59 protein-coding genes (1 of these 59 only partly in view) are annotated in these 51,149 nt (G+C 67.1%); 29 read left to right on the top strand and 30 right to left on the bottom strand.

What is annotated here, in order from left to right:
* Both QZZ29_RS09570 and QZZ29_RS09565 read left to right on the top strand, forming a co-directional pair.
* A partial coding sequence (locus tag QZZ29_RS09570) for an SDR family NAD(P)-dependent oxidoreductase (RefSeq protein WP_291382824.1) occupies positions 1 to 448 on the top strand: 448 nt, incomplete at its 5' end.
* Positions 445 to 1,515, top strand: coding sequence for a low specificity L-threonine aldolase (locus QZZ29_RS09565; RefSeq protein WP_291382823.1), 1,071 nt, complete (start codon positions 445 to 447; stop codon positions 1,513 to 1,515). The genes QZZ29_RS09570 and QZZ29_RS09565, both read left to right, overlap by 4 nt.
* A 202-nt stretch (positions 1,516 to 1,717) precedes the next feature.
* Here QZZ29_RS09565 and QZZ29_RS09560 read toward each other — a convergent pair whose 3' ends face one another.
* From QZZ29_RS09560 to QZZ29_RS09550, 3 genes are read right to left on the bottom strand one after another with little or no spacing between them, the layout of a single operon-like run.
* The gene (locus tag QZZ29_RS09560; protein ID WP_291382822.1) at positions 1,718 to 2,497 is read right to left on the bottom strand and encodes an ATP-binding cassette domain-containing protein; all 780 of its coding nucleotides are present in this window, start codon (positions 2,495 to 2,497) and stop codon (positions 1,718 to 1,720) included.
* A gap of 41 nt (positions 2,498 to 2,538) precedes the next feature.
* Positions 2,539 to 3,435: a metal ABC transporter permease gene (locus QZZ29_RS09555; protein ID WP_291382821.1), complete on the bottom strand. Its 897-nt coding sequence runs from the start codon at positions 3,433 to 3,435 to the stop codon at positions 2,539 to 2,541.
* 9 nt (positions 3,436 to 3,444) lie between these two features.
* Positions 3,445 to 4,377 carry a metal ABC transporter substrate-binding protein gene (locus QZZ29_RS09550; protein WP_291382820.1) on the bottom strand — a complete coding sequence of 311 codons (933 nt, stop codon included), beginning with the start codon at positions 4,375 to 4,377 and terminating at the stop codon, positions 3,445 to 3,447.
* 95 nt (positions 4,378 to 4,472) lie between these two features.
* On the opposite strand from QZZ29_RS09550, the gene QZZ29_RS09545 reads away from it, so the two are divergent.
* Together QZZ29_RS09545 and QZZ29_RS09540 are read left to right on the top strand one after the other, a co-directional pair.
* Positions 4,473 to 4,862: a Fur family transcriptional regulator gene (locus QZZ29_RS09545; protein ID WP_291382819.1), complete on the top strand. Its 390-nt coding sequence runs from the start codon at positions 4,473 to 4,475 to the stop codon at positions 4,860 to 4,862.
* Between the two features lie 119 nt (positions 4,863 to 4,981).
* Positions 4,982 to 5,524, top strand: a complete 543-nt coding sequence (locus QZZ29_RS09540) for a dihydrofolate reductase family protein (protein ID WP_291382818.1) — start codon at positions 4,982 to 4,984, stop codon at positions 5,522 to 5,524.
* Between the two features lie 25 nt (positions 5,525 to 5,549).
* Here QZZ29_RS09540 and QZZ29_RS09535 read toward each other — a convergent pair whose 3' ends face one another.
* Entirely contained in the window at positions 5,550 to 5,807 is a 258-nt protein-coding gene (locus QZZ29_RS09535; protein ID WP_291382817.1) for a type II toxin-antitoxin system RelE/ParE family toxin, read from the bottom strand.
* A 3-nt stretch (positions 5,808 to 5,810) separates the two neighbouring features.
* Positions 5,811 to 6,071: a type II toxin-antitoxin system Phd/YefM family antitoxin gene (locus tag QZZ29_RS09530; protein WP_291382816.1), complete on the bottom strand. Its 261-nt coding sequence runs from the start codon at positions 6,069 to 6,071 to the stop codon at positions 5,811 to 5,813.
* Positions 6,072 to 6,196: 125 nt separating this feature from the next.
* Between QZZ29_RS09530 and QZZ29_RS09525 the strand changes: the two genes are divergently transcribed.
* Both QZZ29_RS09525 and QZZ29_RS09520 read left to right on the top strand, forming a co-directional pair.
* Complete coding sequence (locus QZZ29_RS09525) at positions 6,197 to 7,144, top strand: aldo/keto reductase (protein ID WP_291382815.1); 948 nt, start codon at positions 6,197 to 6,199, stop codon at positions 7,142 to 7,144.
* A complete protein-coding gene (locus tag QZZ29_RS09520) occupies positions 7,141 to 7,503 on the top strand; it encodes a MerR family transcriptional regulator (protein WP_291382814.1) in 363 nt (120 codons plus the stop codon). Before QZZ29_RS09525 ends, QZZ29_RS09520 begins: the two co-directional genes overlap by 4 nt.
* Before the next feature lie 554 nt (positions 7,504 to 8,057).
* On the opposite strand, the gene QZZ29_RS09515 is transcribed toward QZZ29_RS09520, so the two are convergent.
* Complete coding sequence (locus QZZ29_RS09515) at positions 8,058 to 8,369, bottom strand: hypothetical protein (protein ID WP_291382813.1); 312 nt, start codon at positions 8,367 to 8,369, stop codon at positions 8,058 to 8,060.
* Positions 8,370 to 8,524: 155 nt separating this feature from the next.
* Positions 8,525 to 9,106: a Fic family protein gene (locus tag QZZ29_RS09510; protein WP_291382812.1), complete on the bottom strand. Its 582-nt coding sequence runs from the start codon at positions 9,104 to 9,106 to the stop codon at positions 8,525 to 8,527.
* A 66-nt stretch (positions 9,107 to 9,172) separates the two neighbouring features.
* On the opposite strand from QZZ29_RS09510, the gene QZZ29_RS09505 reads away from it, so the two are divergent.
* The 3 genes from QZZ29_RS09505 (at position 9,173) to QZZ29_RS09495 (ending at position 11,243) form a co-directional block, all read left to right on the top strand.
* Positions 9,173 to 9,709 carry a type IV toxin-antitoxin system AbiEi family antitoxin domain-containing protein gene (locus QZZ29_RS09505; protein ID WP_291382811.1) on the top strand — a complete coding sequence of 179 codons (537 nt, stop codon included), beginning with the start codon at positions 9,173 to 9,175 and terminating at the stop codon, positions 9,707 to 9,709.
* Between the two features lie 2 nt (positions 9,710 to 9,711).
* Positions 9,712 to 10,542, top strand: coding sequence for a nucleotidyl transferase AbiEii/AbiGii toxin family protein (locus QZZ29_RS09500; RefSeq protein ID WP_291382810.1), 831 nt, complete (start codon positions 9,712 to 9,714; stop codon positions 10,540 to 10,542).
* 74 nt (positions 10,543 to 10,616) lie between these two features.
* The gene (locus tag QZZ29_RS09495; protein WP_291382809.1) at positions 10,617 to 11,243 is read left to right on the top strand and encodes a DUF6518 family protein; all 627 of its coding nucleotides are present in this window, start codon (positions 10,617 to 10,619) and stop codon (positions 11,241 to 11,243) included.
* 108 nt (positions 11,244 to 11,351) lie between these two features.
* Here QZZ29_RS09495 and QZZ29_RS09490 read toward each other — a convergent pair whose 3' ends face one another.
* Both QZZ29_RS09490 and QZZ29_RS09485 read right to left on the bottom strand, forming a co-directional pair.
* A complete protein-coding gene (locus QZZ29_RS09490; protein ID WP_291382808.1) occupies positions 11,352 to 12,545 on the bottom strand; it encodes a Fic family protein in 1,194 nt (397 codons plus the stop codon).
* A gap of 58 nt (positions 12,546 to 12,603) precedes the next feature.
* A complete protein-coding gene (locus QZZ29_RS09485; protein WP_291382807.1) occupies positions 12,604 to 13,452 on the bottom strand; it encodes a PhzF family phenazine biosynthesis protein in 849 nt (282 codons plus the stop codon).
* A 156-nt stretch (positions 13,453 to 13,608) separates the two neighbouring features.
* Here QZZ29_RS09485 and QZZ29_RS09480 point away from each other — a divergent pair, with 156 nt between their 5' ends.
* The 6 genes from QZZ29_RS09480 to QZZ29_RS09455 all read left to right on the top strand — a co-directional run bounded on the left by QZZ29_RS09480 (position 13,609) and on the right by QZZ29_RS09455 (position 19,272).
* Positions 13,609 to 14,838, top strand: a complete 1,230-nt coding sequence (locus tag QZZ29_RS09480) for a Fic family protein (RefSeq protein ID WP_291382806.1) — start codon at positions 13,609 to 13,611, stop codon at positions 14,836 to 14,838.
* 150 nt (positions 14,839 to 14,988) lie between these two features.
* Positions 14,989 to 15,570, top strand: a complete 582-nt coding sequence (locus QZZ29_RS09475) for a hypothetical protein (protein ID WP_291382805.1) — start codon at positions 14,989 to 14,991, stop codon at positions 15,568 to 15,570.
* Positions 15,571 to 15,876: 306 nt separating this feature from the next.
* Complete coding sequence (locus QZZ29_RS09470; protein WP_291382804.1) at positions 15,877 to 16,122, top strand: helix-turn-helix domain-containing protein; 246 nt, start codon at positions 15,877 to 15,879, stop codon at positions 16,120 to 16,122.
* Position 16,123: 1 nt separating this feature from the next.
* Complete coding sequence (locus QZZ29_RS09465) at positions 16,124 to 17,428, top strand: HipA domain-containing protein (RefSeq protein ID WP_291382803.1); 1,305 nt, start codon at positions 16,124 to 16,126, stop codon at positions 17,426 to 17,428.
* Positions 17,429 to 17,734: 306 nt separating this feature from the next.
* Positions 17,735 to 18,433, top strand: a complete 699-nt coding sequence (locus QZZ29_RS09460) for a hypothetical protein (protein ID WP_291382802.1) — start codon at positions 17,735 to 17,737, stop codon at positions 18,431 to 18,433.
* A 152-nt stretch (positions 18,434 to 18,585) separates the two neighbouring features.
* On the top strand, positions 18,586 to 19,272 hold the full coding sequence (locus QZZ29_RS09455) for a hypothetical protein (RefSeq protein ID WP_291382801.1): 687 nt from the start codon (positions 18,586 to 18,588) through the stop codon (positions 19,270 to 19,272).
* Between the two features lie 385 nt (positions 19,273 to 19,657).
* Here the strand turns inward: QZZ29_RS09455 and QZZ29_RS09450 are convergent, their stop codons facing one another.
* Entirely contained in the window at positions 19,658 to 20,386 is a 729-nt protein-coding gene (locus QZZ29_RS09450) for a PhzF family phenazine biosynthesis protein (RefSeq protein WP_291382800.1), read from the bottom strand.
* Between the two features lie 155 nt (positions 20,387 to 20,541).
* Between QZZ29_RS09450 and QZZ29_RS09445 the strand changes: the two genes are divergently transcribed.
* Positions 20,542 to 20,877 carry a PASTA domain-containing protein gene (locus QZZ29_RS09445; RefSeq protein ID WP_291382799.1) on the top strand — a complete coding sequence of 112 codons (336 nt, stop codon included), beginning with the start codon at positions 20,542 to 20,544 and terminating at the stop codon, positions 20,875 to 20,877.
* A gap of 169 nt (positions 20,878 to 21,046) precedes the next feature.
* On the opposite strand, the gene katG is transcribed toward QZZ29_RS09445, so the two are convergent.
* On the bottom strand, positions 21,047 to 23,338 hold the full coding sequence (gene katG / locus QZZ29_RS09440; protein WP_291382798.1) for a catalase/peroxidase HPI: 2,292 nt from the start codon (positions 23,336 to 23,338) through the stop codon (positions 21,047 to 21,049).
* 39 nt (positions 23,339 to 23,377) lie between these two features.
* A complete protein-coding gene (locus QZZ29_RS09435) occupies positions 23,378 to 23,854 on the bottom strand; it encodes a Fur family transcriptional regulator (protein ID WP_291382797.1) in 477 nt (158 codons plus the stop codon).
* Positions 23,855 to 24,127: 273 nt separating this feature from the next.
* On the opposite strand from QZZ29_RS09435, the gene QZZ29_RS09430 reads away from it, so the two are divergent.
* Positions 24,128 to 24,412: a hypothetical protein gene (locus QZZ29_RS09430; RefSeq protein WP_291382796.1), complete on the top strand. Its 285-nt coding sequence runs from the start codon at positions 24,128 to 24,130 to the stop codon at positions 24,410 to 24,412.
* An 80-nt stretch (positions 24,413 to 24,492) separates the two neighbouring features.
* A complete protein-coding gene (heR, locus tag QZZ29_RS09425; RefSeq protein WP_291382795.1) occupies positions 24,493 to 25,251 on the top strand; it encodes a heliorhodopsin HeR in 759 nt (252 codons plus the stop codon).
* A gap of 19 nt (positions 25,252 to 25,270) precedes the next feature.
* On the opposite strand, the gene QZZ29_RS09420 is transcribed toward heR, so the two are convergent.
* From QZZ29_RS09420 to QZZ29_RS09405, 4 genes are all read right to left on the bottom strand, one after another.
* Entirely contained in the window at positions 25,271 to 25,927 is a 657-nt protein-coding gene (locus QZZ29_RS09420; protein ID WP_291382794.1) for a DsbA family oxidoreductase, read from the bottom strand.
* A gap of 163 nt (positions 25,928 to 26,090) precedes the next feature.
* The gene (locus QZZ29_RS09415) at positions 26,091 to 26,615 is read right to left on the bottom strand and encodes a hypothetical protein (protein ID WP_291382793.1); all 525 of its coding nucleotides are present in this window, start codon (positions 26,613 to 26,615) and stop codon (positions 26,091 to 26,093) included.
* Between the two features lie 105 nt (positions 26,616 to 26,720).
* The gene (locus QZZ29_RS09410) at positions 26,721 to 27,413 is read right to left on the bottom strand and encodes a zf-HC2 domain-containing protein (protein ID WP_291382792.1); all 693 of its coding nucleotides are present in this window, start codon (positions 27,411 to 27,413) and stop codon (positions 26,721 to 26,723) included.
* On the bottom strand, positions 27,410 to 27,916 hold the full coding sequence (locus tag QZZ29_RS09405) for a sigma-70 family RNA polymerase sigma factor (RefSeq protein WP_291382791.1): 507 nt from the start codon (positions 27,914 to 27,916) through the stop codon (positions 27,410 to 27,412). Before QZZ29_RS09405 ends, QZZ29_RS09410 begins: the two co-directional genes overlap by 4 nt.
* A 162-nt stretch (positions 27,917 to 28,078) precedes the next feature.
* Here QZZ29_RS09405 and QZZ29_RS09400 point away from each other — a divergent pair, with 162 nt between their 5' ends.
* Positions 28,079 to 28,564, top strand: coding sequence for a DUF2231 domain-containing protein (locus QZZ29_RS09400; protein WP_291382790.1), 486 nt, complete (start codon positions 28,079 to 28,081; stop codon positions 28,562 to 28,564).
* Here QZZ29_RS09400 and QZZ29_RS09395 read toward each other — a convergent pair.
* The 7 genes from QZZ29_RS09395 to QZZ29_RS09365 all read right to left on the bottom strand — a co-directional run bounded on the left by QZZ29_RS09395 (position 28,561) and on the right by QZZ29_RS09365 (position 33,920).
* Entirely contained in the window at positions 28,561 to 28,713 is a 153-nt protein-coding gene (locus QZZ29_RS09395; RefSeq protein WP_291382789.1) for a hypothetical protein, read from the bottom strand. The genes QZZ29_RS09400 and QZZ29_RS09395 overlap by 4 nt on opposite strands.
* 88 nt (positions 28,714 to 28,801) lie before the next feature.
* Positions 28,802 to 29,170, bottom strand: a complete 369-nt coding sequence (locus QZZ29_RS09390; protein WP_291382788.1) for a 2-oxo-4-hydroxy-4-carboxy-5-ureidoimidazoline decarboxylase — start codon at positions 29,168 to 29,170, stop codon at positions 28,802 to 28,804.
* Between the two features lie 9 nt (positions 29,171 to 29,179).
* Positions 29,180 to 29,908: an ABC transporter permease subunit gene (locus tag QZZ29_RS09385; RefSeq protein WP_291382787.1), complete on the bottom strand. Its 729-nt coding sequence runs from the start codon at positions 29,906 to 29,908 to the stop codon at positions 29,180 to 29,182.
* Positions 29,909 to 29,933: 25 nt separating this feature from the next.
* Complete coding sequence (locus tag QZZ29_RS09380; RefSeq protein WP_291382786.1) at positions 29,934 to 30,845, bottom strand: ABC transporter ATP-binding protein; 912 nt, start codon at positions 30,843 to 30,845, stop codon at positions 29,934 to 29,936.
* Positions 30,842 to 31,735, bottom strand: coding sequence for an ABC transporter permease subunit (locus tag QZZ29_RS09375; RefSeq protein ID WP_291382785.1), 894 nt, complete (start codon positions 31,733 to 31,735; stop codon positions 30,842 to 30,844). Before QZZ29_RS09375 ends, QZZ29_RS09380 begins: the two co-directional genes overlap by 4 nt.
* On the bottom strand, positions 31,728 to 32,648 hold the full coding sequence (locus QZZ29_RS09370) for an ABC transporter ATP-binding protein (protein WP_291382784.1): 921 nt from the start codon (positions 32,646 to 32,648) through the stop codon (positions 31,728 to 31,730). The genes QZZ29_RS09375 and QZZ29_RS09370 overlap by 8 nt, the downstream gene beginning before the upstream one ends.
* A 69-nt stretch (positions 32,649 to 32,717) precedes the next feature.
* The gene (locus QZZ29_RS09365) at positions 32,718 to 33,920 is read right to left on the bottom strand and encodes an amidase family protein (protein WP_291382783.1); all 1,203 of its coding nucleotides are present in this window, start codon (positions 33,918 to 33,920) and stop codon (positions 32,718 to 32,720) included.
* Positions 33,921 to 34,135: 215 nt separating this feature from the next.
* On the opposite strand from QZZ29_RS09365, the gene QZZ29_RS09360 reads away from it, so the two are divergent.
* Positions 34,136 to 34,576: an Hsp20/alpha crystallin family protein gene (locus tag QZZ29_RS09360; protein ID WP_291382782.1), complete on the top strand. Its 441-nt coding sequence runs from the start codon at positions 34,136 to 34,138 to the stop codon at positions 34,574 to 34,576.
* An 88-nt stretch (positions 34,577 to 34,664) separates the two neighbouring features.
* On the opposite strand, the gene QZZ29_RS09355 is transcribed toward QZZ29_RS09360, so the two are convergent.
* From QZZ29_RS09355 to mnmA, 5 genes are all read right to left on the bottom strand, one after another.
* Positions 34,665 to 36,194 carry an amidohydrolase family protein gene (locus QZZ29_RS09355; RefSeq protein WP_291382781.1) on the bottom strand — a complete coding sequence of 510 codons (1,530 nt, stop codon included), beginning with the start codon at positions 36,192 to 36,194 and terminating at the stop codon, positions 34,665 to 34,667.
* Positions 36,195 to 36,231: 37 nt separating this feature from the next.
* Positions 36,232 to 37,065 (bottom strand): phosphatase PAP2 family protein, encoded by an 834-nt coding sequence (locus tag QZZ29_RS09350; protein ID WP_291382780.1) that lies wholly within the window; start codon positions 37,063 to 37,065, stop codon positions 36,232 to 36,234.
* A gap of 90 nt (positions 37,066 to 37,155) precedes the next feature.
* Positions 37,156 to 38,133 carry a LacI family DNA-binding transcriptional regulator gene (locus QZZ29_RS09345; protein WP_366479388.1) on the bottom strand — a complete coding sequence of 326 codons (978 nt, stop codon included), beginning with the start codon at positions 38,131 to 38,133 and terminating at the stop codon, positions 37,156 to 37,158.
* A 203-nt stretch (positions 38,134 to 38,336) separates the two neighbouring features.
* Positions 38,337 to 39,554, bottom strand: coding sequence for an extracellular solute-binding protein (locus QZZ29_RS09340; RefSeq protein WP_291382778.1), 1,218 nt, complete (start codon positions 39,552 to 39,554; stop codon positions 38,337 to 38,339).
* 483 nt (positions 39,555 to 40,037) lie between these two features.
* Complete coding sequence (gene mnmA, locus QZZ29_RS09335) at positions 40,038 to 41,123, bottom strand: tRNA 2-thiouridine(34) synthase MnmA (protein WP_291382777.1); 1,086 nt, start codon at positions 41,121 to 41,123, stop codon at positions 40,038 to 40,040.
* 201 nt (positions 41,124 to 41,324) lie between these two features.
* On the opposite strand from mnmA, the gene QZZ29_RS09330 reads away from it, so the two are divergent.
* The 3 genes from QZZ29_RS09330 to QZZ29_RS09320 are packed head-to-tail and all read left to right on the top strand — an operon-like array spanning position 41,325 to position 43,173.
* On the top strand, positions 41,325 to 41,525 hold the full coding sequence (locus QZZ29_RS09330; protein ID WP_291382776.1) for a PLD nuclease N-terminal domain-containing protein: 201 nt from the start codon (positions 41,325 to 41,327) through the stop codon (positions 41,523 to 41,525).
* On the top strand, positions 41,522 to 42,424 hold the full coding sequence (locus QZZ29_RS09325) for an ABC transporter ATP-binding protein (RefSeq protein ID WP_291382775.1): 903 nt from the start codon (positions 41,522 to 41,524) through the stop codon (positions 42,422 to 42,424). The genes QZZ29_RS09330 and QZZ29_RS09325 overlap by 4 nt, the downstream gene beginning before the upstream one ends.
* Positions 42,421 to 43,173, top strand: a complete 753-nt coding sequence (locus QZZ29_RS09320) for a hypothetical protein (protein ID WP_291382774.1) — start codon at positions 42,421 to 42,423, stop codon at positions 43,171 to 43,173. Before QZZ29_RS09325 ends, QZZ29_RS09320 begins: the two co-directional genes overlap by 4 nt.
* 6 nt (positions 43,174 to 43,179) lie before the next feature.
* Here QZZ29_RS09320 and QZZ29_RS12800 read toward each other — a convergent pair whose 3' ends face one another.
* A complete protein-coding gene (locus QZZ29_RS12800) occupies positions 43,180 to 43,467 on the bottom strand; it encodes a tyrosine-protein phosphatase (RefSeq protein ID WP_366479369.1) in 288 nt (95 codons plus the stop codon).
* 148 nt (positions 43,468 to 43,615) lie between these two features.
* Between QZZ29_RS12800 and QZZ29_RS09310 the strand changes: the two genes are divergently transcribed.
* From QZZ29_RS09310 to QZZ29_RS09290, 5 genes are read left to right on the top strand one after another with little or no spacing between them, the layout of a single operon-like run.
* The gene (locus QZZ29_RS09310; RefSeq protein WP_291382772.1) at positions 43,616 to 44,296 is read left to right on the top strand and encodes a response regulator transcription factor; all 681 of its coding nucleotides are present in this window, start codon (positions 43,616 to 43,618) and stop codon (positions 44,294 to 44,296) included.
* The gene (locus QZZ29_RS09305; protein WP_291382771.1) at positions 44,293 to 45,723 is read left to right on the top strand and encodes a HAMP domain-containing sensor histidine kinase; all 1,431 of its coding nucleotides are present in this window, start codon (positions 44,293 to 44,295) and stop codon (positions 45,721 to 45,723) included. The genes QZZ29_RS09310 and QZZ29_RS09305 overlap by 4 nt, the downstream gene beginning before the upstream one ends.
* 17 nt (positions 45,724 to 45,740) lie before the next feature.
* Complete coding sequence (locus QZZ29_RS09300; protein ID WP_291382770.1) at positions 45,741 to 46,328, top strand: hypothetical protein; 588 nt, start codon at positions 45,741 to 45,743, stop codon at positions 46,326 to 46,328.
* Complete coding sequence (locus QZZ29_RS09295; protein ID WP_291382769.1) at positions 46,325 to 48,484, top strand: MMPL family transporter; 2,160 nt, start codon at positions 46,325 to 46,327, stop codon at positions 48,482 to 48,484. The genes QZZ29_RS09300 and QZZ29_RS09295 overlap by 4 nt, the downstream gene beginning before the upstream one ends.
* The gene (locus QZZ29_RS09290) at positions 48,481 to 49,905 is read left to right on the top strand and encodes a S8 family serine peptidase (RefSeq protein ID WP_291382768.1); all 1,425 of its coding nucleotides are present in this window, start codon (positions 48,481 to 48,483) and stop codon (positions 49,903 to 49,905) included. The genes QZZ29_RS09295 and QZZ29_RS09290 overlap by 4 nt, the downstream gene beginning before the upstream one ends.
* On the opposite strand, the gene QZZ29_RS09285 is transcribed toward QZZ29_RS09290, so the two are convergent.
* The gene (locus QZZ29_RS09285) at positions 49,902 to 51,065 is read right to left on the bottom strand and encodes a cysteine desulfurase family protein (protein ID WP_291382767.1); all 1,164 of its coding nucleotides are present in this window, start codon (positions 51,063 to 51,065) and stop codon (positions 49,902 to 49,904) included. The two genes, QZZ29_RS09290 and QZZ29_RS09285, sit on opposite strands and share 4 nt — an antisense overlap.
* 67 nt (positions 51,066 to 51,132) lie before the next feature.
* On the opposite strand from QZZ29_RS09285, the gene QZZ29_RS09280 reads away from it, so the two are divergent.
* A protein-coding gene (locus tag QZZ29_RS09280) for an oxidoreductase (RefSeq protein ID WP_291382766.1) crosses the window boundary here: on the top strand, positions 51,133 to 51,149 show its beginning. The gene runs 811 nt beyond the window's last position; 17 of the gene's 828 nt are visible here — the first part of the coding sequence; the start codon lies at positions 51,133 to 51,135; its stop codon lies beyond the right edge, outside the window.

Genomic DNA, 51,149 nt, shown 5'->3' with positions numbered 1-51,149 from the left:
GTGGCGGGGGGGCGGCGGGCTTGCCGGGCAAAGTGATGCGGACTTCCGGTTCTTGGAGGGGTCGTTCACTGCGCTCCGCCACGTCAGCCGCGCGTTCGACGCCGACCTCCGGGCCTCCGACGCCGGCCGCCTCGCGGTGGTGTCCTCCACCGCGGTCACTCGCCCACTGGCAGGCGGCGCGAACTACGCGGCCGTCAAGGCGGCGACCGAGGCGTGGACGCGCGCCGTCGCGCAGGGATTCGCAAAGGATGCCCGCGATGCCGGGCGGCCGCTGACCGCCGCAGCCGTGATCTTCCGGGTGCAGAGCCTCGCAGGGCTCGAGGAGGCGCTCGCGCGGCGGTTCGTGGCCCTGTGGACGGCGCCGGCGGCCGAAACCAACGACACCATCGTCAACCTCAGTGCCTCCTTGATCAGCGCCCCCTCGAACCCCGAGATTGGACACCCGTGACCACCATTCACGACCCCGCCTCACGCGGCTTCGCCTCCGACAATTACTCCGGCGTCCACCCAGAGGTGCTCGCGGCGATCGTCGCCGCCAACCGCGGCCACCAGGGCGCGTACGGCGGCGACGCCTACACAGCGCGCCTCCAGGAGGTGATGGCACACCACTTCGGCGCGGGCGTCGAGGCGTACCCGATGTTCAACGGCACCGGCGCGAACGTGGTGGGCCTGCAGTCGATGTTGCCCCGCTGGGGCGCCGTAATCACGGCCGTCACCTCGCACGCCAACGTCGACGAGGGCGGCGCGCCCGAGCGGGTGGCCGGCATCAAGCTGCTCACCGTCCCGACGGACGACGGCAAGCTCACCCCGGAGCTCATCGACCGGGAGGCTTGGGGCTGGGGTGATGAGCATCGCGCGCAGCCGTTGGTCGTGTCGATCACGCAATCGACCGAGCTTGGCACCCTGTACACCGTCGACGAGATCGCGGCGGTCGCCGATCACGCCCACGGCCTCGGGATGCGGGTGCACATGGACGGCGCGCGCATCTCCAACGCCGCGGCGTCGCTCGGCGTGCCGCTGCGCGCCTTCACGCGCGACGCAGGCGTGGACGTGCTGAGCTTTGGCGGCACCAAGAACGGGGCGATGCTCGGCGAGGCAATCGTGGTGCTGAGCGCCGAGGCGTCGGAGGGATTGACGTTCCTGCGCAAGTTCAACATGCAGCTGGCGTCGAAGATGCGCTTCGTCTCGGCCCAGTTGATCGCGCTGCTCGAGGGCGACCTGTGGCTGCGCAACGCCGCACACTCCAATGCGATGGCGCAACGCTTGCGCGCTGGCATCGAGCATGGGCTTGCCGACGGGTCAATCACGGGTGTGGCCTTCACACAGCCGACGCAGGCGAACGGGATCTTCGCCACCGTGCCCGACGGCGTGGCGGATCGCCTGCGCGCCACGTTCGCGTTCTACGACTGGGATGCCGCCAAGAACGAGGTGCGCTGGATGTGCAGCTTCGACACCACCGAGGACGACATCGACGCGCTGATCGCCGCGATAGCGCGCGAGACCTCGGCCGCCTGATCCAGCCGCCCCGCGCGCTGCCGCAAGCAGGCCCCTCCCCCCGAGCACGCCAGCGACGAGGGCCTTTTCACCGGGAGTATTCAAGCCGTCGAGCGTGCCAGCCTCTTCATGCACGGCGAGCAGCGGGACGCCTCGGGGGGCGACGACGCCGCGTGGCAGCACAACACCGACGGTCTCGACTCGCCCGTCCGCGACTGAACGACTAGCGGCCCAAGTCCGCCTGGCTGTGGCCGTGCGGGTCGTGGGCGGGGTCGTCCAGAAAACCTCCCCAACCGTGGAGGCTGCCCAGGCCAAACGCCACCTCGAGATTCTTCCTGGTGCACACCACTTCCGGTGGACCGCTAGCCACGACGCGACCGCTCACGAGCACGACGTGGTCTGCGGCCCGGGCCTCGTTGAGGTCGTGGGTCGTGAGCACCACGGTGTGACCGTGACGGTCCTCCCTGTGGATCAGGCCGTCGATGGTCCGCGCTGACACCAGGTCCAGACCGGTGAGTGGCTCGTCAAGCAGCATGACCGTGTGGTTCTGTGCAAGTCCCTGGGCCACGTAGACACGTTGCCTTTGCCCGCCGGAAAGCTCGTGGAGGTGCCTCCCGGCAAGATGCTCAATATCCATCTGGCGCATGGCCTCCGCGACGCGGGTTCGGTCGGTTCGACTGAACGCCCGGAACAGCCCGACGCTGGGGAAGCGCCCCATGCCCACGGTCTCCCGCACGGTGATCGGGGTCGACGCGGGCACGACCGTCGACTGCAGGACGTAACTCACCTCACTCCGAGCTTCGTGCGGCTCCATGCCCAATACTCGCAACTGGCCGCCAGCAACCGGCACGAGGCCAGCCAAGGCGCTCAGCAGCGTTGACTTGCCCGAGCCGTTGGGGCCGATCACCGCCGTCACCGCATCGAGCGGGATGGTGAAGGAGGATCGCGCCAGCGCGGTGTGGTTGCCGTACTTCACCACCACATCCGTCCCTTCGGCGAACAACCCGCTCCCACTATCGGGGCGCGCCTGCGATGCGCAGGAGCTCATCGCGTCACCGCGGGGGTCGAGGCGGAGTCAGACGCAACCCGCTGCGTCCCAGGGTCTCGCGACGCCGACCGCCTTGCACGTAGCGTGGTCCAGGCCAAGGTGAGGAAGAAGGCGACGATCGGTACAAGCGCCATCGTGGCCGATCCTGCGGTTCCCAGATGAAAGCTGATGAGCAGGCCGAGCCACACGGAGACGACGGAGATGCCCGCCGCCACCGCCATCATGCGCGGAACGGTGCGGACCACCAGTGCCGCCGTCGCCGGCGGGCCCACGAGCAGCCCGAAGACGAGCAGCGTGCCGATGGACTGGAAGCTGCCGATCACGGCGGCGGCGATCAGGACGAGCAAGACCGCGTGCGCCCTACCGGGGCGCATCCCCAACAGTTCGGCCTTCTGCTTGTTGAAGGACAGCGCGAGGAACGGCCGGTACATGGCGACCGAAACGATGATCACGAATCCTCCCAGGATTGCCTGCTGCACCAGGTCGGCGCTTGTGACCCCCAAAGCATCGCCGAACAGGATCGTGGTCAGGCTCCCCGTATATGAATCGACGCTGGAGATGATCACCACTCCAAGCGCGAGCATTCCGACAAACAGCAGGCCAATCGCGGTGTCTTCGCTCAGCTTTGTCTGCCGGCTCACCACCTCGATTCCAGCGACCATGACCGCGGCGGCAACAGCCGCGCCGAGCGCGGGGCTGACGTCCAGCACCACGGCCGCGGCAATGCCGGGGACGACGCCGTGAACGAAGGCGTCGCCAAAGAAGCTCATCCCTCTCAGGACGAGCCAGGTGCCGACGACGGCGCACATGAGCCCGGCCAGGATGCCGCCAAGAAGTGCGCGTTGCTGGAACCCCAAGGAGAAGGGCTCAATGAACCACTCGACAAAGGTCATGAGGACTTCCTAGCCCGCGAGCGCGTCGGCGATGCGACGGGCGTCGGTCAGCATCATGGACTGATAGGTATCGGCCCCGGAGCCTGCGGCGCCGAGGCTGCCGACGTAGAGCTCCACCACGCTCACCTGCGTCCCCGCCTCTTGGGCGAGCGCATCCACGAGCGCAGTGGGGTTGGCGGTGTTCGCGAAGATCGCCGTGACCCCCTCGGTGCGCACCGTGTCCGCGAGCGCCGCGAGGTCGGCCGAGTTGGGTTCGGCAAGCGTCGAGCCACCAGGGATCACCACGCCAGCCGAGGTGAACCCATAGGCGGATCCGAAGTAGCCAAACGCCTGGTGATCGGTCACCAGCACCCGCCGCGACTCGGGGACGGCGTCGAGGATCGACCGCACCTCGGTGTCGGTCTCCATGAGCGAGTCCGAGACCGTCAAGCCACAGGTCGCGTAGGCATCGTCACCCGTGGCGGCCGCGAGTTGGTCGCCGATGAGGGATGCGGCTTTGGCCATGCGCGCGACGTCCATCCAGATGTGCGGGTCAAGCGAGTCGCTCGCGCCCTCGCGGGGTTGGGGGTCCAGGTCGGGGCCTACCGCGTAGACGACGGCGCCGTCCTCGCCCGCAGTATCCAGCGCGGATGTCAGCCCTTCCTCGAGCCCCAGACCGTTGACGACCACGAGCGAGGCCTTCACCATTGCCGCAACATCGGCCGATGAGGGCGAGTAGTCGTGCGGGTCCGCGCCCACGGGCATCAACGTGTGCACCTGGCCGCCGCCGCACTCCACCACCTGACCGGCGACGCTGCCGAGGATGGTGGTCGAGGCAACGACGGACACGGCGGCATCGGTCTCATGGGAGGCGCCGTCGCCGTCGGCGATTGCACACCCTCCCAGGCCGAGCGTTGCGGCTGCAACACCCGCCACAACGTGTGTTGACAACCCTCTGGCCATGACAGGCCCTCCTTAGCTATGCTTCTACGATAATGATAATCCTTTTTAACACCGAGGAGGGCGAGGGGGCCCCGGACCATCGGCCCGTACCTCGCATGACCCACCAGCGGCGCGCCATCGTGAGCATCCTCGGTGAGCTGCAGAGTTTCCAGAGCGCCCAGGAGATCCACGCCCTCCTGAAGGAACGCGGAGAGACCATCGGCCTCGCGACGGTCTACCGCTACCTCGCCCGCATGGTGAAGTCCGGAGACGTGGACGTCATGAACCGCGAGGACGGCGAGTCCGTCTATATGCGGTGCTCGCGGCAACATCACCACCACCTCGCGTGCCGACGGTGCGGACGCGCCATCGAAATTGGCGGCCCTGCCATTGAACAGTGGGCCGAACAGCTCGCCGCGCAGCACGGCTACACCGACGTCACCCACGCCCTGGAGATCTTCGGCGTGTGCCCCGATTGCGCGGAATCAGGCGGGGACACCCGCTGAGCGGGGCGGGCGCCTCCCCCGCTACTCCGGAATGCAGATGCGGCCGCGGACGATCGCGCCTGTTGGGGGCTCCATCGTCAGGCGTAGCGAAATCGTGGGAACCATGCCAGCCTGAGCGGATGCGACCCCTGCGCTATTCGATCAACGTCTCGCTCGACGGCTGCGTCGACCACATGGCTGGCACTCCGGACCAGGAGACTCACCACCACGCCGCGCAGACCATCGCCCGCGCCGACGCGATCATCCTGGGCCGCACCACCTACGAACTGATGGAGTTCTGGCGCACGGCGGAAGACCTACCTCCGTGGACGCGGTCGTTCGAGCAGTCGATCAACGCGGCCAAGAAGTACCTGGTGTCGAGCACGCGCGAACCCGACGGCTGGAACACCGAATCTCTGACCGGTGACCCCGTCGATGCGGTCAGGAAGTTGAAGGAGCAACCGGGCGACGGACTGTACGTCGGCGGCGTCACATTGCCCCGCGCCCTGGCCGACGCAGGGCTCATCGACGAGTACGAGTTCGTCGTCTACCCGACGCTCGTAGGCCACGGGCCCTGGCTGTTCGAAGGTCTGGCGGAACCGCTCACACTGCGGCACGTCGGGACCACCGAGTTCACCTCGGGGGCACGAGCCGAGCGCTACGTTCCGGTAGGCAACTCGTAGCCCGGCGCGACCATCGGCGCTGAACCTACGTGCGGTACACCTCGCGCCGATGACCCACCGCGACCACTGTCACCACCAGCACAGAGTCGAAAATGTCGTAGATCACGCGATAGTCGCCTATCCGAGTGCGCCAAGCCGTGGTCTCACCGGCGAGTTTGATGGCGCCCGTCGGTCGAGGATCGCTCGCAAGCTCTCGGATGCGAGCCTGGACGCGTGCCCTGTGCTCACGAGGCAGCTTCCGCAGTTGGCGCGCGGCTGCCGACGTCAACTCGACGCGGTACACGAACTACCCCAGTTCTCGGTCCAAGTCCTCCAACGACACCCGGCCACCGTCGTCGGCCGCCTTGGCCGCGCGGTATGCCTCGACGTCCGCCGCCATTTCCAGGCGCTCCAAGGTCTCGAGGTCTTCGTTGCTGATGAGCACGGCCGCCACCTTCCCGTTCCGCGTGAGTGCCACGCGCTCGCCACCGTAGGCCACGTGTCCGACAACGTCAGAGAACTCGGCGCGGAACTCGCGACTGCCGATGCGGCGACTAATGGTGCTCATGTGTACATAGTTTACGCTGTGTACACAAGGAACTCAAGGCTTGTCCGGCACTCGGCGAGCGCCGGGGCCTCGCGCCGCGGAACCCCGCTTGACCTGGAGCGCGCTCCAGGGTGTTTTCTGCCCCTATGAACATCACTCACAAGGAACAGATCGCGCTGGGCGCGATGTACTTCGGCACTCGGCAGGACCGCGACGAGTCGTTCGCGATCCTCGACCGCTTCGTGGAGCTGGGCGGACGCTGGCTCGACACCGCTGACAACTACAGCTTCTGGGAGTCGCCCACGGGTCGCGGCGGCGCGAGCGAGCGCATGCTGGGCCAGTGGTTCGCCGCGAACCCCGGCATCCGCGAGCAGGTGTGGGTCTCGACCAAGCTGGGCGCCGAGCCGCTGGTTGCAGGCAAGTGGCCCGAGTCGATGGAGGGCCTGTCCCCCGCCGCGATCGAGGCCGCGCTGGGCGGGTCGCTGGAACGCCTGGGCACCGACCACGTAGAACTGCTGTGGGCTCACGTCGAGGACCGCACGGTTCCGCTTGAGGACCAGGTGGCAGCCCTGGGCGCCACGGTGGCCGATGGCCGGGTCCGCCAGTTGGGTGCCTCCAATCACGCCGTGTGGCGCCTGGAGCGGGCCCGCGCCACGGCGTCGGCGACGGGCGTGGAACCGTACTCCGCGATGCAACTGCGCTACACCTATCTGCAACCGGTGCCCTTTGCGCATTTGGTCGAGGGTGGACACGTGGTCGCCACGCCCGATGCCTTGGACTACGCGCGCACCGAGGACCTGGCCTTCTGGGCGTACAACACCCTGCTCGCGGGCGCGTATGCGCGGCCCGACCGTCCGCTCCAGGCGCCCTATCTGCATGCCGACACTGAGCGTCGGCTGGCGGCGCTCGACCAGGTCGCGACGTCCACGGGTGCGACGCGCAACCAGGTGGTGCTTGCGTGGCTGATGGGCGGCTCCCCCGCGGTGACGCCGATCGTGGGGGTCTCGTCGGTCGCGCAGCTCGAGGAGGTCATGGCCGCCCGCGACGTGCGCCTGGACGCCGATGCTCTGGCCGTGCTGAACTCGGTGTCATGACGGTGACACAGGGCATCAGCATGGGCGAGGCGGCGACCGCCACCGGGCTGAGCGAGGACACGCTGCGGTACTACGAGCGCGAGGGCCTGGTGGGCCCCATCGATCGCGACGCGTCCGGCCACTGGCGCTACGCCGACAACGACGTGGCGTGGATCGGCGTGGTCACGTGCCTGCGGGATGCGGGGCTGGGCATCGCGGACCTGCGCCGGTTCACTCGCCTGCTGCGGGCCGACGGTGAGGCTGGTGAGCGCACTGAGTTTCTGATGGGGCGGCGCGACGAGTTGGTGCGCCAGGCCGGAGCGTTGGCTGCTGCGGTGAAGGTGCTCGACGACAAGATCGCGTACTACGGGAGCCGTTGAGGGCGGTCACCTCTGCGCCTGTTGTCCCTGCTGTTTGCGGCCGACGCTTGGGTTGGGTTTCGCTGCTACGTCACCTTGGGCGTGCGCCAAGAAGTCGCTCCCTCACGGCGGTCAGGCTTGATCCCCTCGGAAGCGAAGTCTTGCCGCACTGTCGGGTCGGGTGGGGACACACGGGCCGGATTGCGGGTTGGGGTGAAGCGCGCCTAAGGAGACGTCGGTACAAATAGACGAAGTGTTTCGCCAGGCTCTCCCGAGCGCCGATCGTACGCTGAACCCAACTCAGCAAGAAAGCGCTCAGAGAAGTCGCTCGCTGCCTCCGCGATCCGGCTGAGATTGATGTTCCGATCGGCCAGGAGCAGGTGAATGAAACCAGATCCCGCGCTGTAATCCGTCTCTCCGGGAGCAGCTGGCACTGACCAACTGCGGCCCTTGCGAGATGTAGGGCAGCCTGATTCGCAGGTGGTTCTCAACCTGCCCGTCCGAACCCTTTGTCGCCCACGACAGTTCGCCCCAGACTGCCAGCCCCTCCGCCGCGATACTTCGGACTTCCCGGTTCATGTGCTGAACTCTGCGTGGCGAAAAGGCTCTGCCACCTTGAAAACATCGATCGCTGAACGCACAATCTCATCCCTCTGCTTCAGTCCAGGAAACTGGCGCAACAATGTGTTCAGTCGATACGCGTTGTCGATAATGGTCCACGCATCAGACAGCGTCTCCGCCTTAGCTCTCTCGTCTTCGACTTGACGCGCGAGACGGTCTCGAAGTCTCTCGTAGGCCACCTCGATCATGTCTAGCGGGGCCTTGACCGCGTCCACATACACTTGCTGAATTGGTGAGATTCCTTGGAGACCAGGCTGTTCTTGCATGCAAGTAAGCCTAGACGTCACAGACTTAGAGCCAACCGGCCTCACAAAGTGCGGCTGGATGAATGCAGGTTCGCCAACCTGCCTAGGGGGGGTGGATTAGCGACAAGCCGGGTTACCGACCTTGGTGCAGCCGCTGCGGCGGCGCGGTTGAGCGGCTAACCCCTCCGGGCCTCGTCCGCGAATTCGTCCAGCGCGGCGAGCACCTCGACCGCGTCCCACACTCTGTTGCGCTTGTTGGTGCTGCGCGGGACCAGCACCCCCGCGTCGGCGAGCGTGTCGATGGCCACGTATGCCGTCGGCGCCGAAACCCCCAGCGCGCGCTGGACCACCTCGTACGTGACCACAGGGTGGGCGGGGAGCAGCTCCGCGAGCCGCCACGCGGAGGCACCCTTGCGCGCCCGCACGCGCTGGCGCCACTCTCCGGCGAGGGCCTGCAGGCGAGCGTTGAGGTCGAGCGTGAGACGTGAGGCGAAGATGGCCGCCTCCGCGACGCGTTCGATGACGGGCTCGATGTCGCCCCCGCGATACGCGGTGAGCGCCGCGAAGTACGCGTCGGTCTCGTGGAGCAGCCCCGCCGAGACGGGAATGGTGGAGCCGCGCGTGAGGCCCGACTCCCGCAGCATCATGTGCAGCAGCGCGCGCCCGGTGCGGCCATTGCCGTCGGTGAATGGGTGGATGGTCTCGAACTGGGCGTGCGCGAGTGCAAGATGGGCGAGGTCTGCAGAGGCGTGTGCCACGAGCGACGTTGCTGCGGGCGATCCCCAGGACTGTCACAACACTACCGTTTTCGGTATAGTTGTGACATGGACACAGTTACCAGGTACCGGGACGTCGTCCGCGAGATTGCGCTCGACCAGTACGGGTATGTCACCACGAGGGACGCGGCCGAGGCGGGAGTGCCCGCAAGTGAGTTGCCCAAGCTGGCCGCACGCGGCGGGCTGGAGAACGTCGCCTACGGGCTCTATCGGGTGCCCGACGTCCGCCCCACCGAGTTCGACGAGTTCGCCGAAGCGCTCCTGCGCGTGGGCGACGGCGCCTATCTCCGCGGGGAGTCGGTGCTCGCACTGTTCAGCCTCGCCGACGTCAACCCGAGGAAGATCAAGGTCGCCGTCCCCAGGCGCGCTCGGCCCACGCTTCCCCCCAATATCGAGTTGACCCAGGTGACGGGCGACGTGCGCACCGTGTTCTATGAGGGCTTGGCAGCACAGCCGGTCGCGGACGCCATCTTGGAATGTCGCGGACGCATCGAGAGCACACGCCTGCTGGAGGCGGCAAAGCAGGCGCGAGCAGAGGGCCTGTTGACCACCACCGAGTGGAAGCGGGTGCAGAAAGGACTCTGACGGTGACGTACGACGATGCCCCGCCGAGCGTGCGGTCGCTTGAGCAGCGGCTCCGCAACGTCGAGGGGAACGATGCCCTGACCCAGCGTCGGCGCGTCGCGATGGCGCTTGTCGCGGTTGGCCAGATGCTTCCCGAGGGCGCCATCAAGGGCGGCAGCGCGATGGCACTGCGCTACGGACGAGGGACGCGCTTCACTCAAGACCTCGACGCCGCACGAGTCCAGCCGCTCGCCCGCTTCCGCAGCGACTTCGAAGACTCGCTGGCCGCAGGATGGTCGGGCTTCACCGGGCGACTGATCGAGAAGCCAGCACCGCGTCCGCCACGAATCCCCGGCGGGTACGTGATGCAACCCTTCGAGGTGAAACTCGACTACCGAGGCAGGCCGTGGTGCACGGTGAAGTTCGAGCTCGGACACAACGAGATAGGCGATGCCGACGAGCCTGAGTTCCGGCTCGCTCCGGATCTTGCTCGCCTCTTCACCGACGTAGGCCTCGAGGCCCCGCGACCGGTACCGGTGATGCGCGCAGATCACCAAGTCGCACAGAAGTTACACGCAGTCTCGGCGGAAGGAAGCGAGCGCGCACGCGACCTCGTCGATCTCCAACTTCTCTACCAAGGCGAGGACCTCGACCTAGCGCTGCTCGCCGCAACATCCGCGCGGCTCTTCACGTACCGACGGGGCCAGGAGTGGCCGCCAAGCATCGTAGTCGGCCAGCAGTGGCAGACCTTGTACGCGGAAGCGGCCGAAGGGCTCGACGTGTTGCCCACCGTCGAGGAGGCTGTTGCTTGGGCCAACGTATTTGTCCAGCGGATCGCGGCGTCCGAAACCTAGACCTCCCCCGCTCCGATCACCTTGACTACACCGTCGCCACCGACTCAGAGCGCACGCGGTGCTACCGTGGCGCCGTGTCTGAGACCCCATTGCCAGGCGACCGCACGCGCTCGTGGCGAACCGCGTTGCTGCGGTCCGGCGTCGTGGTGCTGGCGTCCTTCGCACTCGGCTTCCTGACCTTCTTCGCGCAGGGCGCCCTCCCCGAGTGGTTCGCGTCGTTTGCGAACTCTGCCAGTGGGTGGACCGTCCTCACGGTGCTCCTGGTGCTCTGGTCCCGGCAGCGGTGGCCCATCGCTGCACCGCTTGGCGCGGCAAGCTTCGTACTGCTCACCCTCGGCTACTCGCTGGCCTCGTCCGTGCAGGGCCTGTACTACAACCCGACGATGTTCGCGCTCGTGGGCGTCGTGGCAGGACCCTTGGTGGGCGTGGCGGCGTCGTGGCTCTTGGCACGCGGTGTGCGCGCCGCGCTCGCCACGAGCGCGCTTGCCAGCGTCGGCCTCGGGGAGGCCCTCTACGGGCTCACCGTGATCAGCGAGACAACGAGCCCGGTCTACTGGATCATCATCGGCGTCACCGCGCTCGGTCTCCTCACGTGGATGCTCGCGAAGCGCATTCGGGGGGCACTCCCCGTTGCAGTGACAGTGCTGGGCACCGCCGCGGTAGCGGCCGCGTTCGTCCTGGTGTACACGTCGCTGGGTTGAGACTGCAGCTGATCGCGGGGGGCGTCATGGCGGCAGCGTCTTCAACCCAGATCTGAGCTGTCTCATACTGAGAGGGCAGCAACCGCACGCCGCGGCCCACCTTCGCGGCTAGCCCCGCCGGGCCTCGTCCGCGAATTCGTCCAGCGCGGCGAGCACCTCGACCGCGTCCCACACTCTGTTGCGCTTGTTGGTGCTGCGCGGGACCAGCACCCCCGCGTCGGCGAGCGTGTCGATGGCCACGTATGCCGTCGGCGCCGAAACCCCCAGCGCGCTCTGGACCACCTCGTACGTGACCACGGGGTGGGCGGGGAGCATCTCTGCGAGTCGCCACGCGGAGGCGCCCTTGCGTGCTCGGACGCGCTGGAGCCACTCGTCGGCGAGCGCCTGCAGGCGAGCGTTGAGGTCGAGCGTGAGACGCGAGGCGAAGATGGCCGCCTCCGCGACGCGTTCGATGACGGGCTCGATGTCGCCCTCGCGATACGCGGTGAGCGCCGCGAAGTACGCGTCGGTCTCGTGGAGCAGGCCCGCGGAGACGGGAATGGTGGAGCCGCGCGTGAGACCCGACTCGCGGAGCATCATGTGCAGTAGCGCGCGCCCGGTGCGGCCATTGCCGTCGGTGAACGGGTGGATGGTCTCGAACTGGGCGTGCGCGAGCGCGAGGTGGGCGACCACGGGGATGTCCGTGCGGCCCACGAAGGACACCAGGTCCGCCATGTCGGCTGGCACGCGATCGTGGTGCGGGGGCACAAAGTCGGCACGATGCGGGCCCACGGCAGTGCCGCCCACCCACACCTGCTCGTCACGCAGGCCCGGCGCATGGAGCGGATCGGGTTCGATCAGTGCCGCGTGCACGGCGAGGATCGATTCCAGGGCGATGGGCCCGCCGAGCTCAAGCGCCCTTTCCATGGCGCGCACGTTCGCGAGGACCACACGCGCGTTCGTACTCGAACGTTCGCCGATCTCCGCCTCGGCAAGCGACTTTGCGGAGGCCGTGAGCCGCTCGATCTGCGACGACGACGCGGACTCGGTGCGCAGCAGCACTGCGGGCAACGGCCCGATGCGGGACGCCCTTAACGTGGCATCGACGCGAGCCAGTTCTGCGGAGGCATCTTCCGCGAGCGACTGGACGGCGCTGGGCAGCGAAACGGTGACACCTGTGATGCGCGGCGTGATCGCGGCGCGATACGGTCCCGAGTGCGCAAGGACGGCCCTGCGCGAGACTCCATCGGCGCGCAGGGTCCACGACCGAGGCTCGTAGTCGAGCGCCGGCCAGTCCTGGATCCCTGAAGATGATGTCTCCATATTTAGGGATATTACTACATCCTTGAATATGGTGCGGCGTTATTCAAGGATGTGACGCCTAGATACCCACACTTCCACTGACGGTCACGGCCGTGCGGCCACCGATCCAGAACTCACCTTCGGCCTCGGTCACCTGCACCCGCCCGTCGCGCCCGACCCTCGCACCCTGGCGGGCCACGTACGGCGCCGTCACTCGACCCGAGCCGATGAGCCACTGCGCGACCGAGGCGTTCAGACTTCCCGTCACCGGGTCCTCCCTCAGCGGGCCGCCCCCGTCGTTGAAGAAGGCGCGGACCTCGAGCGCGGCGTCGGCGCCCTCTTCGTAGAACCCGGCCGCGCCGATGCTCTGCTGGCCCACGCGGGCCGTGAGGTCGGGTTCCAACGCAAGCACCGCGTCGGCGTCGCGCAGCAGCACGCCCAGCCAGCCGGGGCCGTTGTCGATCCACCTGGCCTCCACCGCGTCGGCCGGAGTGACTCCCAGTACGGACAACGCGATGGCGAGGTCGGCGTCGTCCACCGGGCCCGAGCGGATCAGCGGCGGGGCCGCGAACGCGACCGTGTCTTCGTCAACGCGCACCGGCACCAGGCCCACCCCGCATTCCTGCACCACCCGGCCGGGCGTGCGCGGCACTCCCCCAGCGTCCAGCCACGCGCGAGCCGTGCCCAACGTGGGGTGGCCCGCGAACGGCAACTCCGTGGTGAGCGAGAAGATGCGCACCCGGTAGTCGGCGGCGGGGTCCGTGGGCGGCAGCACGAACGTGCACTCCGACAGGTTGGTCCACGCGGAAAACGCGGCCATCTGCTGGGTGGTCAACCCGTCCGCATCAAGCACCACCGCGAGGGGGTTGCCGGACTGCGGCGCACTTGAAGGGAACACGTCGATCATGCGAAACGGGCGGGTTGTCATGCAGCCGACGTTACCGGGCGTCGGCACGGCCAGTCAGGAGGCGGTGGCACTGGAACATCGCACCGCCCTGTAAGCGTTACTAGGAAACCTGCTTAGTTACACTTATAGATATAACTGTTATCATGGTGGTGCACAAAAAACAGATGGGAAGGTCCTTTGACTCGCGATAGCGCCTGGCCCGCCGCCGCTCACGAGGCACGTCCATGGGCAACCAACCCCGATCAGCGAGGACCCTCCGGCAACCGGCCCAATCAGGCCGACCGGATGCTCACCGAGATTGTGGTGGAGATCCCCGCCCAGATCGCCGACCATGCTGTCGCCTTGTCGCCCGCAGTCAACGCGGAGCTGGAGCACGCCGTCACGTCGATCACCCGTATCGAGAGCCGCTCCGACCACCTCGCCGGGCTCGGCGAGTTGCTGGTGCGCAGCGAGGCCGTGGCCTCATCCAAGATCGAGCATGTCTACTCAAGTCTCGACGATCTCGCACGCGCTTCGATTGGCGCCGATGCCGCCGCAGGGGCGCGTTCCACCGTCGCCGCCAGCCGGGCACTCACCGCTCTCGCAGCGTCCTGCGCCGGCAGGCCTCTTACACACGCCGCACTGCTGACCGCCCATCACGTGCTGCTTGCCGGCGACCTCTTAGAAGGGCAGCACGCGGGTCAGTACCGGCCCGTGCAGAACTGGGTAGGGGGCTCGGATTTCTCGCCGCGCGGCGCACTGCACGTCCCACCTCCACCGGACCTCGTGCGGCCGCTCTTGGAAGACCTCATCGCGTTCGTGGCACGCACCGACGTGCCGGTGGTGGCCCAAGCCGCAATCGTCCACGGCCAGTTTGAGGCCATCCACCCGTTCACCGACGGCAACGGACGCATCGGCAGAGCCCTCATTGGCGCCGCGTATCGGCACCGGGGGCTGACCTCAGCAACCACTGTGCCCGTCGCCGCCGCGATGCTCGCCGATACCGACGCCTACTTTGCACACCTTGCCAGCTACCGCGCCGGCGACCTCGAGCCGCTGGTGCGCTACGTCGCGCACTGTACCTCCGCCGCGGCCGAGGCCGCACTCGTGACGGCCGACGGCCTCGCCGAGCTCCCACGTCTGTGGCACGAGCAGGTCACCGCGCGCCGCGGCTCCTCCACCCGGACCCTGATCGACGCTCTCCTCACCGCGCCCATCCTGGACATCGCCCGGGCCGAATCGGTCACGGGCGCCAGCCGCCCCCGCGCCTACGACGCGCTCGACCACCTCACCAAGGCGGGAGTCCTGAGCGAGATCACGGGAGCCTCGCGCTCACGTGTCTGGGTAGCGTCGGCCGTCATGGACGAGCTTTCCGAGCTCGAGGAACGCATCGGCCTCCGCAGCGCGCCTGGAAACGAATGGCGATGAGTCGCCCCGGTTCGCTGACGTGCCCTCGCACGTTCGCCGCTCCCACGCATTGTGCGGCTACCCGCCGCGGTGAAAGCCGCCGCCACTCGCCCACGTCGTAATCTGAGGGGGACTCATGCGGGCGCGAATGAGAGTGAGGAGGCCTCGCACATGCTCAGGTACTCGGGTGCGGTCGCGCATGCGGACTGGATCGTTCACAGCGACACCGAGCCGGGCCGCCTCATTGCCTTCGGGCCCGCCGGGTTTGACGCCTATGGGCGCCTGAGGTTCCTGCGGGACCCTGCCTACGTGGGAGAGCCCGAAGGCGGAACTGATCCACTCGACATCTCGCCTCGCATGCAGCTCGAGACCCTCGTTCGCGCGGTCGATGCGCTGATCCCGTTCACGAGTTCGCCCAATCCCGGCTACTTCTGCGTCTGGGACAGCGGTGTGCCGATGACGTCGCCGGTGCCACGCGGGAACGCGCGCATCGAGGTCCCCCTACGAGACTCGTTCCTCATCGAGGGTCCACTGGCGGAACTCGGAGCGTGGTACGACAATCTCGGCCTCAACCCGTACGACCATCCATCCTTCATCTGGCCGGCCGATCACGCGTGGTGCATTGCGGCAGACGTGGATCCCCACTGGGCAGGGGTGGGGGCCAGCGCCCCCGCGATTTCGCGCCTGCTCGCGGTGCCTGGGCTCGACTGCGTGGCGGCCGATCCGGCTGCGCCGGTCGCTCGGTACGACTAGGCCTCGACGGCGTCGACCACCCGACCCGACCGAGCCATCGTCGGCGCAGCGAACGCTAGCGTCGGCCCACCCTGCAACGTCGACGGTACCCGTCCATATTCGAGGATGTCGCGACATCCCGAAATATGGACGCCCGTTGTTCAAGGAAGTCACTCAGGCGGCGCCTCCGTGACGAGGCTCCAGTACCGGGGCCCCAAGCCGCCCGATGACGATACCTGCGCATTTCGTGATATGAGCCTGCGATCATACGATCCAACAATATGATCACTCTTGCTCATTCACAGTTGTGAGTGTATCGTCATATTCATGAGCGCACAGGTACGTCTTCGTCGGCCCATGGACGTCAGCCAGGTGGTCGCCGCCTCGCGCCGGGCCGCCGGTCTCACCCAGGCCCAACTGGCCTCACGCGCGCGGGTGTCTACGCGGTGGCTCTCCATGTTTGAAAACGGCAAGACGCCTGGCGCAGAGATCAGCAAGGTGCTCGGCGTGCTTGCCACACTCGGGGTCGACCTCGTGGCGACGGTGGACCTGGACCTGGACCCCAAGGACTGACATGGCCGCCTCGCTCTTCGTGTTCCTGCACGGCCGCCGCATCGGGACGCTGCAGCGCAAGACCGCCAACGGCGTGGAGTTCCGCTACGCACACGACGTCCCTCTCGACATCTCGCTCTCACTGTCGATGCCGTCGGCACCCCGCAAGCGCTACTCGGCGGACAAGGCGTCCCCGTTCTTCAACGGCCTACTGCCCGACGGCCCCGACGCTCGCCTGCGCATGGCGCGATCCTTTGGCAGCCTCGATACCTCCACGTTCGCACTGCTCGACAAGGGCGGTCTCGACTGCGCCGGAGCCGTACAGGTCTACCGCGAGGACACGTTGCCGGAGGGCTCCGGCGGGCTGATTCCGGTCTCCGATGCGCACATCGGTGCCCGCCTGCGCGCGATGCTTGGCGACGAGTCCGGGCCGGTCGAGCCTCTTGAGTACGACGAGCACTGGTCGGTCAGTGGAGCCCAACACAAGATGGCGCTGCGCTCCGAGTCCGGAACGTGGCACGTGGCAATCGGGACCGAGCCGCACAGCCACATCATCAAGCCTGGTATTGGCTCGTTCGCCGGCGTGAGCGCCGGAGATCAGGCCCTGGTCGAGCACGTCACCATGTCGGCAGCGAGGGCGCTGGGGGTGGACGCGGCACAGACCAGCTACTACGAGTTCGACGGCACCCCAGCCGTCATCGTGGAGCGATTCGATCGCTACCGCGACAACGCGGGCATGCTGCGACGCATCCACCAAGAGGACGTGTGCCAGGCCCTCGGAGTGGACTCGACCGCCAAGTACGAGGCGGACGGCGGCCCTGGGCTCTCCTCCGTTGCTGGCGTGCTGTGGTCGGCCGTCGCTGTGCCCGCCGACGCAGAGGCCAATGTCGCACGCTTCGCGATCATGGTCGCGTTCAACTACCTGAGCGAGAGCTCCGATGCACATGCGAAGAACTACGCACTGATGTATGACGAACGCACCGAGGTTAACCTCGCACCCATGTACGACGCCGCATCCGGAGCGATAGCTTCGCGTCCCGATGGCTCGCGACGGTTCCCCCGAGCAGCCATGTCAATCGGTGCCCAGCGAGAGTTCACCCGTGCGACCGGGAGCGACTGGGCGGCGGCCTTGCGTGGCGCGGGCCTGTCCCTGAACGGCACCGGCGGCGAGATCGTGCGCGATCTCGTGGCGAACATGCCGGACGCTTTTGTCGACGCGATCCGCCGCAGCGAGGCGCCTTTGACGGCTCAACAGCGGCTCCTCGACTCCGGCATGATCGAGCGGATCGCGGAGTCTTGCGATGTCGCGCGCGAGGCGCTCGCCTAGCAGGAAGCAGTCGCCGGTGTAAACGGGCTCTGATTTTCGGGGATCTCGACCCCATCTGACTTCAACCCGCCGCACTCACCCCACACTCAACGGCGAAGAGCCCCTCTGAGGCTCGTTGAAAAGCAATTCCCCGTTCGCGTCAGGCGGCAAACAAAAAGCTTTCGTGTCGCCTATTGCTAGGACGAAGGTCCGGGTGTTAACTGTGCTCTGCGAGCAATGATGCTCGCCCAGAAAAGGAAAATCGAGGGTGGGGAAATTATGTCTATTCACGCGTCACGAACCGTCTTTACATCGTTGATATCTATCGTGGCACTTGTGGGAGCAGCCACCGCCGCGACTGCTGCTGCGAGCGAACCCAACCCGGACGCACTGGCGGCGACCGCGCAGTGCTCGTCAGGGCTGACCACCCTCCCCGACGCGAGTTCCAAGGAACTCGTCGAAGGCGTGGTCTACTCCGACGTCTACGAGATCGGTGACGACTGCTCGACGTCGATCGTCAGCCACACCGAGGTCCCCGACGTGAAGGGGGCTTCCGCATCGGCGATCTCGGCCATCGCACCTTCTCCACAAGCGGTGGTCTACACGTCGAACGTCATCCACTCGAGCCAGACACTTCAGGACGCGGTCAACCTCGACATCTCGCGTTTCCGCTATGCCCACGAGGCCACCGTTCAGTCGGGCACGGGCTTGTCTTACGTGAAGTTCACGACGTGGCGGATGGTCAACTCGTGGAACGGCAACCTAGCGTGGAACCACGCGAGCACGCCTTCATACGGGCCGTACACCAGCACGTACACCACCAGCGCGGCTACCGCTCAGGCATCCGGTGCGTTCCACAGTGACTTCCTGTGGTGCAATCTGCAGCCAGGGCAGAACTTCACGCTCTACACGACGCTTACTCGCTCACCAGGCTCCTACTCAGCGTCGTTCTCCCAGTCCAAGACTTGCTCGCTCACTCACATGGCGACAGCCAAGAAGATGAACACCACGTACAACCAGTGGTAAGTCACGCATCAGCCCCCGCTCGAGCGGCAGGGCGACTATCTCTCCTCGTAGTCCTCCTTTCCCAGCTCGTCGGTTGCACCTACCCTTCGCCCGTTGCTCCAAGCACGGGCAAAGGGTGGGGACTCGACTCAACGCCAGATGGCTTCCAGCAAGTGGGGTTCGCGGAATTCCCAAATGGCCTCGACATACCTGATTACCGGCTGCAGCTGCTTCAGAACGATGAAGAAGGCGTCGTTGGTATCTATACGGTTCAAAGCGAGCAGGCATGCGAAGAGGGTCCAGTTCAGTTGAGGGAGAACCTTCCTGGGCTCAGCATTTGCATGGGCGGTTGGCAAGTAGTTGTCGCCTCGAGGCAAGGGGATCTTGAACAGGTTGCTGAAGAGTTGTCGTTGAGCAACGACGGGACAGCAAGCATTCCTGGCTACGGCGCGGTCGCGGACCAGAGTCACGCACGCGTGCCGGGGTTCGGATCGCTACCAATCTCTCCATATGACACCGGAACTGTCGCTGCATACGTCTTGGATGGGACTGGGGTGGACGGCGTGGACCAGCAGTCAATCGCTGTCGGTGGATACGCGGCGCAGCCCGGCGATCTCGATGTGCTCGACTGGTGGTTCGACACCGTCGCTGGGCGTACAGACGAGGGCGAACGGGCCACCTACACATTCCCGGCGCTGGGTGCGGCTGACGGCCAGCCAGTACCGGAGGCGCGGCTTGTAGTCGAGGTGCGCGGCGACTGGATCGTAATGGTCAGAACTACGGATGGCGTTGAGCTGACCCCGGAGAGTATTCTGGACGGAGTCGAAGTCGTCAGCACAGAACAACTGTCGAGCTATTGATTTTGCAAAGACCCGAATCGTTGGGTCCGACTAGAAATTTGGAGACTGCTATGCGTATTGAGCACGAAGCGCTTGCGTCATATTTGAGAAAAGGGATAAAGGCCCTCGCTCTAATCGAGGCCGTCGAAGGCGTCGTGTACCTCGGTTTGGCGGGGTGGGGCAGTGCGAATGCGATCTTGGTCGCACTGGCTGTTCTCGGTGTCCTTGGAGCGGCAGTCGTATGGCTGTCCCGCGGGATGGGGTTCGTTTGGCTCGGTGCGCTCCTGGTGGTCGCGGCACCCTCGGTTGTCTACCCGCTCTCAGCCCTTCTACTACTCTGCGTGGCTGCATCGGCCACCGTGGCAGGTGTCGAGCGTCATCGTCGGTCGCATCTGGTCCCTCTGAGCTAGGCCAGACTCAAACCGGTTCCGACCGAGGGTGCGCCAGCGGCCGCCAAGGAACTCCAGGGCCAGGAGCCCGCGGCGCGCGACCGGCGGTCGGCGGCCGGGGCTTTGGGGCTGGTGCGCGCGCTGCACGCCGAGGTAGGCGAACGGGTAGATGTCGACGAGTTGTTCGGCTGACCCACGCGGGCCGTGAGGTCGGGTTCCAACGCAAGCACCGCGTCGGCGTCGCGCAGCAGCACGCCCAGCCAGCCGGGGCCGTTGTCGATCCACCTGGCCTCCACCGCGTCGGCCGGAGTGACTCCCAGTACGGACAACGCGATGGCGAGGTCGGCGTCGTCCACCGGGCCCGAGCGGATCAGCGGCGGGGCCGCGAACGCGACCGTGTCTTCGTCAACGCGCACCGGCACCAGGCCCACCCCGCATTCCTGCACCACCCGGCCGGGCGTGCGCGGCACTCCCCCAGCGTCCAGCCACGCGCGAGCCGTGCCCAACGTGGGGTGGCCCGCGAACGGCAACTCCGTGGTGAGCGAGAAGATGCGCACCCGGTAGTCGGCGGCGGGGTCCGTGGGCGGCAGCACGAACGTGCACTCCGACAGGTTGGTCCACGCGGAAAACGCGGCCATCTGCTGGGTGGTCAACCCGTCCGCATCAAGCACCACCGCGAGGGGGTTGCCGGACTGCGGCGCACTTGAAGGGAACACGTCGATCATGCGAAACGGGCGGGTTGTCATGCAGCCGACGCTACCTGGCGGGGATGCGGCCAGTCAGGGCGCGGTGGTACCGCGCCGGGGAGTGGATATGTCCCCACAAGAAACTCAACAGGTTGACCTTCTTGGCTATGAACTTCCTGCTACGGTCGACAAGAATCGATGCTTGGAGGTGCGTGATGACGCGCAGAAGGCTTCTGCCGTCGCCGGACAAGGTGCTGTGGGGATTCGCCCTCGCATTGGGGACCTTGGCCGTGGTGGCGTTGGCACTCGTGATCTGGTTCTTCGGCATGTACAAGATCGCGCCGGACGTCACCGGGGACTCGGTGGACGAGGCCGCCCAGGCACTCCACGACGCGGGGATCCCCATCGACATCACCGGCGCGGACGGCACGGTCGTCGACCAGCACCCCAGCGCAGGCGAGCGCTGGTTCCGGTACCAGAACTTCATCCTCACCTACACCGATGCCTCCGGCACCCACACGGTCGGCGGGCCAGACGCCAACAAGCCATAGCCGTCAGCCTGCGAGCGTCCCGTGGGCCGCGAGGCGCGGTCATGTCCGAGTCGGTGTGCGCGGCCGACGCCGCGGGGATCGCCGGCAAGCAGGGCGTCCGGGGTGAAGTCGCCCTCGGTGGCAGAGATGTGTGGCGCAGACATAAGTCCGAACCTCGCCACCACCCCCGTCAGCGCAGATCGAACCGATCAAGTTCCGTCACCTTGCCCCAGGCCGCCACAAAGTCGCGCACAAACTTCTCCGCGGCGTCGTCGCTCGCGTAGACCTCAGCGAGCGCGCGCAACTCGGAATTCGAGCCGAACAGCAGGTCGACACGTGTGCCGCGGCCCACCAGCTCATCCGAGCCGTCCTTGCGACCCTCGAACGCCTGTGAGTCAGGGTCCAGCGGCTTCCAGGTGTTGCCGAGCTCCAGGAGGGAGACAAAGAAGTCGTTGCTCAGCACGCCTGGCCGGTCGGTGAAGACGCCATAGGGCGAACCGTCCCAGTTGGCACCGAGCACGCGCATGCCGCCAACGAGCACGGTCATCTCCGGTGCACTGAGGGTGAGCAGGTTCGCCTTGTCTATCAGCTGGTGCTCTTGCGGAAGCGTGGCGAGCGGACCGTAGTAGTTGCGGAAACCGTCGGCGACAGGCTCCAGGTAGCCGAACGATTCGACATCGGTCTGCTCCTGTGTCGCATCGGTGCGTCCCGGGTGGAACGGCACCTCGACATCGAGGCCGCCCTCCTTCGCGGCCTTCTCGACGCCAGCGTTGCCCGCCAGCACCACAAGATCCGCCAGCGACACCTTCTTTGCGCCGTCACCCTGGGTGCCACCAGCCTGCGCGCCATCGAACGACGCCTTGATGCCCTCGAGCACGGAGAGCACCTTGGCGAGTTGCTCGGGGTTGTTGACCTCCCAGTTCCGCTGCGGCTCGAGGCGAATACGCGCCCCATTGACGCCGCCCCGCTTGTCGCTGCCACGGAACGTCGATGCGGCCGCCCAGGTGGTCGCCACGAGTTCGGAAACCGTCAGCCCTGAATCGAGGATCTGCCTCTTGAGCTCGGCCGCGTCGGCGGCGTCGATGAGCGCGTGATCGACAGCAGGAACCGGGTCCTGCCAGATGAGCTCCTCTTGCGGAACCTCGGGCCCGAGGTACCGCGCGACGGGGCCCATGTCACGGTGGGTGAGCTTGAACCAGGCGCGAGCGAACGCATCGCCGAACGCGACAGGGTCCTCCGCGAAACGGCGGGAGATCTTGTCGTATTCGGGGTCAACACGAAGGGCAATATCGCTCGTGAGCATGCGGGGTTCACGGCTCTTGTTCGCATCGTGCGCCATGGGCACCATGTCCGCACCGCCATTGTTGACGGGGCGCCACTGGTGCGCTCCGGCGGGGCTGTCAAACAGTTCCCATTCGTAGGCATACAGAATGTGGAAGTACTCGTTGTCCCACCGGGTCGGGTGGTACGTCCACGTCACCTCAAGGCCGCTGGTGATCTGGTCATCGCCCTTGCCGGTGCCGTAGTTGTTCTTCCAGCCGAGACCCTGCATTTCCAAGCCGGCCGCCTCGGGGTTCTCCTCAAGGTTCGAATCGGGTGCCGCGCCATGGGTCTTGCCAAACGTGTGACCGCCGGCGATGAGCGCGACCGTCTCCTCGTCGTTCATGGCCATCCGCTTGAACGTCTCACGGATGTCCTGGGCCGATGCGAGCGGATCCGGGTTGCCGCCCGGGCCCTCGGGGTTGACGTAGATCAAACCCATCTGCACCGCGGCGAGCGGGCGTTCCAGGTCGTGATCGGCCGAATAGCGCTTGTCTGCGAGCCAGGTCGACTCTGGACCCCAGTAGACGTCATCGTCCGGCTCCCATACGTCGGCGCGACCGCCCGCAAAGCCAAAGGTGTTGAGCCCCATGTTGTCGAGCGCGACGTTGCCAGCGAGGATCATGAGGTCGCCCCACGAGATGGACTGGCCGTACTTCTTCTTGACGTCCCACAGGAGGCGCCTGGCCTTGTCTAGCCCGACGTTGTCCGGCCAGCTGTTCAGTGGCGCGAACCGCTGCATGCCTGCACCGCCGCCGCCCCGGCCGTCCATCACACGGTACGTGCCAGCGCTGTGCCACGCCATCCTGATGATCAGCGGACCGTAGTGACCGAAGTCGGCAGGCCACCAGTCCTGAGACGTGGTGAGGGTCTTGGCGATGTCGGCTTTCACTGCGTCGAGGTCGAGGCCCGCGAAAGCGGCGGCGTAGTCGAAGTCCTCGCCCAAGGGATTGGCGACCGCGGGGTTCTTCTTGAGGATGCGCAAGTTCAGCTGGTTGGGCCACCACCGCTCATTCGCGGACCCGCTCGTCGGGTGCGGCTGCCCACCTGGTAGCACGGGGCAGGAGGCCTCATCGACGGGAGTGTCGATGGGTGTCGTCGCCTGGTCGACGTCGGTGGAGTTCTCGCCAATCGGGGCGGCAAAGTTTTCGGGATCAGACATGAGGCTTCCTCTCTCAGGAATGGTGAGGCCGCGGGCCGCTCAACCCGTGGTGGTCTTGGTGGTGTCGGTGGTCGTGGTGGTCGATGCGCACGCGGCGCACAGTCCCGAGTAGGTGACTTCCGCCTGGTGAACGACGAATCCTTGGGTCTCCGACGGCGTCAGACACGGCGCGTGTCCTACCGCGCAGTCGACATCGCTGACCGCGCCGCATTGCGTACAGACCAGGTGGTGGTGATTGTCATCGACCCGCAACTCATAGAGTCCGGGGCTCCCGGCAGGCTCGAAGCGGCGCACAATCCCGGCGGAGACAAAGTCGCTCAGTGCGTTGTAGACAGACTGCAGGCTTGCCTTGGGAAACACTGCCGCGACACTACTCAGCACATCGTCAGCGCTCGCGTGCGGGCGATCGTGTAACGCTCTGAGCACCGCGCCCCGCGGCTTGGTGAGCCGCAAACCCGCGCCGCGAATGACCTCCGCAACGTCCGCGTCGAGCGGTGCCTGCGTCGATGTGGTCATCTACCGAGTATTGCACAATCTTGAGTCATTCAAAATATTGGACGCCGACGTTGCCGCCCGGTGAAGGATGCGGCGCACCGCCCTGCAGCTCGCGTGGTCACGCGACCATCGCCTCCACCGGTTGCTGCGTCGTGGGCGAGCCTGTGCCACCTCCCAGTGGGGGCAGCCGTCGACGTACAGCAGCTGAACGCGCATATTCCACGTGTGCGACGGGACGGACGTCTTGGCGGCCCCTGTGCCGCGCACGACCGTCGGCATGCGAAACTGCCTCCCATGCCCGTCCCCAGCCACCGCGTCGCCGAACGTCTCGCCCACGATTTTGGGACCAGCACGCCGCCGATGCTCAACACGCTGGAAAGGCTCAAGATCACGCCTCAGGTGGATCCGGAACGCATCCATGCGGCCATTCTGATCGCGGCGCGAGGTAACTATTCGCTATTTCAGGATGCGCTTGAACACGCCCAAGTGGACTGGCGGGACCTGCTGGACCGCGCCGGCCTAGCCGACGATGACTGGGCCCAGGTGTTGCGCGGGGAGCTTGGCGAGGACGCGCCCTAGTTCGCCGGGAATCCGCTCATTACCTGGGGTGTTGTCGAGTGTCAAAGGCGCAGTTCACCGCCGAACACCGAGGAGACCCCATGGACACCGCACTTGCCAAGCTCCGCCCGTTCAACCTGGTAGCAGGCCTGCTGCACCTCGCGTCGTTCGTCGCTATCCTCTTCCTCGCCAACGACGCCGCGCTGCCCGTCACCGCGACGTACCTCACCGGACCACCCGGTTCGGGCGCGTACGGCGACCCGATCACTCTCTTCGACATCAACATCGGGTACGCGGTGGCCGGATTCCTGCTGATCTCCGCGTTCTTCCACTTCCTGATCGTCTCGCCCACGTTCTTCCCTCGATATGTGGCCGGCCTCCGCGAGCACCACAACACGTTCCGATGGGTCGAGTACTCGCTCTCCTCCTCGATCATGATCGTGCTCATCCTGCAGCTCAACGGCCTCGCCAACTTCGCCGCGCTCGCGGGCCTCTTCGCGGTCAACGCCAGCATGATCCTGTTCGGCTGGCTCCAGGAGCGCTACACCACCCCCGGCGACGGCGACCTGGTGCCCTTCATCTTCGGCAGCATGGTCGGCATCGTCCCGTGGCTCATCATCGCCATCAACCTCGCCGGGCCCGGCAACACGTCCGACGCTACGGTGCCCGGGTTCGTGTGGGGCATCATCGTGTCGCTGTTCGTGTTCTTCAACGCGTTCGGCGTGGTGCAGTGGAAGCAGTACCGCGCCAAGGGCAAGTGGGCTGACTACCTTCGCGGGGAGCGCACCTACATCGTGCTGAGCCTCGTCGCGAAGACGCTGCTGGCATGGCAGGTGTTCTCCGGGGCGCTCGCCTCATGAGGGCCGCGCCCGCGGCGGGTCACGCGGTCGCTTGGCGCTCCGCAGAACGCTGCTCCGCTGACCGACGCAGCGCCTCCGCGAACGTCTCAACGGGCTGCGCACCGGCAATCGCGTACGTGCTGTCGAACACGAAGAAGGGCACGCCCGTCACGCCCGCGGCAGCTGCCTCATCGATGTCGGCCTGGACCGCGTCGTCGTAGGCATCGGTCTCGAGCATCGCGCGCACCTCGGCGGCGTTCAGGCCCACCTCGGCGGCCATGGCCGCGAGCTGGCCAGCATCGTCCACCACGGCGCCCTCGGTGAATTGGCCGCGCATCAGGCGGTCCTTCATCTGGTTGCCCAGCCCCTGCTCCTGCGCGTAGTGAATGACCCGGTGGGCGTCTCGCGTGTTGGCCTGCACGTAGCGGTCAAAGTTGTACTCGACGCCCTCGGCGGCGCCCAGGTCGATGAGTCGCTGGTTCATCGCCCGGATCTTCTCCACGGGCGCCTGTAACTTCTTGGCCAGCGCCTCCGCGTGGGGAGTGTGCTCGCCCCGCGGGATGGTCGGGTTCAGCTGGTAGCTGTGCCACGTGACCTGCACATCCTCGCCCGAGGCGTCGATCGCCGTCTCCAGACGATGCTTGCCAAGGTAACACCACGGGCACGCCACATCGGACCAGACATCAACGGCAATCACGGGGCTCCTCAGACGCTCAAGATCTTCACAGAATGGAGGTCCGTCGGGGACATGGCGCACCTTCTGCCAGCCACAACCCCAGTGAGGGGCGAGGTATTCCCGCGCGCCAGTCAGCCAACACCTCGTCGCTGGCGACACACTACCGTGCGCGGGACCCCCGATGTCAGCCCTTGATGAGCTCCCCTGCGGGCGTCAGGACCCACCACACGCCGCCGACGCCCTGACCGTTCGTGTCACCCGGCGCCGCGTCGCCGGCGAAGTAGTACAGCGGCCACCCATTGAGGGTCAGTTGTGGTTCGCCATCGATTCCGATGATGGTCGCCACCGTTCCGGTGATGCCCTCGAGTTCGGGGGCGGCGCTGCCGGGCACTGCTGGCCAGTTCGTGGCGCACTGGCCCGTGCAGGTGGACGAGTCTCCACCCTGGGTGTCGTTGTCGAACTGGTAGACGGTCATGCCGTCGCCGTCCACCACGATCGTGCCCAGTGCGGACTCGGCCGTCTCCAGCGCAACGCCGGAGTCATCCATCGACTCGGTGGGCTCCGACGTGGTCATGGACGAGGCCTCAGGGGTGCTCGTGGCAGGAGCCGCCGACGATGTACTGGAGCCTGCCGTATCTGCCGAACACGCCGACAGGCCAAGAAGGGCGAGCGCTGATATTGCCATGCCGACGGCGATTCGTGAGTTCATGGGGGTTCCCTTCGTTCGATGCGACCGCGGGCACGGTCACCTGGAACACGTCGCCGAGCCCCCCGCGGTTCACCGGATCGACGAAGACGTCCCGAAAGTCCGGAGTCAGCCCGTCAGCGAACTTGCCAAAATGGGCTCGCCGCCAACCGACCGCACCTGAATCAACGCGATCTCATCGAGGGAAACGGACGTCGCCGCATCCAGGTGGATGGTCCTTCCCGGCACGGCCGTCCACGTCGACACCTGACTGGTGACCCCGGCCTCGTCCGTCACCACCAAGCTGTAGGCCCACGGGCCGTTCTCGCCCGACCACGTATCGCCCGCCGGATAGTCACACGTCACGCCGATCCGGGTGCCCCACGCGACCGGGCTGAGCTCGAGCGTGACCGCCATGGTCGAGTCACCCACGGCCGTCATGGCCACCGTCCGTGCCGGTTCGGGCGCGGACGGGCCGAGGAGCGCCATGGGTACCGCAACGGCGAGCGCGACCGCGGCCGCCACAGCTGAAACACCAAGAATCGCGCGCTTGCGAAGCAGTCGATCGCGGCGCAGGCGACGCTCCGTGACGAGGTCGACCAGGTTGGCGGGCGGGCCCGCCGCCCGCGCGTCGTCCCACCCGTCCACCTCGGGCCGGGTTCGCGCCAGCAACCCTGGCATCGGAGCGAATTCCGCCACGGACACGCGGCAGCGCTCGCACTCCTCAAGATGCGCCTCATACGCGCGGCGATCCCCTGGCGTCAACGCGCCGAGCACATAACTCGCATCCCACCGGGCATACATCTCGTGGTCGGCGCTCATCGGGTCACCCCTCTTTCCTGAAGTGCCAGGCGTAAAGCACGGAGTCCATAGTGGAGCCGGGACTTCACCGTACCCTCCGCAATGTTGAGCTCCGCCGCAAGTTCCACAGTGTTCTGACCTCCAAAGTAGGCGCGCACGATCACGGCGCGATGGTCCTCGCTGAGCGCCTGGAGCGCCTCCTCCACCAGCAGGATGTCGAAGAGGCCGTCGCTGCCATCCTCAACGCCTCGGTCGGGCGGGTCCTCCACCGCAACCTCGTGTCTGCGGCGCGCGCTACGGGCGTCATCGATCACCAGATTGCGCGCCACCGTGAAGAGCCACGGGCGCACCGACGCCGGATCCTGATCGAGGATCCGGGGTGTGCGCCACGCGCGCAGCAACGTCTCCTGCACGATGTCGTCCGCGGTCGACGTGTTGCGCGTCAAGTGCATCGCGTACCGCCAGATCACCGCCGCGTGCAGGTCGTGCAGCTCGCGCAGGACCGACTGCCTGTCGACCGTCACCGTGCGCCTCCTCAGTAGTGCGCGTCGTCCCGGAGCCGAACCGCTGTCGCGCCCGTCGGTCCCTGCCCTGATCACGAGACGTGTGCGGTTGCGGTTCACCTCACTCTAGAAGTGGAGGGCGCGGCGGGTGAACCGAGAGGGCGTCGCCGTCGTGCTTCCACTATGGACACCTCGCTGCAAGTCGCCGGACTTCCCCTTCACCCGCTCCTGGTGCATGCGGTCGTGGTGCTCCTGCCCCTCACGGTGGTTGCCGTGCTGCTCACTCAATTCTGGCCCGCCGCACGGCGACGCCTCGGCATCGTGACACCGCTCGCGGCGCTCGTGGTGCTGGTGCTCGTTCCCCTCACCGTCGCGGCGGGACAGTCCCTGGCCCGCCTGGTCGGCCCCCTCCCCGCCGTGCAGACGCACCAGAACTACGGCACGATGCTGTTGCCGTGGGCTGTCGCGCTGTTCCTGGTCGCCGCGGCGCAGTGGGTGTGGTTCCGCTGGGGGGTGCTCCGCTACGCTCCCGCACGTAGCTCCCTTGCCGCCGCCGCGCCCGTGCTGCTCGCGGTCGCGAGCGTGGTGGTCAGCGTCGGCAGCCTGGTCCTCATCGTCCTCATCGGCGACTCCGGGGCGCGCGCGGTGTGGGGCGGCCTGCTCGGCTAGGTGCGCACGGCGTAGTCCAGGTACACCACGCCGTTGCCGAAGCGCCGCTGGACCACCAATTCAGGGTCGAGCCGGACGCCGGGCGGGTAGAACGAGGTGCCTTCGCCGACCACCACGGGCCACACGTCCCCCTCACACCATCGCACCATGGACGCCGGAGCGGGGCGGTCACTTCGCGCCCTTCGAGCAGCCCGCGGCCTACGCTCAAGAACCGCGGGACTTCTTCAGACCGTACCGTCAGGCCGCGTCGAACTGATCCGAGTAGGCGGCGCGCAGCCGGACCAACGCGATGCCCCGCAACTGGTTCGCGATCTCGGCGAGCTCGGCCACGTCGTCGTTCGCGAGGCGGCGCTCCAGCTCCGTCACCTCCTCCGCGAGGTCACGACCCTCCGCTCTGATGACGAACGTGCGGCCAAAGCGCTGCTGATACGCGGCGCGGCCGTCGGCCAGGCGGCCGGTGAGGTCGGCGGTGCTCAGAGACGTCGCCGCGGCCACCGCGGTGCGCTCACGTTCCAACATCGTGTTGTACGAACGGCCCGAAAGGTCATCCGCCCAGCGCTCGATGCGCAGGCAGGTCAGCAAGGTCCCCCGAAGGGGGGGCACCACGATCCCAGCCTACTCGGCGGACGTGAGAGTGAGCGTCTGCAGCTTGCGTATGCCGAGGGACACGGCCCCGGCGGTGACGAGTGTGAGCATGATGAGCCCGGTGGTCAACCCCACCTCAGACGTCACGGCCCAGGGGCCGGCGTCGGTCCCGAGCATCCGCTCACCCACCGACAGCGCCCACTGACGCACACTGACCGCGCGGATGCCGGGCACGTAGCCGCCCAGCACGGTCTCCCACAGCAGGGCGTAGAGCAGGCCGAACACCACGGCATTGCGTGTCGCGATCCCCAGCGTCACAAAGATTGCCGTGTACGCGATGCCAGCAAGCGCAGCGGAGGCGCCGTAGGCGAGCGTCAGCCTCCCGCCCTCGTCCCCCGCAATCGCGACTGCCACCATCGTGGGAACCACGGCGAACACCAGCACGGCCGCGAGCGCGACCACGAGCTTGGAAAACAGGATCACCCTGCGCCTCAGCGGCTTGGCGAGCATGTACACGATCGAGCCGTCGTCGATCTCCGCGCCGATCACCCCGGTGCTGACGAGCAGGCACATGAGGGGCAGCAGGGTGCCCATCGCGAACCCGTTGGCGAGCTGGCTCGACGAGGCCGCCGAACCGTCCGAAGCCCACCTGGTGAGCCCGGCAAGAACGAACAGCAGCACCGGCAGGATCACCAGGAGCATCGCCCTGCGCCGGCCCAGCAGATTGCGGGCGGTGAGTTGCATGACGGTGACGTTCATCGTGACAGCCCCATTCCGTGCGCGTTCATCGCGCCACCAAGTATGCGAACACGCTCTCGAGCGACTCGTCCGCCGGCGTGACCTCCAGCAGGCGCACCCCGCGGTCGCGTGCGAGCCTGGGCAGCGCGCGCACGAATCGCCCGAAGTCCGACGCCTGGACGGCAAGGGCCCCGGAGGAAACATCCACGCTGTCCGCCGAGCCGTCGGCGATGATGGCGGCCGCGAGCGCGCGGTCGTCGCTTGAGCGGATCGTGTACTGGTGCGGCCGCTCGGTCATGAGCTTGCGGATGCGCCGGAAGTCCCCGGAGGCCGCATGCCTGCCCGCCACCACCACCTCGATGGTGCCGGCGATCTGCTCCACCTCCTCAAGGATGTGACTGCTGAACAGCACCGTGCGGCCCTGGGCCGCGAGCGACTGCAGCAGCTCCATCAGGTGCAGGCGTTGGCGCGGGTCCATGCCGTTGAACGGCTCGTCAAGCAGCAGCACCGTGGGGTCATGGACCAGCGCGGTGGCCATCTTGATGCGCTGCTTCATGCCCTTCGAGTAGCCGGAGATGTCGCGGTCCTGCGCGTCCGCCATGTCCACTTGCGCGATCGCGGCGCGCGCAGCGTCGGCCGGGTGGGTCAGCCCGTGCAGCTTCGCGTTGGCGAGCACGAACTCCCAGCCAGTGACCATGTCGTACATGGCCTCCGTCTCCGGAACCAGGCCGATGCTGCGATAGGCCTCCGTGGCGCGCCACACGGGCGCCCCGTCAAGCGTGACCGTGCCGGACGACGGGGGCAGGAAGCCCCCCATCATGGAGATGAGCGTGGACTTGCCGGCGCCGTTGGGCCCCAGCAGTCCGGTGACGCCCGGGCCCACGGTCATGGTGACGTCGTTGACGGCCACCACGTCGCCGTACCAGCGCGACACGCCCACGAGTTCGAGCGTGCTCATACGACACCGACCTTCTTGTAGCGGCGCATCAACAGGCCGATGCCTCCGGCGACGATCCCGATCGCGGCCGCGGTGAACGCGATGCCGCCCGTGGCGCCAAGTGCCATGTCCCTGCCGAAGGCAGAGTCGACGCCAAACCACAGCACCGCGATCCCGTCCACGAGGCCGTACGGGTCGAGAGCACCCACGTAGTTGCCCAGGGTGGCGCTGCCGTGGTAGATCAGCAATTGCGATGCGACGGAAGCGATGCCGGCGACCACCGCCAACACGGTGATGATCGCCACCACGCCCAGTCCCCTACGGGGGGTGAACGCCGCAATGACCAGGCCGATCGAGGTCAAGACCAGCGCGTACAGCACCGACACGACGAGGCCCTGAAGGTACCCCGTGATTTGCGCTCCGACGGCCAGCTTGGCCAGCAACGCGCCCACAAAGAGCAGCGTTTCCGCTGCGGCGAGAATCGCGAACACGGAAAGCGCCAGGCCCGCGAACTTGGCAAAGACGTAGTCGTTGCGCCGCATGGGCCGCGACAAGTACAGGGGCATGACGCCGTGGCGCAAATCGCGGGACACGCAATACGGCGCCCTGCTGGCCACAAAGAGCGACACAATCAACGACAGGGCTTGAGGGAACGCCGTGTAGGACAGCGGCAACGCGTCAAGGCCGAGTAGCACCGCGATGAGGGCGAAGACCAGCGGCGGCGCAAACAGGATGCCGATGAGGATCCACGGCATGATCTTGGCCTTTGCCGGGCGGCCGAGGCCGAACACTCCCCTGAACGTCTCGACCAGCAGCGACCTCACGATCCAACCGCGACCCAGGCGGACGCCGTCGTAGTGGCGGAAGCCGATGTCGTGGATGACGCCTTCCGGCGCCTCGATGTCAGCCATGGACGGCCTCCCCCGTGGTCAGGAACATCTCGGACAGGTGGTGGCGGCCGCGCTGCATGCGGACCAGGCCCACATCCAGGTCCACCACGACGCCCCGCACATCGTCGAGGACGCCCTCGTCGGGAACCTCGACGGCGAAGGCATTGGGCTGCGCGCCGGTGGCGACCTGAGCACCCAGGGCCCGCAGCCGCTCGACCACCTCGGCCCCACGCTCGGTGACCTCCACGAGCACCGAGCCGCTGAACTCGGTCGCGGCGGCCGTGGAGGTGGAGTGCTGGAGCACGCCCGACTCGATCGACACCACGTGATCCGCAATCCGCTCGAGCTCGCCGAGCAGGTGCGACGTCACCACCACGGAGATGCCGAAGTCGGTGCTGACGCGTCTGATGAGCCCGAGCATGTCGTCACGGCCCGCGGGGTCAAGCCCGTTGGTCGGCTCGTCGAGCAGCACCAACTGGGGATCGTGCACAAGTGCCTGCGCCAACTTCACCCGCTGACGCATGCCCGTCGAGTAGCCGCCGATGGGACGGTAGCGCTCCTCGTACAGGCCCACGTGCCTGAGTGTGTCGGCGGTGCGCTCACGTGCGATGTTGGTCGGCAGCCCCGACATGCGCGCCATGTGGACAATGAACTCGGTCGCCGATACGTCGGGCGGGAGGCATTCGCTCTCCGGCATGTAGCCGACGATCTCCCGAATCCGGAGGCCGTCCGTGAGGCAGTTCATGCCGAGGATGGTGGCCGTTCCCGAGGTGGGCGGAAGCAGACCCAACAGGATCTTGATGAGCGTCGATTTGCCGGCTCCGTTGGCTCCGACCAGCCCCACCACGCCGGCGGGCATCTCGACGGTGAGTTGGGACAGCGCGGTCACGGGGCCGAATGTCCTCGTGAGGCCTTGGGTGGCGATGGCGGGCATGCCTCGAACCTAGCTTCCGGGCGTGGTGTGCGCGTCCCCCGGGAGGATGACAGGCCCCCTGAGTCCTTGTCAGGGGTGTAATTTTCCGCCGGCGGGCGCCCATGCGAGTCCCAGGTCAATCAGCGCCAAGTCCGAGCCCCGCGGACCCACGAGACACACACCCACGGGCCCCGCGTCGGTGCGGGCGAGGGGTACCGACAGCGCCGGCCTTCCGGTGAGCCCGGCCACGGCGGTCATACCCAACGTGGATTCCCTCAACATGTTGAGTTTCTCGGAATCGTCACCGACCCGGGGAGCGGCCGATGCGGCGGACGGCAGCACCAACACGTCGTCCCCGAGCGCCCGATCGATCCATGAGGCAAGGCGAGAAACCTCGTGCAAGCCGGCCCTCTCGTCGGCCGCAGTGACGGCGCGAGCCCACGCGAAGCGCGCCTCGATGTCGGGCCCCAACGCACCTGGGTGAGAGTCGACCCACGCGCCGTGCGACCGCCACGCCTCGGCGCTTTGGGTGACCCTGAACGCCTCGAACAGGTCGCGCGGACCCGGTAGCGTCACGCGGCCAAACCCCTCCTCCTCGATCACCGAAGACAGCACGGCGGCCACAGCGCCGCGCGTCTCGTCGGTCGCGGCGGCGTTGATTCCCGGGCACGTCACAGCTCGCCCACTGAGCGGGTGGTCGCGTGGGACGTCCTCGGGGGTGGCGGCGAGCCCCACCTGTGCGACGTCGCTCAGGGTGGCGCCGTCACGCGTGAGCCAGCCCACCGTGTCGTAGCGCGGCGCGAGCGGCGCCACGCCCTCGAGCGACACCGCGCCGAGCGTCGTCCGCAGTCCCCACAGCCCCTGGTAGGAGGCGGGAACGCGAATCGAGCCGGCGGTATCGCTGCCGACGCCGACGCTGGCCTGACATTGCGCCACGGCGCTCGCGGGGCCCGAGGAGGAGCCGCCGGGGATCGCCCCGGGAGCGGCCGGATTGGGAGGGGTGCCGTAGTCCGCGTTGATCCCCGCGATGGAGTATGCGAACTGGTCGGTCTGCGCGATGCCCACCACGTCCGCGCCCGCGTCGAGCAGGGCCTGGACTGCGGGCGCGGTGACCGTCTCAACGGGGGCCTCGGCCAGGTATGCGCGCGAGCCGACGCCGACTCGCTGGCCCGCGATGGCGAACAGATCCTTCACCGCGACCGTGTGGCCGGCCAGCGGACCCGCCCCGGCCCCGGCCTGGAGCGGCGACCCCGCCACTCGCCACACCCTCGTGTCGATGGTCTGGTCCGCCATCTCTTCGCGTCTCCTTTCAACCCCCGCACGCCCAACTAAGCCCTCCCGAGACTACCCGCGCCGCGCAACCGTCGGCCCGTTATTCCTTGGGCGAAAATGCTCGGCAAAACTTGAGCGAATGTCGCTCAAGTCGTAACATGAGTGTCATGAACTCAACTGTTAGACCGGGTCGGGTGGGTGCCCGACCCGCCCCTCAACACCCAAGGAGAATCATCATGAGACGAGAAGTAGTTCGCACCGGATTTCCCGCGTCCGCCGCGTGGAACGAGGACTTTCAGCGCGTCATCCGCAATTTCATGGGAGACGCCGAGGCGCCGCTCACCGGCGCCTTCAGCCCGGCGCTCGACGTCGAAGAGACCAAGGACGGCTTCACGCTCCACATCGAACTGCCCGGCGTCCCGGCCGACAACGTGGACGTCTCCATCGAAGAGAACGTCCTCACGGTCTCCGGCTCCCGCGACTTCTATGCGGAGAAGAACGCCGATGAGTTCCGCCGCGTCGAGCGTCGGTTCGGCACGTTCCACCGGGCCGTGCGCTTGCCCGACCGGGTGGACCCTGAAGGAATCAGGGCGGGCTTCAAGGACGGCCTGCTGACCGTATCGGTGCCCAAGGCCGAGTCGGCCAAGCCGCGCCGCATCGAGGTCTCTACCGACTAGGACGGGAGTCGGGCCGCGCGCCTCGACGCGTCGGCTTCACTCCACGCCGAGGGGTCGGGCACTCACGTGCCCGACCCCTTAGCGCGCCTCAGGCACCGATAGCGTCATGCGTCACGCGACCGCCAAGGACGGTCAGTGCCACCGGCATCTCGCGTAGTTCTTGCGCGCCAAGCGCAGCCGGATCCGCGTCAAGCGCCACCAGGTCACCTTGGACCCCGGTCCTGACGGCGGGCGACGCCCACGAGATCTTCAGTGCGGTGCCCAGGTCAAGGGCGTTGCCGGGCTCCCACGCGGGCAGTTCGTCGCGCGTGCGGTACACGGCTGCAGAGATACCCAACCACGGGTCCAACGGCGACACGGGGGCATCGGACCCCATCCGGAGGTTGACCCCACCGCGCGCCATGTCCCCATACGCGAACGCCCGGTGAGTGCGACCCGCCCACATGACGTCCGAGATTTCACGGTCGTCGAGCATGTGCTCGGGATGAATGCCTGCCACGATCCCAAGCGCGGCCATGCGGGCCACGTCCTGCTCCCTCACCATCTGGGCGTGCTCGATCGAACCCGACGCACCGCTCGCCTCGAACGCGTCGAGGGCCTCGGACACGGCACGGTCCCCAATGGCGTGCAGCGCCACCTCGAAACCCACGTCGCGCGCGTCGGACAGAATTCGCTGCAGGTCGCCGCGAGCCTGAGCGGCGTGGCCAAAGTCCGATGTGCCTGGGTAGGTGTCGAAGCACCACGCGGTGCGGGTGTTGAGCGCGCCGTCGGCAAAGATCTTGAGGGGGCCCACCGTGACCTGACCCTTGGTTCCGGGCACTCGCTTTCCCGTGCGCTCACCGCGCGCGAGCGACTCCGTCACGTGTTGCGGGTAGACGCCCGCCACCACCCGCAGCGAGGTGATCCCGCTCGCGACCCGGCTGGCCCACACCAGCGGATTGTCCGCCATCTCGAGGTCCATGATGCCGGTGACGCCCCTGGACGCGGCCGCCAGTGCAGCATCGGACACCAGGACTTCTACACGGCGAGGGTCCGCCATCTCCTCGGCCTCGAGCGCGATCTGCAACTCGAAGGCGGCGTTCTCGCGCAGCAAGCCCGCGGGCATGCCATAGCGTTCGCCAGCCGCCGTGTTGATCCACACCGAATGCATGTCATGGCCAATGAGCACGATCGGGCGACCGTACTGGCCCACGTGCACCGCAACCTCGTCCAGCATCTGTGCCGTGGGCAGCTCGGGCCACAAGGCGTCCTGGTAGCCGCTGCCCACGAGCGGCTCGACGTCCGCCAGGCTCAGCACCGGGTGGTCGACCAGTGCGCCACGAACCACGTCGACCACGTCATCTGCCGACCGAGCCCCTGACAGGCTGACCCGCCCGCGATGCTTGGCCCACATCGTGAAGTGGACGTGATGGTCCATGAGACCCGGCATGAGCCACCTGCCATCGAGATCGACGACGCGGCTACCAGCGGCCCGCTGCGTGCCCGCAGGCTCGACCGAGGCCACCCGGCCGTCGGCACTGACAGTGACATCGACGGGACCGGCGAACGCATCTTCCCGTGGCGCAACGGGGTCCTCCCACAGGCGCGCGCCGGTGAGGGTGAGGGTCGGTGGTTTCATCCGGCAAGCCTAAAGCGTTTACGCCCCACGGGGGCCGTCAGATCGCAGCGTGCGCGGGAACCATGCTCGGGGCCACGCGACCGTAGGCGCCTCGCGTCACCGCGTAGGCACCCATCGCGTACACGGTGCCTGCTACGGTGTCCAGCACGTAGTGGTTGGCAGTGCCCAGCACCACGAACGTGGTGATGAGCGGATAACCCCAAGCGAGGTACCGCCAGCGGCTCCGAGTGGTCATGACAATCGCCAGCGCACACCACACGGCCCAGCCCACGTGAAGACTGGGCATGGCCGCGTAGAGGTTTGCCAGACCGGTGACGCTCTCATGCCCGGCGAAGAGCACGGGGTTCACCATCATGGTGTCGACAGCCCCACGCAAGGCGAACCGCGGTGGCGAGAGCGGAAAGATCCAGTAGGTCGCAAGTCCGGCCACCATCAGCACCGCAAGGGCGGTGCGCAACGGCCCATAGTTGGCGCGGCGGCGGCGCCACAGCCACAGCAGCACTCCTACGGTCACCACCATGTGTGTGACTTGATACCACAGGCTCGCGGCGTCGGCGAGCCATGGGCTGTGTACAAACAGGCCATTGAGCGACAACTCGATGTCCAGACCCCACGACCGCTGGACGGACTCCACAAAACGCGCGTTTGACGTGGCCAGCGCCACGCGATCAGGAGAAGCGGAACGCATCACCGAGTACAGCCAGTACAGACCAAACAGCAGCCCGAGCTCAGTCATCCACGGGCGGTGTCGACGCCACAGGGCCGACGCAACGGGGTTGGAGTGACGCGCGCCGGACGGCAGCGTGAGGTCGCTGAGGTCGTCGTCTGCCTGGCCCCGCGAGTCCAGGGATCGGGCGTCATCGGTAGTCATATCGTCACTTACTGTTCTTGCCGTCGGAATGGTGCTGCGGTTGCTCGCGGCCGGAGAGCCGAGTCGGCGCCGAGTCGCGCAGAAGCGGAGTCACGCAGAAGAACGAACGACCAGCTCGGTGGGCAGAAGGGTCAACGTGGGGTGATCCTCGACTCCGTTGAGCACGTCGATCAGGATACTCGCGATCGTATTACCTATCATCTCCGCGGGCTGCCTCACGGTGGTCAGGGGCACCTCCGTGGTCATGGCGGCCTCGGAGTCGTCGAAGCCGACCATGGCGACGTCCCCGGGAACGCTGCGCCCGCTGGAACGAAGCACGGGCATGGCTCCAGCCGCCATCACGTCGGATGCCACGAAGATGCCGTCGACTTTGGGATCGAGGCGCAGCACCTCCCACATCGCCTCGGCCCCGCTGCGCAGTGTGAAGTCGCCCTCCACGATCGGCCCCGGCTCAAGTCCGGCATCGTTGAGCGCGGCAAGGAACCCTGTCACTCGGTCGATACCGGCGGGCATGGTCTGCGGGCCCGTGATGGTCGCAATGCGTTTGCACCCGACGTGCACCAGGCGCTCGGTGCCCGTGCGGGATCCCGCAACGTTGTCCACGTCCACCACGTGACCGCCATCCACATGCGCCGCGGGACGGCCACGGAAGACGACGGGCAGGGTCTGGGTGAGCGTCGAGATGAAGGTGTCGTTGGTGTGGTGCGAGATGACGATCGCACCGTCGACATTGCCGCCTTGCAGGTAGCGCATCGTCTTTCCGTCGGTCTTGGTCGATGCCACCATCAAGTTGAGAACGTAGTCCGAGGCCTCAAGACGGCTATGAATTCCCCCGATAATTGAGGCCAGGTAGAGGTCGCCGAACAGCCGGGCCATGTCCTCGGGAACCACCAACGCGATGGCGTTCGCTTGCTTGCTTGCCAGGGAGCGCGCGGCGCGGTTGGGAACATAGCCCAACTCGGCGATCGCCGCCCTGACGGCCCGCACCACCTCGTCGGAGACTCGTGGAGAACCGTTCACCACGCGCGAGACTGTGGCCCGGGAGACACCCGCGCGGGCGCCTACCATTTCCAGCGTCGGCGCCGGAGGCAATACCGGGGATCGCATCTTCGTCCCTTGTTTGGTCACTGTGAGTGGGTGGCTCGCCACGTCGGCGAGCCACCCACTCACCATGACATCTTCCTACCTAACCCTTGACCGCACCCTGCATGATGCCGGAGACGGTTGCCCGTGTCGAACGCTCAGGCAGACCCCGGTTTCATCGCAACGCACTATCCAATTGCTTCGACTTCCGCAACGAACTGACCCCACGAGGTGGCCTGGTCCTGAGAGCCGTCCTCAACCCGCGCAAGAGCGTTCTGCATAGCGTCGTTCACCTGGGGGAAGTACTTGCCCTTGAATGGCGGGACCCCCACGGCGTTGGCGCGGTTTGAGAAGATCGCGCCCAGGGCGTCACTGTTGAAGAATGCAGCTGTGGTTGGGCCGCCACCCGCAGCCATCGCTTCGTTCAGCGCGGTCACGTTGTCGAGAGCTCTGACTTGGCTCGGGAACGCACCGGACGCCGCCAGCGCCTCAATCTGCTGCTCAGGAGCGGTAAGCCAAGCGGCCAATTCCTTCGCGGCGTCGACGTTGTCACCCGAAACGGGAACGGTCAGGTACGAACCGCCCCCATTGCCGCCGCCACCAGGGAAGACGTCTGCGACATTCCACGTCCTGGTACGAGGAGCCGCGCCCTTGATCACGTCGAGCATCCGAGGTGTGCACAGGATCGTGGCGAAGTCGCCGTTTGCCACGCCTGCGAGCCATTCATCTGACCCCTGGGTGAGGTGAGCCGAGATGTTCGGCGTCACTGCCGTGAGCTCGTCGTAGATCGCCTTGACGGCCGGGTTGGTGGTTGCGGTGATCTCTCCCGTTCCGGGGTCCTCATAGGCGACGCCTTCCTGGTTGATCATGCCTCGGTAGGCGCCCGCAGCTCCGTCGAACCAGGCCTTTCCAGTCGCCTCGGCGTATTGCTGACCGAGGTCGAAGTAATGCGACCAAGTGCCCTTGAGGAGCAAGGCAACCTCTTCGGGCTCGGCGGGCAAGCCTGCGTCCGCAAAAAGAGCGGCGTCGTAGCACACCGCCTCCGGGCCGATGTCAGTGCCGTATGCGATCAGACGGCCGTCGGCGTCAGTCGCCGGAGCCGTTTCCCACTCGAGCCAACGACCGTCAACAGCAGGGTCGGTCAGGTCGACGAGGGAGTCGGTGTACTGCATGACCTCGGGCAGCCAGTCCCCTCCGATGGCCTCAACGTCCGCGAGGCCGCCTGTGACGACTTTGTCTAGGTAGTTGGCGCGCGCGTCCTCGGAGGTTGCTGCCACGTACGAAACAACGGTCACGTTCGGATGCAGGTCCATGTACTCCTGGAGCAGTGCGTCCGTGTAGCCGAAGTCGTTGAACGTGGCAACCGTGAGGGTGATGGGCTCCATGGCGACGGATGTTTCACTCACAGAAGCGGTTTCGGAGGTTCGATCGCTCGAACCGCATGCTGCGAGAGTCAAAGAAAACGCGGTCGCTCCAGCGGCCAAGCCAAGAATGTCTTTCCGTCGTGAGAAGCTCACGTTCGCTCCCGTGTGAAGTAGGTGTACGTCAGACTCCGAGGCGCTCCGCTCCGTTGCGCGAGCACCCGCAAGTCTAACGGAATCGATACTCCTACTTTCGGATCGACCAAGCGCGGCCCGGTTCGGGCACTTTGGATGCGTTCCTTGGACACGTTCCCAGGTGATGGCTCTTCAGCCCTGGGACCACCGCCGTTTCCTCCCGCACGAACGAGCACTCGACGTCCGGTGAAACCTGCGCGAGAACGCCATCGCGCTGTGACGTGGTGGTTTACGACCCGGCTGACAACGCCATGAGGGCTAGTTTGGCCTCATGGCGACGATGTCTTCCTCGTGCAGACGACGAGCCTCGAACCGCCCGCGGGCTGACGGCTCCTAGAGCGCGCGCTTTGCGATGGTCGCTTGGCCCAGCACCCTGGTGCCGTCGTAGATCACGAGCGACTGGCCCGCCGCGACCCCGCGCATCGGCTCATCCAGCTCGACCGTCACCCGGTCGCCCGCGCGCACGACGCGTCCCGGCACGGGCTCGCCGTGCGCCCTCACCTGCGCGTGGCACGGCTTCGACTCCGTGGCGGGGAGGTCGGGCGCGAGCCACACCACCTCGTGCCCCACCAGGTCGCGCACGCTCAGCAGAGTCTCCGGGCCCACGGTCACGACGTTGCGTTCGGTGTCGATGCCCGTGACGTAGCGAGGCGCACCATCGGCGCCGGGACGCGGCAGTCGCAGGCCCTTGCGCTGGCCCACCGTGTACGAGTACGCGCCGGTGTGGGCGCCGACCACCTCGCCGGACTCGTCCACGATCTCGCCGGGCTTCTCCCCCAGTGCACGCTCGAGGAAACCCTTGGTGTCGCCGTCGGCCACAAAGCAGATGTCGTACGAGTCGGGCTTGTTGCTGACGCCCAGCCCTCGCGCGGCCGCCTCGACCCTCACCTCGGACTTGGACGCAATCTCGCCCAACGGAAACATCGCGCGCGCCAGTTTTTCGGGCCCCATGACGGCGAGCACGTACGACTGGTCCTTGGCGGCATCGGCCGCGCGGTGAAGCTCCCGCACCCCGTCGTCCCGGATGGCGATGCGCGCGTAGTGCCCCGTCGCCACGGCCTCGAAGCCGAGGGACGCCGCACGCTCGAGCAAGGTGTCGAACTTGATGTGTTCGTTGCACCGCACGCACGGGTTGGGGGTGCGGCCGGCCGCGTACTCGCTCAGGAAGTCGGTCACCACGAGGTCGTGAAACTCGTCGCTGAGGTCCCACACGTAGTAGGGAATGCCGAGCTTGTCCGCTGCGCGTCGGGCGTCGTTGCTGTCCTCGATCGAGCAGCAGCCGCGGGATCCGGAACGGTACTCGTCGCGATTGCGGCTGAGCGCCATGTGTACGCCGACCACGTCGTGCCCCGCGTCGACGGCGCGCGCCGCGGCCACGGCCGAGTCAACTCCGCCGGACAGGGCAGCAAGCACGCGCATGGGGAACTCCTGGGAAACACGAGGGGACGCCACCATGTTACGCGTTGCCCGGGGGACCGCATTCGGCGATGGGACGCGGCGAGTGCCGGAGGGACGCAGTGCCTCAAGAGGCGCGTTCAACTGTGGTATTACTACTAGAACAGTTCCAATCATCGCGGAAGCAAGAGCGATGGCAGTCTCGAGAGAAAGCGAAGTCACACCGTGTCGGACACCATCCCTTGGGCGGGACTCATCCCCGTCGCAATCCTCTTCGTGGGCTTCGTGGCGTATTGCATCGTCGACATCGTGCGCCACGATGTCAAACACCTCCCCAAGTGGGCGTGGATGGCGATCTCCGTCGTGAGCATCCCGCTGGGAGGCATCGTCTACCTGCTCGTCGGCCGAGACGCGAACCGCCGATGATTCGCACTCGTGGACTCGTCAAGCGCTACGGGGCACACGCTGCCCTCGACGGTGTCGACCTGAGCGTTCCCGCCGGCTCCGTGTACGGTCTTGCCGGTCCCAACGGCGCCGGCAAGACCACGCTGCTGGGAATCCTGGCTGGCCTCAAAGAGTCAACGGAGGGCGAGGTGACGGTCGCGGTGACGCCCGGCGAGGTCGCCGTACTCCCGGACACACCGAAGTTCGACCCGTGGCTGACGGGCCGCGAGGTGGTGGAGTTGGCGCTGGCGTTGGGCTCCCCTGGCGGACCCGGGCCCGCGCGCCGAGACGCCGACCGTGTCGACGAGGTGCTCTCCCAGTCGGGGCTCTCCGAGGCGTCGGACCGGCGTTGCGGAGGATACTCGCGCGGCATGTTGCAGCGGCTTGGGATCGCCTGCACGCTCGTGGCACGGCCCACCCTCATCCTGCTCGACGAGCCGGCCTCGGCGCTCGACCCGCAGGGCAGGCGCGAAGTGCTTGACCTCATCACCACCTTGCGTGGCCAGGCGACAGTGCTGTTCTCAAGCCACATCCTCGGGGATGTCCAGGAGGTGTGTGACGCTGTCGGTATCCTGCACCAGGGACGGCTCCTGTTCCAGGGCCCGCTATCGGACCTCCTCGTGGGACGTGCCGTGCCCCGCTACGTCGTGCGGCTACGGACCAAGCCCGACGCCGATGTGGTGGCGGCGGCGCTCACGGCCTTGCCGTGGGTACATTCGGCCACTGTGTCAGATGGAGCCGTGGTGCAGGTGGAGGTCGCGACGCTTGGACAGGCGGAACGACTCCTCCCCGGCGCGCTCGCCGCCACTGGTGTTCCCGTGGTGTCGCTGGCTCCCGAGGCGGTCTCCCTCGAGCGTGCCTTCCTGGAGCTGACGTCATGAGCGCCTGGCGACTGGAGATCCTGCGACTCACGCGCACCAAGAGATGGGCGGCGCTCGTGGGCGTCTACGTCGCGTTTGGCGTGTTGGGTCCGCTCACAGCCCGGTACATCAAGGAGATCCTGTCTCGCGTGGGCACGTCGGACGGCACCGTCATCACTGTCCCTGATCCGACCCCCGCCGACGGCATGATTCAGTTCGTCTCCAACGCGGCGCAGATCGGCACCCTGGTGGTCGTGATCGTCGCGGCGGGCGCGCTCGCGTTCGACGCGATTCCCGAGATGGGCGTGTTCCTGCGCACCCGCGTGAGCCCCGCTTGGAAGATCCTGGTGCCGAGGCTCGTTGTGTCATTCGCGGCTGCCGCCGGGGCCTTTGTCCTCGGCACGGGCGTCGCCTGGTACGAGACGTGGGCTCTGCTGGGCCCGCCTGCTGCCGGACCGGTGCTCGCGGGTGCGGGGCTGGGCGTCGTGTTCTTGGCGTTCGTCGTCGCACTCACCGCCGCCGTGGCTCAGCGCGCGCGATCGGTGTTGGGCACCGTCATGACCTCGCTGATCGTACTCGTTGCGATGCCCGTATTGGGACTCGCGCCCGCCTTCAGCCGGTGGCTACCGACCGCTCTCGCCAACGCTCTCGCCGATCTCCCCGCTGGCGGCACCATGCACAACTACTGGCCCGCCCTTGGCGTCGCCGTGGTGGCCACCGTGGCCCTGGTCGGAGCCGCGTTCGCGTGGTCCGATCGACGCGAGGCGTGAACGTCTTCAGCGTTTGCCGCCCGTTATCGCCACGGTCGCCACGTCGTCGGTCACGACTTCAGCACGGTCGATACCGATAGGCGTCAGCATCAAGGCAACCGAGACGCCCGTGCGGTCCTTGCTCGCAGCGCAGTGCACCAGCACCGACCAGTCGACGGTGGCGACCGCCTCGATCACTCGCACGATGCCCCTGGCGCCCTTGCCCTGGAGCCTCAGCCGGTACAGATCGGTCAGATCGCCGCCACCCTGCGCTTGGGCGGGAGACGCATCGGCCAGCGCCGGGATCGACTCCACGCGCGTATGCAGCGCGAGGGGATAGGCTGCGCCGCGCTCACGGGAGCATCCGCGCGCCACACGACTCCCGCATGCAAAAGTGCCGATGCCGAAGCCACGCCCCGGTGGCCGCCCTGCATAATGAACACAGCCGACCAGGGAGGTGTTCGTGGACAGCCGCGCGGTACTGGTCGTAGACGACGACCCCGAACTCGCCGACCTCCTTTCTACCGTGCTGTCCATGGCGGGTCACTCCGTGAGCACCGCCGCGTCGTTGGCAGAGGCCAGGACCGCGCTTCGTGTCGCCGTGCCCGACCTTGCGCTCATCGACCTCGGCCTCCCCGACGGTTCGGGTCACGACCTCGTCGCCCACCTTTCATCGCACCACCCCGAGGTGGGCATCATCGTGGTGACGGCAGACGGCCGCGAGGACGAGCATGTGCGCGGCCTCAAGTCGGGCGCCGACGACGTGGTGGGGAAGCCGTTCCGCGTCTCGACACTGCTGGCACGGGTCGAGGCGGTGCTACGGCGCAGGGGTCCGACCGCTGGGTCTCCGGACGTTGTCGAGGTGGGCGACCTCATGATCGATTGCGATGCGGTGGTGGCATTTCGGCGCGGCACCGCTCTCGACCTGACGGCTACCGAGTTCCGACTCCTTGAGCACTTGGCGCGCAACGCGGGCAGGGTGTTGTCCAAGGCGCAGCTTCTGGACGAGATCTGGGGTTACGACTTCGGGGGCGATGGAGCCGTTGTGGAGCGCTTTGTTTCCACCCTCCGCAAGAAATTGGGAGAGCCCGAATTGCTCCAGACGGTCAGGGGCTTCGGCTATTCCCTGAGGGGAACGCCGTGAGCACCCGCCGAACGCCTGCAGGGTCCGTCTCGCTTGAGCGCACCCTCGTATTCCGCGTGGTCGCCGTGACAGTGGTCGGACTCGTAGCCGTCACCCTTGCGCTGCTGTGGACGCTCGCCGCCCACCTACGGTCCGCAGCCGACGATGATCTCGCCGCCGCCGTGGATGTGGTCAGTTCCACCGAGGACGGTCCCGGCTCCACCATCGTGGTCGACGAGAACCGTCTGGCGCGCATCCTGCCCCCTCGCACGCTGGTTGCCGTCATCACGGTCGACGGCCAGATGCAGGTCTTGAGCGCGGCGGCCATCGATGTGGCGCTCTTGCCCATCGACCCGCGCGACGAGGCCCCGTTCGCCTTCCGCATCGGCATGCACCGCTATCGCGGTGCCGTGGTGGACGCCGACTCCCTGGCCCTTGCGGGCGCAAGCGGCGAAGGCGGGTCCGTCGAGGTCGACCGCGTGCTGGTCGCCATCGACGTGACATCGGATCGCCAGACCGTTCGCACCGTCTCGCTCGTGGCGCTGGCGCTGACACTCCTCACGACCCTGGCCTTGGCCGTCGTGGGACGCACCGTCATCCGGCGTTCCCTCGCTCCGCTCAACGCTATCGCCGCGACCGCCTCGAAGATCGCAGAGTCCGGGGTTGCCGAACCGATGCCCGTCGACACCCCGTTCGCGGAGACCGAGGCGATTGCACGCTCAGTGGACGACGCCATCACGCGCCGCACCATAGCCGAGCGCGCCATTCGCGATTTCGTGGCGGACGCGTCCCATGAACTGCGCACGCCCATCGCCAAGGTGCAGGGGTGGTCGGAGGTTCTGCTTGAGGGAAGGCTCGACAGCGACAAGTCACGCGACGCCATCGAACGCATCGTGGGAGCTGCCGAGGAGTTGGGCGGCGTGGTCGACGAGCTGGCGCTGCTCGCGTCGCTTGACGTCACGCCGCACGTCACCAAGGAGCCCGTCGACGTGGGCGCTCTTGCGCGCGAGGTCACCGAAGACGCTGTGGTCGCGGCGGCCGATGCCACGGTCACGTGCCACGTGGCAGAAGGCATCGGCGTCATCAACGCCGACGCCGCCGCGCTGCGCAGGGCGCTGCGCAACCTCGTGGGCAATGCCGTCCAGCACGGCGGCGGGATCGTCACCGTCGCCGTGACTCGCGACAGCGGCGTGATCCTGATCGAAGTGGCCGACGAGGGTCCCGGCATCGCCGCAACAGTGCGAGGAAGGGTCTTCGACCGTTTCTTCACCACCTCACCCGGCAGGGGACGCCACTCGGGACTCGGCCTGGCCATCGTCGACGCCGTGGCGCGCGCTCACGGCGGAACCGTCACGCTACGCGACTCGGGCCGCGGCGCACACTTCGTGCTGTCACTTCCCACATCGTCAGGCGATCGTCAGGAAGACGTCAGCCACACGGAAGCCTGAACCGGTCTGATGGGGCCATGCCCCTCAGTCGTCGATTCATCGTGACCTCCGCGATCGGACTCGCCGTGCTCGCGGTCGTCGCCGTGGGAGAGGTTGGCGCGCGCGCAGCCATCGACTCACGACTCGACAACACCACCGACGACGGACCGACCCTCACGTTTGCCGGTCACTCCGCGCTCCTGGCCATCGTCACGCGGCGCGTGCCGGTGACCGCCACCTTTGGCAAGGACGACCTCACCGCACGCCTTGGCGAAGCACTCGACGGGAAGATCGACTCGGTGACCCTGAGCGACGGCGTGCTGGGCGTGGAGAGCAGCGACGGCATCGGCCAGCTCCGGCGCCCCGTCACGGCGTGGCTGACCCTCGCCCCAGGGAACGGCGGCGTGGTAGCCACCGTCATCTCGGTCGAGGTGGCTGGGCTGCAGCTGCGGCCGAGTTCGCTGCTCGGACACGATCTGACGTTCGACCTTCCCGACCCCATCACCGAGCGCTGCGGCGACGCCACCCACATTGACTCCGCTTCCATATCGCGCGCAGGGCTTGAGCTCGGCTTCACCCTCCCGCCGGACGCCGACGCGTGTCTCACACCACAGGAGAACTCATGACCCGCATCGCCCTCACGTTCGCACGCGTCAGCTCGCGGAAACCCTGGCTCACGCTCGGGCTGTGGCTGATGATCGCGGTCGGTCTCATCGCCAGCGCCAGCGCCATCGGCAACGACTACTCGGACGAGATCTCGGTACCGGGCTCCGACTCGGCAATTGCCAACGAACTCTTGTCAGGGGCAGGCGACGGCTCCTCGTCGAGTCTGCTGCTGGCCTCGCCAGACGGGTTCCAGTCCGTGGACGCCGCCGCGCTGGTGGATGACGTGATCGCCGCGGCATCAGCCGCGCTAGATGTCGACATCCCCAACCCGCTCGACAATCCCGAGGCTGCGGTCGCCAAAGGTCAGTTCTCCGCAGACGGCAGAGCGCTGTCCATCCCCGTTGCGGTGGGCGTCGACGACGTGTCCGATGCTGGTGCAGCTGCCGCGCTCAAGGCTCTCGAACCTGCACTCGACGCGGGCTGGAGCGCGGCGTATTCGGGAGAGTTCGCGCGGTCGGTAGACGCCAACACGTCGCACCGCAGCGAGGCCATCGGCATCGTCGCGGCAGTCGTCGTCCTGTCCATTTCGCTCGGCTCACTCGCGGCCATGGTCGTACCCGTCGTGTCCGGGCTGGTGGCCGTGACGTCTGGGCTGGGACTCCTCGGCCTGCTGTCACACGCTACAGCGATCCCTGAAATCTCCCCCACCTTGGCCACCATGATCGGACTTGGTGTGGGAATCGACTATGCGCTGTTCCAGGTGGCACGTCTCAAGCAGGCGCTCAACAGCCACCCGGACACGGCATCGGCGGTGGCCACGACGGCCGCGAGCGCGGGCACCGCTGCGGCGTTCGCAGGAGCCACCGTCGCAGTGTCCATCTGCGCACTGGCCATCTCTGGTGTGAGCTTCGTCGGCTGGCTCGGCTACGCGTCCGCAATCGTCGTGGCGATCGTGGTAGCGAGCGCCCTCACCTTCACTCCCGCGTTCCTCACGGTGCTCGCTCCGCGGCTCACGCCATCGAGCAAGCGTCACGTCGAGGCCGGCAAGGGCACGGCGAGGCTCGCTGCAGCGGCAGTCCGGCACCCGTGGCGTGCCACCGTCTCCGCGTTGCTGGTGCTCGGGACGCTTGCGGTGCCGACCGCGTCACTTCACCTCGGCATGTCCGGGCCAGGAGACCGTGCCCTCGATACCCAACTGCGGGAGTCGAACGACATCATGACAGCGTATTTTGGTGCTGGTTCCACAGCGACACTCGCGGTTGTCGTTCAACTCGACTCCCCCGCTGCCGGCGCCGACGACCCCCGTCTCGTCCAACTGTCGCAAGAGCTTGCGAACACGGACGCCGCTGCAGCGACTCCGTTGCGACCCCGTGCGGGCGACCCCACCGTCGCCACCGCGCAGGTCACCCCCACCAATGACCCCAACGCCAGTTCGACACTCGCGCTCCTCGACGCCATCCGCGCATTGCCTACCCCCGGGTCGACGTCGCTCCATGTCGGCGGGGCCACCGCCACCCGAATCGACCTCGCAAACCAGATCACCTCGCGCCTGCCATGGCTCATGGCGGCCGTGGTGGCGGTTTCCACGCTCATGCTCGTGATCGCGTTCCGATCCGTGCTCATCCCCCTCAAGGCCGCTGTCTTGAACCTGATCTCGGTCGCCGCCTCATACGGCGTGGTCGTGGCCGTATTCCAGTGGGGGTGGGGCACCAGTCTCATCGGCCTCGATGGACCGGTAGTGATCGACAGTTATGTGCCCATGATCCTGTTTACGGTGCTGTTCGGGCTGTCGACCGATTATGAGGTCTTCCTCATCTCCTCCATGCGCGAGGCGTGGAATACCACGCACGACGCCAAGGCTGCGATCGTCGAGGGCACGCGCAACTCGGGAAGAGTGATCATGACGGCCGCCATCATCATGATCTCAGTGTTTCTTTCCTTCGTGATGCAGGACGACCCCATCATCAAGGTCTTCGGGCTCGGCCTGGCCGCGTCGATTCTGTTCGACGCCACGATCGTCAGGATGCTGTTGGTGCCCGCGCTGATGTCCCTCATAGGCAGGCACGCGTGGTGGGTACCCGCATGGCTCGATCGCATCCTGCCCTCGATCGATGTCCACGGCGAGACCGACGAGACCTCCCCACGCGGACGTGCCGCACAGAAGGTGTCGGCATGATCCGCCACGTCGCCGCGCCGGTGGCCTGGGTGACGTTGGCCACCCTCACTCTGGCGGCGTGCAACCAGACTGCCGCTCACGATGCCGAGGGAGGCACCCCTGCCGCTACGGCAACGTCCGCCGCGACGCCAGAGTGGACGATGCCCGCGGATCCGCTGCTGAGCGAGCAGTGGGGCATCCAAGCCAGCGGGATCGACACGGCGTGGCAGGTGACAGGCGGTGACGGCGTGGTGGTCGCAGTCGTAGACACCGGCGTGGACCTCACCCAACCGGATCTGGTGGACCGACTCGTTCCCGGCTGGGATGTGGTCGACAGCGACGACACCCCACAGGACCTCAACGGCCACGGCACCCATGTGGCAGGCATCGTCGCGGCGTCGGCGAACGACATCGGCACCGCCGGGGCCGCGCCGCAGGCGTCGATCATGCCGGTGAGGGTGCTCGACGCGGATGGCGCGGGTAGCGACGACAACATCGCCGCTGGCATTTCCTGGGCGTCTGACCACGGCGCCGACGTGATCAACCTCTCGCTTGGTCAGGCAGGCCTCGTGGGTCGCATCAGCAAGGGTGGCCCCATCAACCGGGCGATTCGCGACGCAACCGCGAAAGGGGTCATCGTGGTGGCGGCCGCCGGAAACGAGGGCACAGCGGGTCGGCAGTATCGGATCGGGGTCGACGTACTGGTCGTGAACGCCTCTGACCGCGACGGCACTCTCGCCGAGTTCTCCAATGTCGGCGATGCGCGAGCCATCACTGCCCCGGGTGTAGACATCGTGTCGACCGCACCCATGTCCCCCACCACCCTGTGGCCGTCCGGCACCGAGGGCAGCGCCGTGCTGAGCGGCACCTCAATGGCGACGCCCCTGGTATCTGGCGCCATCGCATTACTTCTCGCAGCGGGGATCCCCGCCGGCGAAGTGGTGTCCACTCTCATGGACACGGCCGCGAACCCCTCGGGCGACCCCCTTCTTGGCGCTGGGATCATCGACGTGGGCAGGGCTCTTGGCCTGGATCCAGTCGAGGGCCAGATTGCCTCACAATCCCCGACCGAGCCCACCGCGGAGCCGCCTGCCACCAGTCCTGCCTCGCGCGGAGATGGCACCGTCACCTTGACCATGACCGCGCCGCGACCGGTGAGCGCGCAAACGTCGGCGACGGTCGACTGCGCGGTCAGTGACAGAACCTATACGGCGTCGACAGGCGCAGCGTCGGACAACGCCAGCGTGACCTTTGAACTCACCGGCATGCCGTACCGGGGCGCTGGCGAGATCGCGTTCGCTGGCACGGTCACAGTGGCGACGGCCGACGATATTGTCACGGTACCTGTGGTGGGACCCGGCGAGGTGGCAGCGGACTTGTCTGGAACGCTCTCGGTGAACACCTCCGCAGCGGCATTCGCGCTCGCCTGGACGTGCGGCTAGTGACGCGTCGACGCCCTCCCGCTTGCGATCGCGGCCGGAAGCGCCGCGATCGCCGCGTCGACGTTCGCGTCGGTAGACGTCCACCCGAGCGAAAAACGTACCGTGGACAGCGCGTCCTCTGCGGATCCCCCCATCGCGAGCACCACGTGGCTCGGCTCCACCACACCGGCGGTGCACGCCGCACCGGGCGACACCTCCACCCCGGCAAGGTCGAAGGCCACCAGCATGGCCTCCGCCGACGCCCCCGGAATGATCGCGTGCACGATGTGCGGGACGCCGTCGCGCGGCCCGTGGACCGTCGCCGTGGGCGACAGCGAGACAATCCCCCGCGCGAGCCGCTCCCCGAGCGCGGCCAACCGTGACGCCTCCGCCTCAATGCCCGCGACCGCCTCGTCAAGCGCGACAGCAAAGGCCCACGCCGCCGCGACATCGACCGTGCCCGACCGTAGCCTGCGCTCCTGCCCTCCCCCGTGCGTGAGCGACGACAGCGCGGCGTCCCTGCGCGCAAGCAGCGCGCCCGCCCCTACCGGCCCACCGACCTTGTGGGAACTGACGGCGGCCGTGGCGAGGCCGCTCGCGGAGAAATCGAAGGGTACATGCCCGATCCCCTGCACGGCGTCCGCGTGCACCGGAATCCCGTGCCCGGATGCCAGCGCGACCGCCTCCGCCACGGGCTGCACGGTCCCGACCTCGTTGTTGACTCCCTGAATCGAGACGACAGCGTCTTGGTCTGCGTGTGCATGAAGTTCCACGACAAGCGCATCAAGCAGAAGGCGCGCGTCCGCATCGACGGGAAGCACCACCGCCACGGCGCCCTGCTGAGCCGCGAGCCAACGCACCGGGTCGAGCGCCGCATGGTGCTCCACCGCAGTGGTGACTACGCGCACGCGCGCGGGGTCGGTTGCTCGCCGCGCCCAGAACGCGCCCTTGATCGCCAGATTGTCCGCCTCGGTGCCACCCGACGTGAAGATCACCTCGGTGGGGTGCGCCCCCAGCGAGCCCGCGACGCTCTCGCGAGCGTCCTCAAGCAAGGACCTCGCGGACCGGCCCGAAGTGTGCAGGCTCGATGCGTTTCCCACCGTCGCCGATGCCTTGATCCACGCCGCGCGCGCGGAGTCACGCATCGGCGTGGTCGCGGCGTGATCGAGGTAGTGGGGCACTCGACCATCGTAGGTGGACGCGCATTCCGGGTAGCGTGACAGCAGGCCCCCTCGGAAGGATTCGCCCATGGCTACCTGGTTCAT

Source organism: Demequina sp. (assembly GCF_016278765.1).
Classification (GTDB): Bacteria; Actinomycetota; Actinomycetes; order Actinomycetales; family Demequinaceae; genus Demequina.
This window is presented reverse-complemented; position numbering and strand designations above follow the sequence as displayed.

Bases quoted from the DNA above. Each gene is read 5' to 3' on its own strand.
- QZZ29_RS09435 (WP_291382797.1), bottom strand. From the start codon at position 23,854: ATGACCACATCGACGCAGGCACCGCTCGACGCGGACGTTGCGGAGGTC.
- QZZ29_RS09290 (WP_291382768.1), top strand. From the start codon at position 48,481: ATGATCCGCCACGTCGCCGCGCCGGTGGCCTGGGTGACGTTGGCCACC.
- QZZ29_RS09360 (WP_291382782.1), top strand. From the start codon at position 34,136: ATGAGACGAGAAGTAGTTCGCACCGGATTTCCCGCGTCCGCCGCGTGG.
- mnmA (WP_291382777.1), bottom strand. From the start codon at position 41,123: ATGCGCGTGCTTGCTGCCCTGTCCGGCGGAGTTGACTCGGCCGTGGCC.
- QZZ29_RS09370 (WP_291382784.1), bottom strand. From the start codon at position 32,648: ATGCCCGCCATCGCCACCCAAGGCCTCACGAGGACATTCGGCCCCGTG.
- QZZ29_RS09445 (WP_291382799.1), top strand. From the start codon at position 20,542: ATGACGCGCAGAAGGCTTCTGCCGTCGCCGGACAAGGTGCTGTGGGGA.
- QZZ29_RS09540 (WP_291382818.1), top strand. From the start codon at position 4,982: ATGCGACCCCTGCGCTATTCGATCAACGTCTCGCTCGACGGCTGCGTC.
- QZZ29_RS09545 (WP_291382819.1), top strand. From the start codon at position 4,473: ATGACCCACCAGCGGCGCGCCATCGTGAGCATCCTCGGTGAGCTGCAG.
- QZZ29_RS09465 (WP_291382803.1), top strand. From the start codon at position 16,124: ATGGCCGCCTCGCTCTTCGTGTTCCTGCACGGCCGCCGCATCGGGACG.
- QZZ29_RS09450 (WP_291382800.1), bottom strand. From the start codon at position 20,386: ATGACAACCCGCCCGTTTCGCATGATCGACGTGTTCCCTTCAAGTGCG.
- katG (WP_291382798.1), bottom strand. From the start codon at position 23,338: ATGTCTGATCCCGAAAACTTTGCCGCCCCGATTGGCGAGAACTCCACC.
- QZZ29_RS09295 (WP_291382769.1), top strand. From the start codon at position 46,325: ATGACCCGCATCGCCCTCACGTTCGCACGCGTCAGCTCGCGGAAACCC.
- QZZ29_RS09410 (WP_291382792.1), bottom strand. From the start codon at position 27,413: ATGAGCGCCGACCACGAGATGTATGCCCGGTGGGATGCGAGTTATGTG.
- QZZ29_RS09530 (WP_291382816.1), bottom strand. From the start codon at position 6,071: ATGAGCACCATTAGTCGCCGCATCGGCAGTCGCGAGTTCCGCGCCGAG.
- QZZ29_RS09505 (WP_291382811.1), top strand. From the start codon at position 9,173: ATGGACACAGTTACCAGGTACCGGGACGTCGTCCGCGAGATTGCGCTC.
- QZZ29_RS09325 (WP_291382775.1), top strand. From the start codon at position 41,522: ATGATTCGCACTCGTGGACTCGTCAAGCGCTACGGGGCACACGCTGCC.
- QZZ29_RS09400 (WP_291382790.1), top strand. From the start codon at position 28,079: ATGGACACCTCGCTGCAAGTCGCCGGACTTCCCCTTCACCCGCTCCTG.
- QZZ29_RS09365 (WP_291382783.1), bottom strand. From the start codon at position 33,920: ATGGCGGACCAGACCATCGACACGAGGGTGTGGCGAGTGGCGGGGTCG.
- QZZ29_RS09555 (WP_291382821.1), bottom strand. From the start codon at position 3,435: ATGACCTTTGTCGAGTGGTTCATTGAGCCCTTCTCCTTGGGGTTCCAG.
- QZZ29_RS09375 (WP_291382785.1), bottom strand. From the start codon at position 31,735: ATGGCTGACATCGAGGCGCCGGAAGGCGTCATCCACGACATCGGCTTC.
- QZZ29_RS09385 (WP_291382787.1), bottom strand. From the start codon at position 29,908: ATGAACGTCACCGTCATGCAACTCACCGCCCGCAATCTGCTGGGCCGG.
- QZZ29_RS09345 (WP_366479388.1), bottom strand. From the start codon at position 38,133: ATGGTAGGCGCCCGCGCGGGTGTCTCCCGGGCCACAGTCTCGCGCGTG.
- QZZ29_RS09415 (WP_291382793.1), bottom strand. From the start codon at position 26,615: ATGAACTCACGAATCGCCGTCGGCATGGCAATATCAGCGCTCGCCCTT.
- QZZ29_RS09320 (WP_291382774.1), top strand. From the start codon at position 42,421: ATGAGCGCCTGGCGACTGGAGATCCTGCGACTCACGCGCACCAAGAGA.
- QZZ29_RS09350 (WP_291382780.1), bottom strand. From the start codon at position 37,065: ATGACTACCGATGACGCCCGATCCCTGGACTCGCGGGGCCAGGCAGAC.
- heR (WP_291382795.1), top strand. From the start codon at position 24,493: ATGGACACCGCACTTGCCAAGCTCCGCCCGTTCAACCTGGTAGCAGGC.
- QZZ29_RS09525 (WP_291382815.1), top strand. From the start codon at position 6,197: ATGAACATCACTCACAAGGAACAGATCGCGCTGGGCGCGATGTACTTC.
- QZZ29_RS09550 (WP_291382820.1), bottom strand. From the start codon at position 4,377: ATGGCCAGAGGGTTGTCAACACACGTTGTGGCGGGTGTTGCAGCCGCA.
- QZZ29_RS09520 (WP_291382814.1), top strand. From the start codon at position 7,141: ATGACGGTGACACAGGGCATCAGCATGGGCGAGGCGGCGACCGCCACC.
- QZZ29_RS09300 (WP_291382770.1), top strand. From the start codon at position 45,741: ATGCCCCTCAGTCGTCGATTCATCGTGACCTCCGCGATCGGACTCGCC.
- QZZ29_RS09430 (WP_291382796.1), top strand. From the start codon at position 24,128: ATGCCCGTCCCCAGCCACCGCGTCGCCGAACGTCTCGCCCACGATTTT.
- QZZ29_RS09485 (WP_291382807.1), bottom strand. From the start codon at position 13,452: ATGACAACCCGCCCGTTTCGCATGATCGACGTGTTCCCTTCAAGTGCG.
- QZZ29_RS09470 (WP_291382804.1), top strand. From the start codon at position 15,877: ATGAGCGCACAGGTACGTCTTCGTCGGCCCATGGACGTCAGCCAGGTG.
- QZZ29_RS09475 (WP_291382805.1), top strand. From the start codon at position 14,989: ATGCTCAGGTACTCGGGTGCGGTCGCGCATGCGGACTGGATCGTTCAC.
- QZZ29_RS09515 (WP_291382813.1), bottom strand. From the start codon at position 8,369: ATGCAAGAACAGCCTGGTCTCCAAGGAATCTCACCAATTCAGCAAGTG.
- QZZ29_RS09490 (WP_291382808.1), bottom strand. From the start codon at position 12,545: ATGGAGACATCATCTTCAGGGATCCAGGACTGGCCGGCGCTCGACTAC.
- QZZ29_RS09355 (WP_291382781.1), bottom strand. From the start codon at position 36,194: ATGAAACCACCGACCCTCACCCTCACCGGCGCGCGCCTGTGGGAGGAC.
- QZZ29_RS09380 (WP_291382786.1), bottom strand. From the start codon at position 30,845: ATGAGCACGCTCGAACTCGTGGGCGTGTCGCGCTGGTACGGCGACGTG.
- QZZ29_RS09395 (WP_291382789.1), bottom strand. From the start codon at position 28,713: ATGGTGCGATGGTGTGAGGGGGACGTGTGGCCCGTGGTGGTCGGCGAA.